The organism is Streptomyces sp. NPDC101219, from assembly GCF_044767675.1.
Lineage (GTDB): Bacteria > Actinomycetota > Actinomycetes > Streptomycetales > Streptomycetaceae > Streptomyces.
Map to the genome: position 1 here is coordinate 114,135 of NZ_JBIWOK010000009.1, position 54,161 is coordinate 168,295.

Consider the following 54,161-nt stretch of genomic DNA (forward strand, 5'->3'; position numbering starts at 1 on the left):
CTCCGCCCAGGTGCGGGCCCCGCCGTGGTCGCCGCGCGCGTTGGCCAGCGCGGCCATGCCGCGCAGCGCCGCCGCGTTGCCCTTGGGCCGCACCTTCAGCGAGGTCCGCAGCGCCTCCTCGGCCCGCGAGTACGACGCCGGGTCCGCCAGCCGCCGCCCCCGCTCCACCCGGGCCGCGCCGAGCAGCGCCCACGCCGACGCGTCCCGCGGGTCGTCCCGCACCCGGCGCTCCCGGTCCTCCACCAGGGCCTCGACATCCGGCAGCGCCGCCGGCACCCCGGCGGTGACGGCCGCCCGGGCCCGCGCCCACGGCTCCGGCTCCGACGGCCCGTCCGGGCCCCGCCCCCACGGCAGCAGCGTCAGTGCGCCGCCGAGCACCGCGCACCCGGCGACCGAGGCGATCAGCACCCGGCGCCGGCGCCCGCCGGGCCCGCGCGAGGCCGGCCCCGGCTCCGCCGGCGGTTCCCCCGCTGTCCCCTCTCTCCCCGCTGTCCCGGCGTCCCCCTGCTCCCGGGGCTGTGGTGGCGTGTCGTCCATGGCGCACACTGTGCGCCACCCCGCACGCCGTACGACGATCACACTCCGGCGTACGGCAGCCGCCGCACGCGGGGTTCACACCGATGGCCCCGGATGCCACGCTGTGATCATGAGCCGTACCGAAGCGCGACACGACGCAGACACGGCGGCGGCCGGGCCGCTCGTCGACCGGCTCCTGGGCGGGCTGCCGCCCGAGGCCGTCCTCACCGACCCCGACGTCACCGCCTCCTACGCCCACGACATGGCCGGGTTCTGCCCGGCCGGCGCCCCGGCCGTGGTCGTGCTGCCCCGGACGGTCGAACAGGTCCAGCACGTGATGCGCACCGCCACCGCGCTGCGCGTTCCCGTCGTCCCGCAGGGCGCCCGCACCGGACTGTCCGGCGGCGCCAACGCCACCGACGGCTGCATCGTGCTCTCGCTGACCCGGATGGACCGCATCCTGGAGATCAGCCCCGTCGACCGGATCGCCGTCGTCGAACCCGGCGTCGTCAACGCCGCCCTCTCCCGCGCCGTCGGCGAACACGGCCTCGCCTACCCGCCGGACCCCTCCAGCTGGGAGACCTGCACCATCGGCGGCAACATCGGCACCGCCTCCGGCGGGCTGTGCTGCGTGAAGTACGGGGTCACCGCCGAGTACGTGCTCGGCCTCGACGTCGTCCTCGCCGACGGCCGCCTGATGTCCACCGGCCGCCGCACCGCCAAGGGCGTCGCCGGCTACGACCTGACCCGCCTCTTCGTCGGCTCCGAGGGCACCCTCGGCGTCGTCGTCCGCGCCGTCCTCGCCCTGCGGCCCAAGCCGCCCGAGCAGCTGGTGCTGGCCGCCGAGTTCTCCTCCGGCGCCGCCGCCTGCGACGCCGTGTGCCGCATCATGGCCCAGGGGCACGTCCCCTCACTCCTCGAACTGATGGACCGCACCACCGTCCGGGCCGTCAACGACCTGACCCGCATGGGCCTGCCCGAGACCACCGAGGCCCTGCTGCTCGCCGCCTTCGACACCACCGACCCCGCCGCCGACCTCGCCGCCCTCGCGGCACTGTGCGAGGCCGCGGGCGCCACCCAGGTCGTCCCGGCCGAGGACGCGGCCGAGTCCGAACTGCTCCTCCAGGCCCGGCGGATGTCGCTGGTGGCCCTCGACGCGGTCCGCGGCACCACGATGATCGACGACGTGTGCGTGCCCCGCTCCCGGCTGGGCGAACTGATCGACGGCGTGGAGCGGATCGCCGGGAAGTACGCGCTCACGATCGGCGTCGTCGCCCACGCGGGCGACGGCAACACCCACCCCACCGTCTGCTTCGACGCCACCGATCCCGACGAGTCGCGGCGCGCCCGCGAGTCCTTCGACGAGATCATGGCGCTCGGTCTGGAACTCGGCGGCACCATCACCGGCGAGCACGGCGTCGGCGTCCTGAAGAAGGAGTGGCTGGCCCGCGAGATCGGCCCCGTCGGGCTGGAGATGCAGCGGGCCGTGAAACGGGCCTTCGACCCCCTCGACCTCCTCAACCCGGGCAAACTCTTCTGAGTCCCCGCCCGTGACCGCCGCCGTGACCGCCGCCGCGGCGGTCACGGGGCGAGCAGCCCGGCCAGCTTCTCGTCCAGGCCCAGCTGTCCGCTCTCGCTGCCCGGCGGCACCAGCCGCAGCGTGCGCTCCAGCCATGCCGACACCTGCGCCGCCGGCGCCTCCAGCAGCGCGTCGCCGTCGGGCGAACTCAGCGCCATCAGCACCAGCGAGCGCCCGTCCGCCTTCGACGGCCACACCCGCACGTCCCCGTACCCGCACGGCCGGAACACCCCCTCCACCAGCAGCTCCCGCGCGAACGTCCAGTGCACGGGCTGCTCGGAGGTGACGTGGAAGGCTACGTGCACGGCATAGGGGTCGTCGGCGCGGTAGACGAGCCGGGCGGGCACCGGCAGGGCCCGTTCCGGCGACAGGATCAGCCGCAGTTCCAGTTCCCGCTCCACCACGGTGTTCATGGCATGTGGTCCTCTCTCGTGACACGGCCCGTGGGAGGGCCCGTACGAGGAGAGAGCAGCCGGGGCCGCGAGCATTACGCGGGTCGCGGGAAGTTTCTCCGGCGCCTTCGGGCGTACCACATCGCCCCCCGAAAGGGGCCGGTCCGGCCGGACGGGCCGTGGGTCCCGCGGCGGTCTGATAGATGTGTATCCCCCCGACCCACCCCAACGAGCAGATACGGGACGACGGACATGAGCGCCCCAACCCCGGCCCCGGGCGACGACAGGCCCCGCGAAGGGTATTACCCGGACCCGTCCATTCCTGGATACGTCCGGTACTGGAACGGTGCCTCCTGGGTGCCCGGCACGAGCCGTCCGGCGCCCGCGGCCGGTGAGCGTCTCGCGCCGCCGCCCGGCACGGCACCGGCGCAGCCGGCCGTCGAGGAGACCGGCCCGCACTTCTTCGACGAGGACCCGGTCGAGGAACCGCCCGCCGCCGCCCCGGCACCCGCGTCTCCGGCCGCCTCCGTCCCGTCGCCGTCGCCCGCTCCCGCGCCGTCCCCGGCCGAGTCCCAGCACGGCAGCCGTCCCGAGCCGGCCTCCGCGTGGGGCGCCGACCGCTCCCGGCAGTCGGGCTTCGGCGGCGGGCAGGACCGCAGGATCTCCTGGGGCTCCGACCCCAGGGCCCCGCTCGCGTCCGCGCCCGACACGGACGGCGCGGCGGCGGCCGATCCGGCCTCGGGGGCACCCGCGGCGGCCGGTGGAGCCGGGCCCGCCGCACCGGCCGGGAGTACCCGTCAGGACGAGGGCACCATGACGTTCCGGGCCGTCGCCCCGGCCGCGGGCGGACGGGACGGTTCCGGCGCCGGCCGGGCGGCCGCCGCCCACGCCGCCGCGAGCCAGGCGCCCCCGGCCGCCGCGGTGCCCCCGTCGGGCCCGCAGGCCGCCCCGGCCGTCCCGCCCCAGACCTCCGCCCCCCGGACCACGCCCGCCGCACCGGCGGCGGCCACCCCGGCCCCGGCGCCCGCCCCCGCGGCACCGGCCCCGGCCGCCGCGCCCGCCGCTCCGCCCCTGTCGGCCTCCGGGCCGCTGGCGGGCGGCGCGGGCGGCGGACAGTCGTCGTGGGCGCAGCAGGTGCACCGGCTCGCGGGCGGGGACGAGCCGCCGGTCGTGCCGTGGAAGCCGCCGACGGACGATCCGTTCCAGGCCGCCGCCCGGCGCCAGGCCGAGGCCCGGCCCGCCCCGCTCGGCAAGCGGTTCGCCGCCCGGCTGCTGGACACCGTCGTCCTCGGCGCCGTCACCGCCGTGGCCGCCGTGCCGCTGGGCGGCCGGGCGATGGACCACATCGAGGAGAAGATCGAGACCGCCAAGCTGTCCGGACGGACCGTCACGGTCTGGCTGCTCGACGGCACGACCTCCGTTCACCTCGGCATCGTGCTGGCCGTCCTGCTGCTCGCCGGGGTGCTCCTGGAGGTGCTGCCCACCGCCAAGTGGGGCCGCACCCTGGGCAAGAAGGTGATGGGCCTGGACGTCCGGGACATCGAGGGCCACGAGGCGCCCGGGTTCGGGGCCGCGCTGCGCCGCTGGCTCGTCTACAGCGTTCCGGGACTGCTCGCCGTGGGGGTCGTTGGCGTCCTGTGGTGTCTGTTCGACAAGCCGTGGCGCCAGTGCTGGCACGACAAGGCGGCCCACACCTTCGTCGCGGGCTGACCCCGGGACCTGGCCCCCGCCCCTGACCTCCGGACCTGACGCCCGCCCCCCGGACCTGACCCCCGCCCCCGGACCTGACCTCCGGACCTGACCCCCGGACCCGGGCCGGCGGCCGGTACTCCGGACGGCGGCGCGCCGGATGCGGAGCCGTGGGGTTCGGGGTCGACTCGGGCCATGAGCAGCACACCGCCTCCCGGTTCGGGCCAGCAGCCGGACGACGACCCGTTGCGCAAGCACCCCCCGCCCGGCGGCCCCGGGGGCCCGGGCACCCCCGGCCCCGGACAGGGCTCCGGACCGGGTCAGGGTTCCCCCTACGACCGACCGCCCGGCGAGCAGCCCCCGCCGTATCCCGGCGGTGACCCGTACGGCAGCGGTGGCGGCGGCCAGGGCCCCTACGGGGGCGGCGGCGGACCCTACGGCGGGGGAGGGGGCGGCGGCCCGTACGGCGGGGGAGGGGGCGGTCCCTACGGACCCGGCGGGGCGGGCGGTCAGGGCGATCCGCTCGCCGGAATGCCGCCGCTCGCGGACAGCGGCCGGCGCACCCTGGCCCGCATCATCGACATGATCCTCGTCGGCGTCGTCGTCTGGCTGCTCACCTGGCCGTTCGGGGTGAGCGAGTACAACGTCGACACCGACCGCATCAACGTGGGCAACTCCTTCTGGCAGTCGCTGGTCGCGGCGGTGCTGTACATCGCCTACGACACCTTGATGACGGCGCGCATGGGCCAGACGCTGGGCAAGAAGTGGCTCAGGATGCGGGTGGCCAACCTGGACAACGGGGCGACGCCCTCGACGCAGACCTCGCTGGTGCGCGCGGCCGTGCTGTGGCTGCCGTTCGCCTTCTGCTGTGCCTGCGTGTGGACCGTGATCGCCGGTGGCTGGAGCTACTTCGACCGGCCGTACAAGCAGGGTCTGCACGACAAGGCGGCCAAGACCGTGGTGGTCAGCACGAATTGACGCGGCGGGCGGTCAGGAGGCCGCGCGCTGCCGCACTGGTTCGCGGGCCGGGGCGCCGACCGTGGCCCGCACGGGTGCCGGGCGCGCGGTGCGCCCGGCCGCGGTCCGTACCGGCACCGGGCGCGGCCGGTGCTGCGGACGGGCGAGCGGGACGGTCATGGCCACCAGCAGGCCGAGGGCGAGGGCCGCGACGGCGACGACCGCGACGCCGACGCCCGAACTCGTGCCGGACAGCAGCAACATGGCGAGTGTGGACAGGACCACGGTGCACGAACCGCAGGCGAGCTGAGCGACAGTCGGACGGGGCATGGCCATCGTGTCCTCGGAAGTCGGGGGGCTGTCGGCCTGGCAACCGCCGGCTCAAGGGCGATCCGCCAACCGACTCTAACGCCGAGGGTGCCCGAGGGGAACGGACAGTAAGCGTGACCTAACCGACAGGGCCGGTGCACAGGGGGCGCACGGAGTCATGGCGTCCACCCAGTGGACGGATCTGCGCGCCGGGTACGGTTTCGCGGCGGTGTGTCCGCAATGCGAACCCCCGTTCCGCATAACGCCTTTGATCTGTTCAAGTCAAGGTCTGTTTTTTCGGCGGAACCTCTAGTCAAATGTCGTCACTTGATTACACGCGTTGATCACGTGTGCGCGGACTGCATCCATTACCGGAACCCCCCTGCCGCGCACACGCACGCGGGAGGGGATCTCTCAAGTGACCACGAGACCATGGACGTTCAGAGCGGCCGCGATAGGCGTGGCCGTCGCGGCGGCCACCGCCACCGGCTCTGCGTTCACCCTGGCCCAGGCCGACACGGCCGATCGGGCCGACCGGCCGGCCACCGTGGACCGGAAGGACCCGGCGGAGCAGACCCACGTCGAGCACGACCTCGAGGGCCCGCTCTCCAAGACCCAGGCCGCGCAGCGCGAGGAGGCGCTGAAGCAGGTCATCTCCGGCAAGAACACCGTGAAGAACCGTCACGGCTCCAAGGTCGTCGGCCTCAAGAGCAAGAAGGGCGACACCAAGTACGTCGAGCTCGGCCGCGAGAAGACCGACAAGATCTTCACGATCCTCGTCGAGTTCGGCGACCAGATCGACAGCCGCTACGGCGGCACTCCCGGCCCGCTGCACAACCAGATCGCCGAGCCGGACCGCAAGAAGGACAACTCCACCGCCTGGCAGGCGGACTACAACCAGAAGCACTTCGAGGACCTGTACTTCGGCGAGGGCAAGAACACCGAGTCGGTCAAGACGTACTTCGAGAAGCAGTCCTCCGGCCGCTACTCGGTCGAGGGCCAGGTCTCCGACTGGGTCAAGGTCCCGTACAACGAGGCCCGTTACGGCAACAACGCCTGCGGCCAGAGCAACTGCACGAGCGTGTGGAACGTCGTCAGCGACGGTCTGGACGCCTGGGTCGCCCAGCAGAAGGCGGCCGGCAAGACCGACGCCGAGATCAAGGCGGACGTCGCCGAGTTCGACCAGTGGGACCGCTACGACTTCGACGGCGACGGCGACTTCAACGAGCCCGACGGCTACATCGACCACTTCCAGATCGTGCACGCCGGCGAGGACGAGTCCGCGGGCGGCGGCGCCCAGGGCACGGACGCCATCTGGGCGCACCGCTGGTACGCGTTCGGCACCGACGCCGGTGCCACCGGCCCGGAGCAGAACAAGCTGGGCGGCGCGGCCATCGGCGAGACCGGCATCTGGGTCGGCGACTACACCATCCAGCCGGAGAACGGCGGACTCGGCGTCTTCGCCCACGAGTACGGCCACGACCTCGGTCTGCCGGACCTCTACGACACGGCCGGCGGCGAGAACTCCACCGGTTTCTGGACCCTGATGTCCTCCGGTTCCTGGCTGGGCACCGGCAAGAAGGAGATCGGTGACCTGCCCGGCGACATGACCGCCTGGGACAAGCTCCAGCTGGGCTGGCTGAACTACGACCGGGCCAAGGCGGGTGTCAACTCCTGGCACAAGCTGGGCCTGGCCGAGTACAACACCAAGCACAAGCAGGCGCTGGTCGTCGAACTGCCGAAGAAGGCCGTCACCACCGAGGTCGTCACCCCCGCCGAGGGCAAGACGCAGTGGTGGAGCGGCAGCGGTGACAACCTCAAGAACACCCTGACGCGTTCGGTGGACCTCACCGGCAAGACGTCGGCGGAGCTGACCCTCGACGGCTGGTACGAGATCGAGGCCAACTACGACTACCTCTACACCGAGGTCTCCACCGACGGCGGCGCCAACTGGACCGCCCTGGACGGCACGGTGGACGGGCAGCCGCTCCCGCGTGACGGCAGTGACAAGCCGGCCCTGCACGGCACGGTCGACGGCTACAAGCCGATGGTGTTCCCGCTGGACGCCTACGCCGGCCAGAAGATCGACCTGCGCTTCCGCTACCAGACCGACGGCGGTGTGGCCCTCAAGGGCTTCGCGGCCGACCGGATCTCGGTGACCGCCGACGGCACCGCCCTCTTCACCGACAACGCCGAGACGGCGGACGACGCGTGGAAGGCCACCGGCTTCTCCCGCATCGGCGCGTCCTTCACCAAGGACTACGCGCAGTACTACATCGCCGAGAACCGCCAGTACGTCTCGTACGACAAGACCCTGAAGGTCGGCCCGTACAACTTCGGCTTCGCCAACAGCCGTCCGGACTGGGTGGAGCACTTCCCGTACCAGAACGGCCTGTTGATCTGGAAGTGGGACACCTCCCAGGCGGACAACAACACCAGCCAGCACCCGGGCACCGGTCTGATCCTCCCCGTCGACGCGCACCCGAAGGCCATGAAGTGGTCCGACGGCACGCTGATGCGCAACCGGATCCAGACCTACGACGCCACGTTCAGCACCTTCCGCACGGACGGCATCACGCTGCACAAGGACGGCGTCCGCACCAAGATCAAGTCGTCGAAGGGTGTGTCGGAGTTCAACGACCACAAGCACACCTACTACGACCCCGCGAACCCGGGCGGCAGTGTCGAGATCACTGACACCAACACCAAGATCAAGATCACCAAGGAGGCCCGCGACGGCTCCACGATCGAGCTCGAGGTGCGCCCCGCGGTGAAGTAATCCGCGTTCTCGCAGGTCAGAACATGATCGGCGGCGACCCCCTGGCGGGTCGCCGCCGATCCGTGTTTAGGTGCGTCCGTGGCTTTCTTATTGACACCGACGGACACGGGGGTCTGACCGCATGGCCGCAGGAGGTTTCTGCAAGCTGCCGAACGGCACCGTGGTGGTGGCACTGAACCTGCCCCGCCCGGCCGCCGACGGCCCCGGCGCGGTGCGCGTCCTCGTGCACGCCGGCAACCGGGCGCGCGCCCTGACCAGGCTGCGCAACCTGGGTCTGCGGGCGGTGTACCTGCGGGGCAACGCGGCCCCGCCGACCCCCGACGAGATCACCGCGGTCCTGCACCATCCCGACGGCCTGATATGGCGCACCGCGCCCTGCCCGGGCCCGCTGACCGGCCCCGAGCTGGCGGTGGAGCTCTGGCAGCCGATCCGGGCGCTGCTCCGACGCCCGGCGGCCCCCGCCTGAGGCGGGACGGCGCCTCCGGCGGCCGAGGCGGAGGGCGGCGGCTCCCGGCCCGGCGCCGGACCGGCGCGGCCAGGGCCTCGGCGTGGCCGGGGACCCTGGGCCGGATCCCCCGGGCTCACGGGCCCCCTGACCCGGTCCGACCCGGACGAGGGACCCCGGTCCGCTCCGGCATGACCCGCCGGACCGGCCTCAGTGCCCGACGACCGGCTTCCCGGTCAGCTCCACGCCCGCGGCGCGCATGTCCTCCAGGGCCCGCTCGGTGGTCTCCCGGGCCACCCCGGCGGTGAGGTCGAGCAGCACCTGGGCGCGGAAACCCTCGCTCATCGCGTCCAGCGCGGTGGCCCGCACGCAGTGGTCGGTGGCTATGCCCACGATGTCGACCTCGTCGATCTCGCGGGAGCGCAGCCAGTCGGCCAGCGTGGTGCCGTTCTCGTCGGTCCCCTCGAACCCGCTGTAGGCGGCGGAGTACGAGCCCTTGTCGAACACGGCGTCGACCGCGCCGGACAGCACCGCGGGGGCGAAGTTCGGGTGGAAGCCCGCGCCCTCGGTGCCGGCCACGCAGTGGGCGGGCCAGGTGTCGACGTAGTCCGGGTTGTCGGCGAAGTGGCCGCCGGGGGCGATGTGGTGGTCGCGGGTGGTCACGACGTGCCGGTATCCGGCCGGGGCCTGCCCGATCAGCTCGGTGATGGCGGCGGCCACGTCGGCCCCGCCGGTCACGGCGAGGCTGCCCCCCTCGCAGAAGTCGTTCTGCACGTCGACGACGATCAAGGCGCGGCGCATGGTGGGTGTCCTTCGGGTGGAGGTCGGGTGGAAGCGGCCCGGCCGGTGAACCACCGAGCCTAGGCAACGGCGGGCGATGCGGACAGGGGCACGGCACGGCCTCCCGTGCCCCGGTCGCGTCCCCCGGGGGTGCGGTGCGTTCTCAGTGGCCCGAGGGGCCGTGGAGGTACTCGGTCGGCAGGACGGCCTCCCCGCGGGAGAGCTGGGTGGCGGACAGCGGCAGGCCCGCGCGGGCGGTGATGTGCCGGTCGCGGATCACGTCCAGCGGCTCCCGGACGAGCACCTCGCCGCCCTTGACCAGCTGCACCAGCAGCTGCCGGTCGGCCAGCTCGTCGGGGACCGGCCCGGTGCCGACCACCTCGGCCTCGGCGACGCCGTCCTCGTCCAGGCGCCGCGCGGCCCACTTGCGGCCGCCGACGGAGGTCTTGCCGCCGGTGGACTTCTTCGCCACCGGCACCAGCGGCGCCGTCGGGTCGTCCGACTCGGCCCGGGCGACCAGCTTGTAGACCATCGAGGCCGTGGGGTGCCCGGAGCCGGTCACCAGCTGGGTGCCGACGCCGTAGGCGTCCACCGGCGCCGCGGCCAGCGAGGCGATGGCGTACTCGTCCAGGTCCGAGGTCACGGTGATCTTCGTGCCGGTGGCGCCGAGCGCGTCGAGCTGCTGCCGGACGCGGTGCGCCACCAGCAGCAGGTCGCCGGAGTCGATACGCACCGCGCCCAGCTCCGGGCCGGCCACCTCGACGGCGGTGCGGACCGCCTCGGCCACGTCGTAGGTGTCCACCAGCAGCGTGGTGCCCTCGCCGAGGGAGTCGACCTGGGCGCGGAAGGCGTCCCGCTCGCTGTCGTGCAGCAGGGTGAAGGCGTGCGCGGAGGTGCCGACGGTCGGGATGTCGTAGCGGAACCCGGCCGCCAGGTCGGAGGTGGAGGCGAAGCCGCCGATGTACGCGGCGCGGGAGGCGGCCACCGCGGCGAGTTCGTGGGTGCGCCGGGCGCCCATCTCGATCAGCGGGCGGTCCCCGGCGGCCGAGGACATCCGGGAGGCCGCGGCGGCGATGGCGGAGTCGTGGTTGAGGATGGAGAGGATCACGGTCTCCAGCAGCACGCACTCGGCGAAGCTGCCCTCCACCCGCAGCAGCGGGGAGCCCGGGAAGTACACCTCGCCCTCGGGGTAGCCCCAGATGTCGCCGGTGAAGCGGTAGTCCGCCAGCCAGTCGAGGGTGTCGGCGTCGACGATCCGCTTCTCGCGCAGGAAGGCCAGGATCTCCGGCTCGAAGCGGAAGTTCTCCACCGCGTCCAGCACGCGCCCGGTGCCGGCCACCACGCCGTAGCGCCGGCCGCCGGGCAGCCGCCGGGTGAAGACCTCGAACACGCTGCGCCGTCCGGCGGTGCCGCCGCTCAGGGCCGCCTGCAGCATGGTCAGCTCGTACTGGTCCGTGAAGAGCGCCGTCGAGGGGACGCCCAGTCGCCGTCCGCCGCCGCCCGAGCGCTCGGACGCGTCGCGTCCGGCAGCCGTCGACAGCCCTGGATCCGCTGTGTTCATACGACGATGCTACCCCCATTTCGTCAGTTTGACGATTTCCCCGTGGAGGCGTGTCGACTGCCGTTCTGGCGGGCCGGTTTGTGCGTCCACCCCCCTGCGGTGGCAGCATGGGCAGTGTGACGTCACCCGCACCCCTGGAGATCGAACGCACCGAGTCGGCGGAGGAGACCTTCGCCGTGCCCGAGCCCGACGTCCCCTGGGTCACCATCGTGCACAACGACCCGGTCAACCTCATGAGCTATGTGACGTACGTCTTCCAGACGTACTTCGGCTACTCCAAGGACAAGGCCACCAAGCTCATGCTCGACGTCCACCACAAGGGCCGGGCGGTCGTCTCCAGCGGCACCCGCGAGGAGATGGAACGCGACGTCCAGGCCATGCACGGCTACGGCCTGTGGGCCACCCTCCAGCACGACCGGAAGTGACCTTCCGGACCCCACCCGCCCCCTGCGCAGGACCGGAAGTAGCGATCGCCTCCATGCCCGGACACTTCGAACCGCTCCCCGGCGGCGGCGCGGCCGTCGCCCTCGACGACGTCGAGATCTCCATCATCCGGTCACTGGCCGTGCAGCTGATGGAGCTCATCGGCCCCGGGCCCGCCGAGGACGCCCCCGGCGACCCGCTCGCCGAACTCTTCGCCGACGGCCCGAGCGAACCGCCCTCCGACCCGGTGCTGCGCCGCCTCTTCCCCGACGCCTACAGCGACCCCGAGGGGCCCGCCTCGCCGAGTGAGGCCGAGGAGCAGCGGACGTACTCCGCGGAGTTCCGCCGCTTCACCGAGAACGACCTGCGCGCCGGCAAACGGGAGAACGCCCTCGCGGTCATCCGCACCCTGGACGCCCTCCGCTCCGGCGGGGAGGGCGGCGCGGTGCTGAAGCTGTCGCCGGCGGAGTCCCGGCAGTGGCTCGGTGCCCTGAACGATCTGCGCCTGGCGATCGGCTCCCGTCTGGAGATCGACGACGAGGACGACACCGATGTGCTCTTCGGGCTGCCCGACGAGGACGCCCGCAAGCCGATGGTGATGGCCTACCTGTGGCTGGGCGGTCTCCAGGAGACGCTCGTCGCGACGCTCATGCCATAAAGATGCCCCATGCATCCACATAAGTCCCCGGGTTTCGTTCGCTCAGGGGAAGCTCAAGTCCGCATAACGATCCCGTCACCGCCCCGTGGATTTATTCCACAGGGGCGGTGTTCTGTGACGTGCGTCACTCGGATGCGGGTGAACGGCGTGGTAAAAATCGGCAACTTGTTTGCGGCCCCCACCCCTTGCCGTGAGCAAACGAAGCCGGCCACCGCCGGTGTGCAGGACCAGCACGACCAACGGACGACGGCCGGGTCGAACCGCCCGCCGTCCGCCGCCGTCGCCGAACGGGACGTGGGCTCGGGCCCACACGACCCCCCGCTCAGCTGCGCACGCCAGCACGTCCCCGCGCCTGAGGAAGTTCGATGTCACTCGACTCCATCACTCAAAACATCGACGACGCAGTAAGTGATTTCTTCGACCCTGTCGCGACCACAGTCGGCGACATCGTCTTCTACACCGTTCCCGTCGGCGGCGCCGAGCTCCCGCTCATCGTCGCGTGGCTCGTCATCGCCGGTCTGGTCTTCACCGGCTGGTTCGGACTCGTCCAGGCCCGCAAGATCAAACTCGCCCTGGACGTCGTACGCGGGAAGTACGACGAGAAGGACGCCCCCGGTGAGGTCAACCACTTCCAGGCGCTGACCGCCGCGGTCTCCGGGACCGTCGGCCTGGGTAACATCGCCGGTGTGGCCGTCGCCGTGTCCATCGGCGGCCCCGGCGCCACCTTCTGGATGATCCTCTGCGGCCTCCTCGGGATGGCCACCAAGTTCGTCGAGGTCACCCTCGGTGTGAAGTACCGCGAGGAGCACGCCGACGGGACCGTCTCCGGCGGCCCGATGCACTACCTGCCCAAGGGGCTCGCCGAGCGCTTCGGCCGCGGCGGCGCCAAGCTGGGCAAGGTGCTGGCCGTCCTGGCCTCCGCCATGATCCTCTTCTTCGGTCTGTTCGGCGGCAACCTGTTCCAGACCAACCAGAGCTACGCCCAGATCTCCTCCACCTTCGGCGGCGAGGACGGCTTCCTGGCCTCCTCCGCCGGTGCCGTGTTCTTCGGTCTGGTCGTCGCCACCCTGGTCGGTCTGGTGCTGCTGGGCGGCATCCGCTCCATCGCCTCCGTCACCAGCCGGCTGGTCCCCTCCATGGCGATCATGTACGTCGTGGCCTGCCTGATCGTGATCCTGGCGAACATCACCGCTGTGCCCGACGCGATCGGCACCATCTTCCGGGGTGCCTTCGAGGCCGACGGCGTCGCCGGCGGCATCATCGGAGCCCTGATCGTCGGCTTCCAGCGCGCCGCTTTCTCCAACGAGGCCGGCATCGGCTCCGCGCCCATCGCTCACTCCGCGGTCAAGACCAAGCACCCCGCCAGCGAGGGCCTGGTCGCCCTGCTGGAGCCGTTCATCGACACGGTCATCGTCTGCACCATGACCGCGCTGACCATCGTCATCGCGGCTCCCCCGAGCTGGGAGGCTGCCCGCCAGAACCAGAACGTCGGCGGTGTCACCATCACCTCCGACGCCTTCGGGACCGTGATGCCCTGGTTCCCGCACCTGCTGACCGTGGCCGTGCTGCTGTTCGCCTTCTCCACGATCCTGACCTGGGGCTACTACGGCCTGAAGTCCTGGACGTACCTGTTCGGCCGGAGCAAGGTCAGCGAGATGACGTTCAAGGCGACCTGGAGCGTCTTCGTGATCGCCGGGTCCCTGCTCTCGCTCGACTCGCTGATCAGCCTCGCCGACTCGGCTCTCTTCCTGCTCGCCATCTTCAACATCATCGGTCTGTACCTGCTGGCCCCCGTGGTCAAGCGGGAGCTCAACTCCTTCCTGGAGTTCGTCCGCCGCCGCGACAGCGGCGAGTCGACGGACGCCCGTGCCGAGGAGCCCGAGACCGCGGCGACGAAGTCGCTCTGACGTCCCCGACGGGGACCGATCCTTCCCCTCCCAGGACGCCGGCCGCGGGGAGCACTCGTGGCGCTCCCCGCGGCCAGCCGCTCGGCGTCCGGCATCCGGGCCGTTCCGTACCACCCCTCGGTACGGGACGGCCCGTCTGCTTATCCTGAGCCTCATGCTGACCATCACCCAGGCGCTCTACGACCGGATCGTCGCCCACGCCCGCGAGGACCACCCCATCGAGGCGTGCGGAGTGGTGGCGGGGCCGGCGGGCTCCGACCGCCCGGAGCGTTTCATCCCCATGCTGAACGCCGCCGGCTCGCCCACGTTCTACGAGTACGACTCCAAGGACCTGCTGCGGCTGTACCGCGAGATGGACGACAACGACGAAGAACCCGTGGTCATCTACCACTCGCACACCGCCACCGAGGCGCACCCCTCCCGCACCGACATCGATCTCGCGAGCGAGCCCGGCGCCCACTACGTGCTGGTGTCCACCGCCGACACCGACGGCCTCGGCGACTTCCAGTTCCGTTCCTTCCGCATCGTGGACGGCGAGGTCACGGAGGAAGAGGTCAAGATCGTGGAGGCGTACTGACCGCCGCTCCGCGGGCCCCGCACCGCACCTCCCACCTGCACGGTCTCGATCCCCGGGCGTTCATCATCCACAGTGTGAGATCACACTCGGATCGGCGTATCGGGAATCGATACGATGACCGCATGGTTCTCCCTGACGTGAGCGACAAGACGCCGGGCAGCATGCTCGTGGCGCGGCTGCACGTCGACCTGTGCAGGCTCGCCAGCGCCATCTGTTGACGACCCCTGCCGCCGTACGGCCCGTGAGCCCCGGCGACCGCCCCGCACCACCCGCGTCACCACGCACTCCGCGCCGCCGCGCGCCCACCGACCAGACGACACCTTCCGACAGGAGCCCTTCGCCATGGCCATCGAGGTCCGCATCCCGACCATCCTCCGCCAGTACACCGACGGTCAGAAGGCGGTGGAGGGCAACGGGAACACCCTCGCCGAGCTCTTCGCCGACCTCGACACCCGGCACGCGGGCATCCAGGGCCGCATCGTGGACGGCGAGCAGCTGCGCCGCTTCGTCAACGTCTACCTCAACGACGAGGACGTCCGCTTCCTCGACGGCATCAACACCAAGCTGACCGACGGCGACAGCGTGACGATCCTTCCCGCCGTCGCCGGGGGCTCGGCCGCCGCGGCCGGGCGACCGGCACGAATGGCCTGATCGCCGATGCGTTACGACTCCCCGCTGGCCGCGGTGGGCAACACCCCCCTGGTGTGCCTGCCGCGGCTGTCGCCGTCCGACGACGTGCGGATCTGGGCCAAGCTGGAGGACCGCAATCCCACCGGCTCCATCAAGGACCGCCCGGCGCTGTTCATGATCGAGCAGGCGGAGAAGGACGGCCGCCTCACCCCGGGCTGCACCATCCTCGAACCCACCTCCGGCAACACCGGCATCTCCCTGGCCATGGCCGCGAGGCTCAAGGGCTACCGCATCGTGTGCGTGATGCCCGAGAACACCTCGCAGGAGCGCCGGGACCTGCTCGCCATGTGGGGCGCGGAGATCATCCCCTCGCCGGCCGCGGGCGGCTCCAACACCGCCGTCCGGGTCGCCAAGGAACTCGCCGCCGAGCACCCCGACTGGGTCATGCTCTACCAGTACGGCAACCCCGACAACGCCGGCGCGCACTACGCCACCACCGGCCCGGAGATCCTCACCGACCTGCCGTCCCTCACCCACTTCGTGGCCGGCCTCGGCACCACGGGCACCCTGATGGGCGTGGGCCGCTACCTGCGCGAGCACAAGCCCGACGTGAAGATCGTCGCCGCCGAGCCGCGCTACGACGACCTGGTCTACGGCCTGCGCAACCTCGACGAGGGCTTCGTCCCCGAGCTGTACGACGCCTCCGTGCTGACCACCCGCTTCTCCGTCGGCTCCGCCGACGCGGTCACCCGCACCCGCGAGCTCCTCCAGCAGGAGGGCATCTTCGCGGGCGTCTCGACCGGCGCCGCCCTGCACGCCGCGATCGGCGTGGCGAAGAAGGCGCTGAAGGCGGGGGAGAGCGCCGACGTGGTCTTCGTGGTCGCCGACGGCGGCTGGAAGTACCTCTCCACCGGCGTCTACACCGCCCCGACGACCGAACAGGCCATCGAGGCACTCCAGGGCCAGCTCTGGGCCTGAGGCCCACCGCTCGCCCGCACCCGGGCACCCCGAAGGGGCCGGAGCACACCGCTCTGGCCCCTTCGCCGTGTCCTGTCCGGGAGCCGCGATCTTCACCGTGCCGGGGAGCCTGCGCCGCCGCGCCGGCCGGGATCCCCACCTTCGTCGTGCTGGGGGTCCGCGCCGTCAATCGTGCCCGGAGCCGCGCCCTTCGTCGTGCCGGGAGCCCACGCCCTCCGCCGGACCCGGGAATGCATCCTCCACCGGACCCGGGAGTCTGCACCCCCCGCCGGGCCCGCGGCCTCTCACCCCGCCAGGTGACGGACCTGGTCCCACAGGGCCGGGTCGACCGGTCCGACGCGGCGGCGGAAGTCCCACAGCGGCACGTCCCGCAGCTCGTCCGTCTGCAGGAAACTGGCCCGTCCGCGGACATCGCCGACGGAACCCGGCGGCAGCGGGATCACACCGGCGCGCCCGCCGCCCGACTTCGTCGTGATCTTGGCGACCGTGACCCGTTCCCCGCGCACCGCCAGCACCAGGCACGGCCGGTCCTTGTTCCCCGGCCGGTCCTCGAAGGGCACCCCGGCCCACCAGATCTCCGCCGGCTGCGGCCCGCCCTCCCGCCCCCGGGTCCGGAGCGCGGTCCCGCGCCCGGCGGGACGGTGGCCCCGGCCCCACCCGTCGACGAGCGCGGCGACCAGGGCGAGCAGTACCACCGCGGCGAGTGCGAGCCACCAGGACGTGTCCATGACCCCGACCGTACCGGCGCGGGCCCCGGCCGCGCGCCCGTTCGCCAGCCCCCCACGCCCCGCTTCCAGCCGAACCGGTGACAGCGCAGGTGAGTTCGCCCACAACCACCCCTGGCGAAGGAGCGACCACACGTTTTGCGTCTTACGCTCGACGGACCGCACAACCCCCGTTCCCACATCCCCGCAGCGGAGGTTTCTGCTCCATGAAGCTCACCGTCGTCGGCTGCTCGGGGTCGTTCCCGTCCGTGGATTCGGCCTGTTCGAGCTACCTCCTCGAGGCCGACGGCTTCCGGCTGCTCCTCGACATGGGCAACGGCGCCCTGGGCGAGCTGCAGCGCCACTGCGGTCTCTACGACCTCGACGCGATCTTCCTCAGTCACCTGCACGCCGACCACTGCATCGACATGTGCGGCTACTTCGTCGCGCGCTACTACCGGCACGACGGCGGACGTTGCGACCCCCTGCCGGTCTACGGCCCCGAGGGCACCGAGCACCGGCTCACCACCGCGTACGCCGACACCCCCTCCGCTTCCTCCATGAGCGAGGTGTTCGACTTCCACACGGTCAAGCCGTCCACGTTCGACATCGGCCCGTTCACCGTGCACACCGAGCGGGTGGCGCACCCGGTGGAGGCGTACGGCATCCGCATCGAGCACGGCGGGCGCACGCTGACGTACTCCGGCGACACCGGGGTCACCCCGGTCCTGGACGAACTGGCGCGCGACGCGGACCTGTTCCTGTGCGAGGCGGCGTTCACCCACGGCAAGGAGAACATCCCCGACCTCCACCTCAACGGGCGCGAGGCCGGTGAGACGGCGGCCCGGGCGGGCGCCCGCCGCCTGGTCCTGACCCACATCGCCCCCTGGACCGACCCCCAGGTCAACCTGCGGGACGCCCGCGCGGTCTACGACGGCCCGGTGGAGCTGGCGGCCCCGGGAGCGGTGTACCGGATCTGAGGCCCGGCCGGGCCGGCAGGTCAGACGGACTCGTGCGGCACGTCCTCCAGAACGCCCGCCAGCATGCGGAAGTCCTGGATCATGCCCTGACCGCCGCCCCGTTCGGCGGCATCCCGGTAGGCCGGTACGACCCTGTCGTACCGGCCGCTGGCGAGAGCCAGCGTCGACTGCAGGGTGAGCAACCGGGCCATGAGGTGGCGATTGTCCGGCCGCTCGCCGTCCCGGGCCGCGTCGATCTCGTCGACGAGTGCGGACAGCTCGCGGAGGAGCCCGCTGGACCGCCCCAGGGCTCCGTAGTAGGTCGCCTCCACCGTCCGGCCCGCTTCCCGCAGGAGAGCCGTGTACTTCTTCAGCGCTGCCGCGTCACCGAGGCCGAGGGCCAGCTCGCACAGCAGGCTCCAGGCATCGGCGACGCGCTCGGACCGGTAGCACGGCGGCCCGGCCGGGACGACGTCCGGCGTGTGGGCGGCCAGCAGCGAGAAGGCGGAACGCAGGTCCCGTTCCGTCACCGACCGGGGGTCGATGCCGTCTCTGACCTGGTAGTACACCCACTTCGGATTGTCCGGTTCCTCGCTCCGCGACAATTCGTCCAGCCGGTGGTACAGGTCCCGCTTGCCCCGCTTCTCGATCACTTCGGGCAGGTACCCGAAGTGATCGAATCGGACATCCACCTGGACGCGGGCGGGCGGGCTCCCGTCCGGCCCGTAGGGGTGTTCGTGCACCCGTCCGCGGAAGCGGAACGGCCCTGAGGTCCGAAGCACCCGCTGCGTGTTCGTGTACACGGGTCCGTCGTCGGTGTCGGCGATGACGGGGGAGACCACGAAGTCGGTGTCCGGGAGCAGGTGGTCGAGCAACGACAGCACCCGGCGCAGCCTGCCCCTGTGGGTGGATGTGAGGACCTCGTCGGCGTCGACGTGGCACAACCAGCCGTCGGCCACCTCATCGAACGCGAGATTGCGTTGACGCGAGAAGTCGTCGGCCCAGGCGGCGTGCACCACCCGAGCGTCCCCCCGTACGCGCAGTGCTTGGTCCACGGTCCCGTCGGTGGATCCGGAATCGATCAGGAGACAGGCGTCCACGTCGGAGCCGAGTGCGTCGAGACAGCGGGCGATGTGCTCCTCCTCGTTCAGCGTGAGCACGACCGCGCTCACCGGGCGGGGGATGTGGGAGGCGTATCGCTCCGCGAGTTCGGCAGGGTCCGAACTGCGCAGCGGCGTGTCCGCGAGATCGGCTGACACCGACGTGATCAGCGCCAGGTCGGATGCCAGGCGGGAATCCGGGACGCCTCCGGATACGTGGGCGAGTTCGAGCAGTTCGGCGAACTTCATGACAGAGGGGTGCTTTCCTGGCAGAGGTCGGTCGACGGGGTGAGAGAGAGTTCCAGGTCGAAGGTGACGTCCGCGACGTGTCCGTGTGAGACCACGACCTTGGTCCCTTCGACGATGCGCAGCGCCTCCCAGATACGGGCGAACGTGTCCCGGTCGATGCCGCTGAACGTCTCGTCGAAGAGGTAGACGCGGGGGCCGTGCAGCACGGCACGCGCTATGGACAGGCGCTGGAGCTGGCCGCGGGAGAGTCCCGCGCCCGATTCCCGTATCGGTTCGTCCAGCCCTTCGGCAAGGCTCTCCACGACCTCCATGAAGCACGCGACACGGCAGGCCTCGAATATGTCTGCGGTGTCGTGGGGAACACCCAGGGTCAGGTTCTCGCGCAGTGAGGCGGTGAAGAGCGAAGGGTTTTCCGGTACGTACAGGATGTGGCGGGGGAGTTCGGCCGAAGGGATGCGGCTGATCTCGGCCCCGCCGAGGGTGATGCTGCCTCCGTAGTCGGGGTACCGGCCCCCGAGCAGGGCCAGGAGTGTGCTCTTGCCCGAGCCGTTGGTACCGCTGAGGAGCATGGTCGAGCCGTACGGGATGTCGAGGTCGATCCCGGTGAGTGCGTCGTGCCGGGCCGTGGGGTGCCGGAAGCGGAGTGAGGTGACCGTGATGTCGGGCCGAACCGAAGGGAGCTCGGACAGGTGTGCCGGAAGGCCCAGTCGGGGGTCGTCGCGTTGCAGGACCACGTCACGGTAACGGCCCAGGGCGGCAGACGTGCGCTGGACGGTGATCTGGAGCGATGCGACGGAATCCATCGCGCCGAGGAAGTAGCCGGCCATGGTCAGGAATCCGAAGACCTGGCCGACGGTGAGCTGGCCGGAGAGCATGCTGCTCAGCCCGAGCCACACCGCCACCACGGTGAAGACGGTCTGGCTGGTGGTCTTGATCACCGCGTTGATGTTCTCGAGTCGTCCGAGGCGGGTCTCCGAGTCCACCCGGCGCCGTAGCGCTGTACGCATGCGGCCGAAGGCGTACTCGTGCTTGCCGTAACCGGTCAGCTCCGTGTGGCCACGCAGGACCGCCAGTGCCTCGGACTTCAACGTGGCGTCCCGCTGGAGTGCCTCCGCCGCTGCGTTTCTGATGTGCGGGTAGAGCCAGACCGAGCTGGCGACGTTGACGACCGTGGGCGGAATCAGGACCAGGAACAACACCGGTTCGGTGACCAGGAGGTAACCGCCGACGGAGAGCACCACGCATACGTCGACGGCCGCTCTGACGGCTGCGGTCGTGACCAGCCCTTGGATCTCCTGCACGTCGTCCAGCCGGCTGACCAGGTCCCCTGCCCGGCGGCCGGTGAAGTACCTGTCGGGCAGACGCAGCAGTTTGCGCAGATAGCGCTCCGACAGCTGTTGCTGGAGCGACTGGCTCAGTCCGACGATGGCCCGGCCCCGCAGGTACTGCACTCCCGCTGCCGCCAGGGCGATCCCGATGAACGCGGCGGACATGGCCCCCAGTGCCCACCGGGAGCTGTCCCGAAGGACGCGGTCCACGGCGATCTGCAGGAACAGACTGTTCAGGAGTGCCATTGCTGCCACGGCGACGGTCGCCAGCAGAATGAGGAGCAGCCGCCCCCGGTGGGGCCGTACCGCCTCCCGCAGCAGGCATGCCGCAGGGGAGTGCCGGATCCTCGCCCCCAGCGGCAGCCGCGCGGCGGGCCGGTCGGTGACCAGGGCTTCTCCGTGGAACACCGCGGCAAGGACGTCGGGTGCGACCCGCATCGGACGCTCCGCCATGGGATCGCCGATGACGAACCGGCCGTCGTCGGAGGCGTGATGGACCACCACGAAGTGCCGGTGGCCGTCTTCGTCCAGCAGGATGATGGCCGGGCCCGCGAGGCTCACGGCCTGTCGCAGCTGATCGGTGTCGAGCCGGAGCAGGGCGCTGTCGACCCCGTGGCCGCGCAGCACCTCCTGCAGACGCAGAAGGCTGGAGCCGCGCTCACCCAGCCCCGTGGACTCGCGCAGGATCGCCGCGTCGACCACCGTCCCGTGCCGCATGAGTACGGCGCGCACGCATGCCGGGCCGCAGTCGGTGTCCCCCGACTGATACGTGTGGTATCTCTTCCACTTCACCGAAGAACTCCAGGTGAGGAAATGGAGTGCGCCCGCCTCGGGAAGAGGCGGGCGCAGATCCGAACTACAGCTTGTGGCAGCCGAGCGACTTCCAGAGCTTGTAGTAGTCCCCGTGGCTGCAGCTCATCGGATTGCCGATCTGAGAGAAGATCCACTCACACCGGGCGCGGCTCGGCTTTCCCTCGCCGGAGGCGGCAGCAGCCTCCTCGTCGGACAGCGCAGTGAAATTCAGATCGCGCAGAGCTTGAAGGCTCATGTTTCCCCACTTTTCTCGTTGGTCGTGGCCATTTGGCCTGGTGGTGAGCCTAGGGGGGTCATCTTCCAGTGATCAAGCCGTCCTCGTATGGGCATGCTCACTGGAACCTCCGGATCATTTTTCCCCTCTGGCAGAAGGGGGCCTGCTTGGTTCATTCAAGGGCCCAGAACGCCGAATACTCCGACCGCTGAGCGGCCGGAGTATTCGGTAGATGCTTTCTTTTCTTTCCGGCCTACTTGGCCTCCGCCTTCGCCATTTCGGCCAACTCCTCATCCGATTCACGGCCCGGGGTGGGGAGGTTGAATTTCGTGATCGCGAATCGGAAGACCGCGTAGTAGACCGCTGCGAAGCAGAGACCGACGAGCGCGAGACCCCACGGGTTGGTCGCGATCCCGAGGTTGAGGAAGAAGTCGACCGCGCCGGCGGAGAAGCCGAAGCCGTCCTTCATGCCCAGCGCCCAGGTCAGGGCCATCGAAACACCGGTGAGTACCGCGTGGATCGCGTACAGGACGGGCGCGATGAACATGAAGGTGAACTCGATGGGCTCCGTGACGCCGGTGACGAACGAGGTCAGCGCGAGGGAGAACATCATGCCGCCGATCACCTTGCGGCGCTCCGGGCGGGCGCAGTGCACGATCGCCAGGCAGGCAGCGGGCAGGGCGAACATCATGATCGGGAAGAAGCCGGTCATGAACTGGCCGGCGGTCGGGTCGCCGGCGAGGAAGCGGGCTATGTCGCCGCTCTTGCCCTCGTACTCGCCCGCCTGGAACCACGGGAAGGAGTTCAGCAGGTGATGCATGCCGACCGGAATCAGGGCGCGGTTCGCGACACCGAAGATGCCTGCGCCCACTGCGCCGGAACCGACCAGCCACTCACCGAAGTTGTGCAGTCCCGTGCCGAGGACCGGCCAGATGTAGCCGAAGGCGATACCGATGAGCAGACCGGCGAACGCCGACAGGATCGGGACCAGACGGCGGCCGCCGAAGAAGCCTGCCCAGTCGGGCAGCTTGGTGCGGTAGAAGCGCTGGTAGAGCAGAGCCACGACGAGGCCCATGACGACACCGCCGAGCACCTTGGCGTCCACTGCCTGCTCGACCATCACGATCTTGCCGTCGACGATGGCTTCCTGCTTGGGCAGGCTGCTGTCGGAGAAGGTTCCGAGGACGTTCTTGAAGACCAGGTAGCCGACCACGGCGGCGAGCGCGGTCGAGCCGTCCGACTTCTTCGCGTAGCCGATGGCGATGCCCACCGCGAAGAGCAGGGCCATGTTGTCGAGAATCGCGTTGCCGCCGGCGGTCATGAACGACGCGATCTTCGTCAGGAAGGCCGGGAATTCCGGGCGCCCGAGCATGTCGGTGTTGCCGAGGCGTACCAGCAGGGCGGCCGCGGGCAGGACGGCCACCGGCAGCATCAGGCTGCGGCCGATGCGCTGCAGCACAGCCATCACGCCGGAACCCTTCTTCTTCTCGGCCGCGGGAGCGGCGCTGGCCGTGGACACAACTTCCTCCAGGGGGCATGGCGCCGCCCGTGCACAGGAAGGGAGACGGCGGCGTCCGGTGGTCTACACCACTCAGTGGTGTAGACCTGTTCTAACACGATGAAGGCCATATAAGGAACCCGTCAGTTCCGCAACCGCGGGGCTACGCACCGTGGCCGCCGAGGAAGGCCCGCGGACGGCGAAGCGGAACCCCGGGCGGGCCCACTGGCCGGCCGCCCGCCGGACCACCTGCGCGCACACCGAAAGACCCCCGGACCGGAAGGGTCCGAGGGCCGGTTCAGCCGCCCCCAGCCTAGGGGGTGACCGGGCGGGCTACGCCTTGGTGGTGTCCTCCACCTCCTCCTCGCGCTCCCGTCCCGGCGTCTTGAGGTCGAACTTCGTGATCGCGAAGCGGAAGATCACGTAGTACACGGCGGCGAAGCACAGGCCGATCGGGATGATCGCCCACGGCCGGGTCGCCAGGTTCCAGTTGATGACGTAGTCGATGAGGCCCGCCGAGAAGCTGAACCCGTCGTGCACCCCGAGCCCCCACGTCACCGCCATCGACACACCCGTCAACAGCGCGTGGATCACGTACAGCGCCGGCGCGACGAACAGGAACGAGTATTCGATGGGCTCGGTGATGCCGGTCACGAACGACGTCAGCGCCACCGACAGCATCAGGCCGCCGACCTCCTTGCGGCGGTCCGGCCGCGCGCAGTGCGTGATCGCCAGCGCCGCCGCCGGCAGCGCGAACATCATGATCGGGAAGAAGCCCGACAGGAACTGACCGGCGGTCGGGTCGCCCGCCAGGAACATGTTGATGTCGCCGTGCACCACCGTGCCGTCCGGCTTGGTGTAGCTGCCGAACTGGAACCAGATGGGCACGTTCAGGAACTGGTGCAGCCCCACCACCAGCAGCGCCCGGTTCGCGATGCCGAACACGCCCGCGCCCCACGCGCCCAGGTCGCTCATCCAGTCGCTGAAGCTCTCCAGCGCGTCACCGATCGGCGGCCACACCCACAGGCACAGCGCGGCGAACACGATCGCCGCGAACGCCATGATGATCGGGACGAGACGGCGGCCGTTGAAGAAGCCCAGCCAGTCCACCAGCTTCGTCCGGTGGAACCGCTGCCAGAAGTACGCCGCCATCAGGCCCACCACGATGCCGCCGAACACCCCCGGGTTCTGGAAGGTGAACGCCGTCACCGTCGCCGGGTCCTCCGTCACCTGGCAGCCCACGCCCGGCACCGCCGTCGCCCCCTCGGGGCAGTCCTCCGGGAACTGGCGCAGCACGTTGTAGTAGACGAGGAACCCGGCCACCGCCGCCAGCGCCGTCGACCCGTCCGACTTCTTCGCCATGCCGATGGCCACGCCCACGCAGAACAGCAGCGGCAGGCCCAGCGCACCGTCCAGCAGGGCGCCGCCCGCGCCGACCATCACCTTCGAGACGTTCGTCCAGCCCAGGCCGTCGTCGCCGAACACGTCCGGCTGCCCCAGCCGGTTGAGGATGCCGGCCGCAGGCAGCACCGCGATCGGCAGCTGAAGGCTGCGGCCCATCTTCTGCAGGCCCTGGAAGAACCGGTTCCACCGCTCACGCAGAGGGCTCGGCGCCTGGCCGGCGCTCGCGGGACTGTCGGCGCTCATCCGGTCCCCTTCGCTGGACGCTCACTGGATGCGGCGGCCGGCCCGGGCGCGGGAGTCGCCGGCCGCGGGTTTGTCGCCGGTCCACCGGGTGGTGTAGACCAGTTGACGACGGTTCCGCTGTCGTGACGCCATCATTGGGCACCCACGACATGACCGCTCGCAAAGATGGGCCAACTGTGGGTTACTGCGACAAAGCGGTTCGGATCAGGGAGAACGAACATGGCCACCAAGGCTGAGAAGATCGTTGCCGGGCTCGGCGGCATCGACAACATCGAAGAGGTCGAGGGCTGCATCACCCGCCTGCGTACCGAGGTCGTCGACCCCGCCAAGGTCGACGAAGCCGCTCTCAAGGCCGCGGGCGCCCACGGCGTCGTCAAGATGGGCACCGCCATCCAGGTCGTCATCGGAACCGACGCCGACCCCATCGCGGCCGAGATCGAAGACCTCATGTGACACCCGCGCACACCGCGCCACCACGGTCCTGAGCACGGACCGGACCGGGACCGCGCACCCGGCCCGCTCCCCACGCCGGATCCAGGGGCCCCGCCCGACCTCGGGCAGGGGCCCCGACGCGCGTACGGCTAGGCTCTTGCGCCATGTCACGCATCGACGGCCGCACCCCCGAACAGCTCCGCCCCGTCACCATCGAACGCGGCTGGAGCAAGCACGCCGAGGGCTCCGTCCTCGTCTCCTTCGGCGACACCAAGGTCATGTGCACGGCCTCCGTCACCGAAGGCGTCCCCCGCTGGCGCAAGGGCAGCGGCGAGGGCTGGGTCACCGCCGAGTACGCCATGCTGCCCCGCGCCACCAACACCCGCGGCGACCGCGAATCCGTCCGGGGCCGCATCGGCGGCCGCACCCATGAGATCAGCCGCCTCATCGGCCGCTCCCTGCGTGCCGTCATCGACTACAAGGCCCTCGGCGAGAACACGATCGTCCTCGACTGCGACGTCCTCCAGGCCGACGGCGGCACCCGCACCGCCGCCATCACCGGCTCCTACGTCGCCCTCGCCGACGCCATCGGCTGGGCCCGGTCCCACAAGCTGATCCGCGCGAGCCGGCAGCCCCTCACCGGCACCGTCAGCGCCGTCTCCGTCGGCATCGTCGACGGCACCCCCCTCCTCGACCTCTGCTACGAGGAGGACGTCCGCGCCGACACCGACATGAACGTGGTGTGCACCGGCGACGGCCGCTTCGTCGAGGTCCAGGGCACCGCCGAGGCCGAGCCCTTCGCCCGGGACGAACTCGACGCGCTGCTCGACCTCGCCGTGGCCGGCTGCACCACCCTCGCCGACGCCCAGCGCGCCGCGCTCGCCACCGCCCTCGGCGCGTAGGACGCACCGGCGACACCCGGGCCGACGCGGGCAACCGCGCCGGTCGCGGCAGCGTCTGAACCGGTGAACGGGCGCGCCGGACCCTCCGCGCGCCCGCACCAGTCACCACGGGCCCCGTACCGGCCCGCACGAGGGAGGACCCACCCATGGCCGCGAGCCGCCGACGCCGCACCGCAGCCGTCGCCGCCACCCTGGCGGCCGTCGCGCTGACCGCCGGACTGACCACCGGCTGCGCCGCCGTCGACAAGGCACTGGACTGCGTCCAGACCGCCGACGCCATCGCCGACAGCGTCACGGAGATGCAGCAGGCCGTGGACAACGCCTCCAACGACGTCACCCAGCTCGAGGAATCCCTCACCTCCATCGACAAGAACCTCGACGAGCTCGCCGACAAGACCGACAACGCCGACGTCGGCAAGGCCGTCGACGACCTCGACAAGGCCGTCGACAACGTCCGCACCTCCATCGAGAACGGCGACAAGACCCCCGACATCAGCCCCGTCACCGACGCGGCCGGTGAACTCACCAAGGTCTGCACGCCGTGACGGACGGCCCGCGCCGGCCTGGATACTGGACGCCATGACCCGCCTGATCCTCGCCACCCGCAACGCCGGCAAGATCACCGAACTCCGGTCGATCCTCACCGACGCGGGCCTGCCCCACGAACTCGTCGGCGCCGACGCCCACCCCGAGGTCCCCGACGTCAAGGAGACCGGCGTCACCTTCGCGGAGAACGCCCTCCTGAAGGCCCACGCCCTCGCCCGCGCCACCGGTCTGCCCGCCGTCGCCGACGACTCCGGCCTCTGTGTCGACGTCCTCGGCGGCGCCCCCGGCATCTTCTCCGCCCGCTGGGCCGGCACCCACGGCGACGACCGGGCCAACCTCGACCTGCTCCTCGCCCAGCTCTCCGACATCGCCGACGAGCACCGCGGCGCCCACTTCGCCTGCGCGGCCGCCCTCGCCCTGCCCGACGGCACGGAGCGGGTCGTCGAGGGCCGCCTGACCGGCACCCTCCGCCACGCCCCGTCCGGCACCGGCGGCTTCGGCTACGACCCGATCCTCCAGCCGGACGGCGAGAGCCGGACCTGCGCGGAGCTGACACCGCAGGAGAAGAACGCGATCAGCCACCGCGGCAAGGCGTTCCGCGCGCTGGTGCCGGTGGTGCGGGAACTGCTGGGCTGAACACTGGTGCGGCCGGAGGGACTCGAACCCTCACGGGAGTTACCCCACTGGGACCTAAACCCAGCGTGACTGCCAGTTCCACCACGGCCGCTCGGTGCTGCCCGGCCATGCTAGCGGCCGGGCAGCTCCCTCAGATGCCGAGATCCTTGATGATCTTCGCGACGTGGCCGGTGGCGCGGACGTTGTAGAAGGCGTGCTCGACCTTGCCCTGCTCGTCGACGACGATCGTCGAGCGGATGACGCCCATGTAGGTCTTGCCGTAGTTCTTCTTCTCGCCGAACGCGCCGTACGCGTCGAGGACCTTCTTGTCGGGGTCGGCGAGGAGGGTGACCTTCAGCGACTCCTTCTCGCGGAACTTCGCCAGCTTCTCCGGCTGGTCGGGCGAGATGCCGATCACGTCGTAGCCCGCCCCGGCGAGCACGTCGAGGTTGTCGGTGAAGTCGCAGGCCTGTTTGGTGCAGCCGGGGGTGAGGGCGGCCGGGTAGAAGTAGACGATGACCTTGCGGCCCTTGTGGCCGGCCAGGGACACCTCGTTGCCGTCGGCGTCGGGCAGGGTGAAGGCGGGGGCCTCGTCCCCGGGCTGGAGGCGTTCACTCATCGGTCTGTCTCCTCGTACGTGCGCGCTGGGTGGATCGGGTGCCGGGATCGAGGGTAACCGGGGGTGCTGACGGTGCGGCTCGGCGTGGAGCTGACAGACTGTCCGGCACAGGTATCAGCGGTATCAGCGGATTTCGGAGGCGACACGGTGGCGGACACGGCGGACACCAGAACCCCGGCGGAGATCGAGGCGGACATCAGGCGCCGTCGCGCGGTGCTGGCCGAGACCCTGGACGAGATCGGCGTGCGGGTGCACCCGAAGACGATCGTGGACGACGCGAAGGCCCGGGTCGTCTCGAACGTGGATCACACGCTGGGGCGGGCCTACGTCGGGGTCAACGCCGCGCTGAGCGAGGTGAAGGCCCAGTTCGTGGACGAGGACGGGGCGCCCCGCCTGGAGCGTGTGGTGCCGGTGGCGGTCCTGCTGGCCGGGGTCGTGGGACTGCTCGCGATGGGCTCGCGCCGGCGGCGGAGCTGACCCTCCCGCGTGCGCGGGCGATGAGGGCAGGTAGGTTTCAGAGCGTGAGCGCCAAGAGAAACGACCCCGGCTCCCAGCACGACAAGCTGCCCATCCGCATGCTGCACGACCGTGTGCTCGTACGGCAGGACACCACGGAGGGCGAGCGGCGTTCGGGGGGCGGCATCCTGATTCCCGCGACCGCGGCGGTGGGCCGGCGACTGGCCTGGGCCGAGGTGGTCGCGGTGGGGCAGAACGTGCGGACGGTGGAGCCCGGCGACCGGGTGCTGTTCGATCCGGAGGACCGTGCCGAGGTGGAGGTGCGGGGCGTGCCCTACGTGCTGATGCGGGAGCGCGACCTGCACGCGGTGGCCGCGGACCGGTTCGAGGGCTCCGAGGATTCGACCGGCTTGTACCTGTAGTCCGGCCCGTACCTGTGGACCGTGCCGGAGGGGGCCGGTGACCGTGGTGGTCACCGGCCCCCTCCGGCGCGTCCGGGCCCGGGCGCGGCGGCCCGGGCCGGGTCACTGTCTGCGGCCGCCGGTGAGCGCGCCGGTGAGGCCGCCCTGGCCGGCGGTGCCGTCGGCCCCGCCGTCGCCGGTCCCGCCCGTGGGGTCCCCGGTGGTGCCGCCGGTGGCGGTGTTCCCCTCGGTGGTGCCGCCGTCGGTGGCGCCCCCGTCCGGGGGACCGGTGCCGCCGTCGGTCTGGCCCTCGGTCTGGCCCTCGCTCTGCCCCTGGTTCTGTCCCTGCTCGTCGCCGGGCGGCCGGCTGCCGGTCTCCTGCCCGCCGGGCGTGGCCGAGCGGTCCTCCTGCTCGTCGCCGGGCTCGTCGGGTGCGGTGGAGGCGCCGCCGTCACGGGGCGGCGGCTGCGTCCGGTCGGCGCCGGGCATCAGGTCCAGGTCGAAGTCCTTGACCGGCTCGCCCTCCAGCGCCTCACGTGTGTACTGGGCCCAGATCTCGGCGGGGACGCCACCGCCGTTGACGCGGGGCAGGCCCATCGCGCCGTACAGCTTCTTCTGCGCGCCGGTCTCCGGGTCCTGGCCCATGACGGCGACGACGGTGGCGAGGTCCGGGGTGTAGCCGGCGAACCAGGCGGCCTTGTCCTCCTCGGCGGTGCCGGTCTTGCCCGCGGCGGGCCGTCCGGCGTCGAGGGCGGCGGTGGCGGTGCCGTTCTGCACGACGCCGCGCAGCACGGCGGTGGTGGTGTCGGCGGCCTGGCGGCTGACGGCCTGGCGGGTCTGCCGCTTCGGCAGTTCCACCGTCTCCCGGCCGTCCTTCGTCACCTTCTCGATCATGGTGTACGTGCCGTGCTTGCCGTGGTTGGCGAGCGTCGCGTAGACCTCGGCCATGTCCAGGACGCTGGCGGTGGCCACCCCCAGCGCGATGGACGGGCTGGGGGTCAGCGACGGCGTCTTCGGGGGCAGGCCGAGGTCGACGGCGGTCTGCATGACCTTGTCGGAGCCGACGTCGACGGCCAGCTGCGCGTACACGGAGTTGACGGACTTGTCGGTGGCCTCGCGGACGGTGATGTCGCCGTAGGAGACGTGGTCCTCGTTCTCCGGGGCGTAGTGGCCCGACCAGCCCTGCACGGGGCGCTTGTTGGTGCCGTCGTACACGGTGTTGGGCGTGATGAGCCGGCCGTCCTGGGTGTTCGACCTGTTCTCGACGGCGGAGGTGAAGACGATCGGCTTGAAGATGGAGCCGACCTGGTAGTCCCGGCGGGTCGCGTTCGGGGTGTACTGCTTGACGTAGTCGATGCCGTTGTACATCGCGACGATCTTGCCGGTCTTCGGGTCGACGGAGGCGCCGCCGGCCCGCACGTAGGTGTCGACCTTGCGGTTCTTCTTGTCGAGGCGGTCCATCAGCTTGTCGTTGACGGCGTCGACGAAGGCGTCCTGCTTGTCCTTCTGCAGCGTGGTGGTGATGCGGTAGCCGCCCCGGTCGAGTTCGTCCTCGCCGACGATCCGGTTCTTGACGAGGTGGTCCTTGACGGTGCGGACGATGTAGCCGCGCTGGCCGGACATGCCGGTGGAGGCGGTGGTCTCCTTCGGCACCGGGAACTCCATGCCGGCCCGCTCGGACTCGCTGAGCCAGCCCTTCTCGACCATGCCGTCCAGGACGTAGTTCCAGCGGGACTCGGCGGCCTTGCGGTTCTCCGGGTGGGCGATCACGTCGTACTGGCTGGGCGCGTTGACGAGCGCGGCGAGGTAGGCGGCGCGGCCGGCGTCGAGGTCCTTGGCGTCCATGCCGTAGTAGGCCTGGGCGGCGGCCTGGATGCCGTAGGCGTTGCGGCCGAAGTAGCTGGTGTTGAGGTAGCCCTCGAGGATCTGGTCCTTGCTCTGTTCCCGGTCCAGCTTGATGGCGATGAAGAACTCCTTCACCTTGCGGGTGACGGTCTGCTCCTGCCGCAGGTAGTAGTTCTTCACGTACTGCTGGGTGATGGTGGAGCCGGACTGCTTGCCCTTGCCAGTGGCCGTGTTCCAGGCGGCGCGGACCATCGCTTTGGGGTCGATGGCGGACTGGGTGTAGAAGTCCCGGTCCTCGGCGGCGAGGACGGCGTGCCGGGCGGCCTTGGAGACCCGGTCGAGGGTGACGTTCTCCCGGTTGACCTCGCCGTCCCGGGCGATGACGGAGCCGTCGGCGTACAGGTAGACGTTGGCCTGCTTGGTGGCGAGGGCGTTGGCGGGCGGGATCTTCACCAGGTGGTAGCCGAGGAAGAAGGCCCCGATCAGCAGCAGGGTGCCGATGATGAAGGTGCTGAGCACCATCCGCCAGGTGGGGATCAGACGGCGCCAGCCGGTGCGCCGGCGCTTGCCCCCCGCCGTGCCCTGCGGGGCGTCGGCCGCCTGTGGCTCTCTCGGGGCCCAGCCCGGGCCGGGCTGTGGCTGCGGCTCGTCGCTCATGTCGTGCACGGACTCCTGTTTCGCCTCGTTCGTCGCTGTACGCCTGGTGCGCTCCTTCTATTGAAGACTGTCGCATCCGGCGATCAGTTCCCCGCCGACGGCGCGCGTCGGCATCGGATGCGCCTTCTCACACGCATGGCCCGCGGCGGGGCGGGGAGGCGGGGCCGGGAGGCGTCTGTCCCGTCGTAGCCGACGGCCGGAGACAACTCGTAGGCTGACGGGTATGACCGACGACGCCGCACCGGACCTCCGCGCCTCCGACACCGACCGTGAACGGGTCGCCGACATCCTGCGCGACGCCCTCGCGGAAGGGCGCCTGGACATGGAGGAGTTCGGGGAGCGGCTGGACGCCACCTACCGGGCGCGCACGTACGGGGAACTGGCGCCGATCACCCGCGATCTGCCGTCCGCCGGGGTGAGCGCACCGGCGGTCTCGCTGACGAAGGACCCGGCGCCGTCCGACGACTGGGCGGGGCGGATCGTCGGCGGTGACGACGACGGCCGGTCCTCCTGGGCGGTCGCGGTGATGTCGGGTTTCCAGCGCAAGGGCCACTGGACGGCGCCGCGGCGGTTCAACTGCTTCGCGTTCTGGGGCGGCGGCGACATCGACCTGCGGGAGGCGAACTTCGCGGACCGCGAGATCGTGATCAACGCGGTCGCGATCATGGGCGGGGTGGACATCACCGTCCCGCCGGGCGTCGAGGTCGTGGTCCGCGGCATCGGCATCATGGGCGGCTTCGACCACCGTGAGGAGGGCGTTCCGGCCGAGCCGGGCGCGCCGCGGGTGGTCGTCACGGGCTTCGCCTTCTGGGGCGGGGTCGGCGTGCAGCGCAAACTGCCCCGCGCGGAGAAGCAGCGGCTGCGCGAGGAGCGCCGCCGCCAGAAGCTGGAGCGCAAGGCGAACCGCCGTGAGCTGGGCTCCTCCTCCGGCGCCACGTCCTGGGACGGCGGCCTGGGCGGCCTGCACGGCACGCCCGCCGAGGAGCGGCCCGAGCACCGCGACGGACGGGGCGGCCACGGCAGTCACGGCGGTCACGGCGGCTACGGTCACTGACCTGCGGCGCCGGTGCACCGGCCCGACGCGGACCCGCCGGAGACGAGGGGGCACCGGACGAGCAGGCTGCTGGAGGCGGTCTGCGCGCTGACCGTGGGCGTCCTCGTCGCGCTGCTGGTGTGGGGCGCCGACCCCGGCGCCGTGCGGGTGGCCTGGCGCGAGGGCGGCATGAGCGGGGTGACGGTCGTGTTCGTGGCGGCGTGCGCGCTGTGGCTGGTGCTGTGGCGCAGGCGCACCGGGCGCGGCCGGCTGCCGCTGCCGCTCGTGGTGCTGCTGTGCGGTGCGGCCCTCGCGCTGGTCGTGGCGTCGCCGGCCGGCTGACCCGGCCGTCGGGCCGGTCGACCGGCGTTCCTCGCCGGCTGACCGGCGCGGGCAGCGGGGGCCGGGTGGGGCTTCCCGGCTGCCCGGCTGCCCGTGCGCGTGGGCGCGTGAGTGCGCGGGGCGCCCCGTCGGCGCGTCCGGGTCCGGGGCCCGCCCGCTACAGCGCGGCTGGTGCGCTGCCGCGCAGCACGCGGAGGTCCAGGGCCTGCGCCATGCGCGTGTAGCCGCGGTCGCTGGGGTGCAGGTGGTCGCCGGAGTCGTAGACGGGACGCAGGCGCTGCGGGTCGTAGGGGTCGCGCAGCGCCTTGTCGAAGTCGGCGACGGCGTCGAAGACCCGCCCGGAGCGGATCTCGGCGTTGATCTGCTGCCGTACTGCCTCGCGCGCGTCGGTGTGGCCGCGGTGGCCGCCGAAGGGCATGAGGGTGGCGCCGACGACCTTCAGGCCGCGGGCGTGGGCCCGGTCGACGAGGGCGCGCAGGCCGCCGAGGATCCGGTCGGGGTCGCCGGCGCCGGGGTGGCGCAGGATGTCGTTGACGCCGAGGTCGACGACGACGGCGCGGACGTTGGTGCGGTCGAGGACGTCGCGGCCGAAGCGGTTGAGGCCGCTGGGGTTCTCGGGCGGACGGCCGAGGCCGTCGGTGAGGACGCGGTTGCCGCTGATGCCCTCGTTGACGACGCTGAGCCGGGGCACCTTCCGCCCCTCGTCGAGGGCGGCGCGCAGCCGGTCGGACAGCACGTCGGGCCAGCGGTTGTTGGCGCCGACGGTGGAGGTCACCCCGTCGGTGAGGGAGTCGCCGAACGCGACGAGGGTGCCGTCCGAGTCGTTGCTGAGCACGTCCAGCGCCGTCACGTACCGCCAGTAGCGGCTCTGCGTGGTGTACGGGGCGCCGGTGGTGTCCCCGGTGTGCTGCCCCTCGGCGACGTAGGAGATCTGGCGGGCGCGCGGGTGGTGGGTGACGGGCCCGGAGGCGGTGGGGGAGTAGGTGGTGATCAGCACGTCGCCGTCGGGCGGGACGGTGATGCGGACGGCGTCGCTCATCACCTGGCCGCCGGCCGGGACGACGACGGTGCGGCTGCCGGTGAAGGTGAGCGGCCGCAGGGTGCCGGTGACCGCCGCGGGACCGCCGGGGCCCGCCGCGACGGCGATGGAGGCGTGCGTGATGGTCAGCGGGGACTGGCCGTAGAGATTGGACAGCGTGACGCGGGCACTCGTACCGCCGGCGCTGGTGTGGACGACGTTGCGCACCGAGCGGCCCGCCAGCCCGGTGGTCTCGGTGCCGGGTTCGCCGCCGACCGGGGCGGTGGCCCAGGAGGCCACCCAGGTGCCGGTGGAGGCGGGTGCGGCCGGGTTGCGCGGCGCGTGCCCTGTGGCGAGGGTGTCGCGGTCCTGCGTGCCGTCGTCCGCGGCGACGCCCGCGTAGAGCGCGGCGGAGAGAGCCACTATCGCGGCGAGGACGGCGGCGAGCAGGGCGCGCTGTTTCGCTGGAGGCGCCCCCGCGCCTCCGTCACGACCCCGGGTCATGCTGTTCTGTTCTCCTCGGGAGGTGGGAGCCCCGAGGCTCCGGTCCGACGAACCCATGATGCGTCACGGGCGGGAGGCGGCCCGCGCCACCCCGCGCGGTCGCCCCTCGGGACAGACGCCGGGAACTCCTGTTCCGTTCCGGGAGTCGGTCAGGAAGGGACAATGTGTGAGGGATCACCGAACGGGTGGAGTGGATGGAACGGACTGAAACGCCAGAATCCGGACAAGGTGACGCCGAGGGGCAGCATGCCCGTTCCGGCGCCGTCACGAACCGCGCGATGACCTCGTTCAGCCCCGCGGACGAGGAGAAGCGGCGCGGGGTGCGCCGGATGAAGCTCACCGCCACCGGTCTGCTGGTCTTCGTGGCCGTGGTCTACGTCCTCGCCGAATGGGCCTCCCACCGGGGTGCCGGCGCCTGGGCGGGGTACGTGTCCGCCGCGGCCGAGGCGGGCATGGTCGGCGCGCTCGCCGACTGGTTCGCCGTCACCGCCCTGTTCCGTCACCCGCTCGGCCTGCCCATCCCGCACACGGCGATCATTCCCCGGAAGAAGGATCAGCTCGGCGTCTCCCTGGGGGAGTTCGTCGGCGAGAACTTCCTCTCCGAGGACGTGGTGCGGGACCGGCTGCGGGCCGTCGGCATCGGCAGCCGGCTGGGCGCCTGGCTCGCCGTCCCCGAGCACGCCGACCGGGTCACCGCCGAGCTCGCGGCGGCCCTGCGCGGCGCGCTGGCCGTGCTGCGCGACTCCGACGTCCAGGCCGTGGTGGGCGAGGCCATCACCCGCCGCGCCGACGCCCAGGAGATCGCGCCCGGCATGGGCAAGATGCTGGACCGGATCGTCGCCGACGGCGGCCACCGGCGGGCCGTCGACCTGGTCGTGACCCGTGCCCACGACTGGCTGGAGCTGCACGGCGACACCGTGATGGAGGCGGTCCACGTCGGCGCGCCCGGCTGGACCCCGCGGTTCGTGGACCGCAAGGTCGGCGAGCGCGTCTACAAGGAACTGCTGCGTTTCGTCACCGAGATGCGCGACATGCCGGACCACCCCGCGCGCGGCGCGCTGGACCGCTTCCTCACCGACTTCGCCTCCGACCTCCAGTCCGACACCGAGACCCGCGCCCGCGTCGAGCGCCTCAAGGGCGAGATCCTCGGCCGCAGCGAGGTCCAGGACCTCATCGCCTCCGCGTGGACCGCGGTGCGCGCCATGATCGTCGCCGCGGCGGAGGACGAGCGCAGCGAGCTGCGGCTGCGGGTGCGGGCCTCCCTGCTGTCCCTGGGCGCCCGGATGTCCGCCGACCCCAAGCTGCAGGGCAAGGTCGACGGCTGGCTGGAGAGCGCCGCGGTGTACGTCGTCACCACCTACCGCAAGGAGATCACCTCCCTGATCACGGACACGGTGGCGGGCTGGGACGCCGAGCACACCACGAAGAAGATCGAGGCGAACATCGGCCGGGACCTGCAGTTCATCCGGATCAACGGCACGGTGGTCGGTTCCCTGGCGGGTCTCGTCATCCACACCGTCTCGCGGGCCCTGGGGGCGTAGGCGCGGCGCGGGGTGGCGGGGCCGTGGGAGCGCCCGTCCGCGCCGTGGTGGGCGTAAAAGGGCCGACTCCAGGGCACCCGACGGAGGTTCGCGCCCCCGAGGACCCGACGACGGCTCGTCCCGCACCGAGGACCGGCGGGGCGCGGGCGTGCCGACGAGTCGTCGAGGAGCCGAGGAGGGGGCCCATGACCACCGCGCGGTCCGGGACCGGACGCACCATCACCACGAGCATTCCCGCCCGCCTGGACCGCCTGCCCTGGTCCCGCTGGCACTGGTCGATCGTCATCGGCCTCGGCACGGTGTGGATCCTCGACGGCTTCGAGGTCACGATCGTCGGCAACATCGCCGCCCGCCTGTCCGAGCCCGGCAGCGGCCTGCCCATCACCTCCGGCGAGGTCACCGGCATCTCCGCCGCCCTGTACGTCGCCGGAGCCTGTACCGGCGCCCTGTTCTGGGGCCGCCTCACCGACCTGTGGGGCCGCAAGAAGCTCTTCATGATCACCCTCGCGGTCTACCTGGGCGCCACCGCCCTGACCGCGTTCTCCTTCGACACCTGGTGGTTCTTCCTCTTCCGCTTCCTGACCGGCTTCGGCATCGGAGGCGAGTACGCGGCCATCAACTCCGCCATCGACGAGCTGATCCCGGCCCACTACCGGGGTCGCGTGGGCCTGCTCATCAACGGCAGCTACTGGCTGGGCGCGGTCGGCGGGGCCCTGCTGTCGATCGTCGCGCTCGACACGTCGATCTTCCCGGCCGACGTGGGCTGGCGGCTCACCTTCGGGCTGGGCGCCGTCCTGGCCCTGGTGATCCTCCTGGTCCGCCGGCACGTCCCGGAGAGCCCGCGCTGGCTGCTGATCCACGGCCGTGACGACGAGGCCGAACGCATCGTCTCCGCCATCGAGCGACGTGTGGAGGACGAACGGGGAGAGGCGCTGCCGCGGCCCGAGGGCGAGCTGACCATCCATCAGCGCCGCAGCGTCTCCTTCGCCGAGATCGCCCGCACCGTCCTCGCCCGGTACCGCCGGCGCGCCGCCCTGGGCTTCTCCCTCTTCATCGGCCAGGCGTTCCTCTACAACGCCATCACCTTCGGCTTCGGCGCGATCCTCACCCGGTTCTTCGACGTGCCGAGCGGCCACACCGGCTACTACTTCGCCGTCATCGCGCTCGGCAACTTCCTCGGCCCGCTGCTGCTGGGCACGTTGTTCGACACGGTCGGCCGCCGGGTGATGATCTCCGGGACGTATCTGCTCTCCGGACTGCTGCTGTTCGGCACGGCCTGGCTGTTCGACCGGGGTGCGCTGGACGCGACCACCATGACGGCCTGCTGGTGCGCGGTGCTGTTCTTCGCCTCGGCGGGCGCCTCCAGCGCCTACCTCACCGTCTCCGAGATCTTCCCGATGGAGACCCGCGCCATGTCCATCGCCTTCTTCTACGCCATCGGCACGGCCGCGGGCGGCATCAGCGGCCCGCTGCTCTTCGCGGAACTCACCAACACCGGCAAGGTCGCCGACACCGTCCTCGCGTTCCAGATCGGCGCCGGACTGATGTGCCTGGCGGGCCTGGTGGCCGTGTTCCTCGCGGTGAACGCGGAACGCCGCGCGCTGGAGGACATCGCCCGGCCGCTGACGGCCGCAGCGAAGGAGCCGGGGCCGGACGTGCAGCCGGCGGCCACCTGACGGCGGGTCGGCCGGGCCGGGGGCGGGGCGTCCTCGCCCGACGGCGCGGCCGGGCTGGCTCAGCCGCGCCGGTCGGCCACGGCCCAGGACGCCAGCGCCACGGCCCCGGCGACCCCGAACACGGCCGGCCAGGCACCGACCTTCTTGGCCAGCGGGTGCGACCCGGCGAAGGCGGCGACGTAGGCGGCGGTCAGCGCGCTCGCGGCCGTACCCCCGGCGCGCTGCTGCCACTGCCGGGCCGCGGCCGTCCCCGCGGCGGCGAGGACGACCCCGCCCAGCGGGCGCTGCCGCGTCCAGCGGGCCACCCCGTACCCGCCGACGATCCCGCTCGCGGCCACCACTGAACTGGGAACCCTCGCCATGCTGCCCGCCTCCTGGTGCTCCCCCGAAGGGGTCGGTCTCTCTGACCTCCGAGGTTACCGGTGCCCCTAGTTGAGTCGGCACTTGTCAAGTTTCCTCCTCCGGGCTATATAAGAAGTACGGGCATCGCAGAGATCGGACCCGAGGAAAGGAGTGACCGTGATGCTCATGCGCACCGACCCCTTCCGCGACCTCGACCGCCTTGCGCAGCAGTTCTTCGGGAACGGAGTGGCCGGCCGTGCGGCCGCCATGCCGATGGACGCGTACCGGTCGGGTGACGAGTTCCTCGTCCACTTCGACCTTCCGGGCGTCGACCCCGAGACGATCGAGCTGGACGTCGAGCGCAATGTCCTGACCGTGCGGGCCGAGCGCCGTTCCCCGGTCCCCGAGGACGCCCAGACCCTCGTGGCCGAGCGTCCCAGCGGCACGTTCACCCGCCAGCTCTTCCTCGGCGACACCCTGGACACCGAGCGCATCGACGCGTCGTACGACGCCGGCGTCCTGACCCTGCACATCCCGGTGGCCGACCAGGCCAAGCCGCGCCGCATCCGGATCACCGGCGGCGACCGCAAGCAGATCGGCCGCTGACCGCGGCCCGAACGCGTCCCGCGGTACGGCCTGCCGCGGGACGCGGCCCCGTGCCCGCCGGTCTCCGGCAGTGGCGCCGCAGGCCATCAGCAGGAGAGGAGTCCGAAGCAGCATGACGACGATGACCCCGAACAAGCCCGCGCCTTCGCACCGGGACCGGGTGATCCCGGCCCCGCACCCCGACCGTGCCGCGCGTACGCCGCGCCGCGGGGACGACGAACGCTGGCTGGAACTCGTCGAGGCCGTACGCGAGTCGGGCCAGTACGCGACGAGGGCGGAGGCGGAGCGCGTCACGCGGATCGTCCTGTCGGCCCTCGGCGGCCACGTCGTCGGCGACGAGCGGGTCGAACTGGCCCGCGCCCTGCCCGAGGAGGCCGCGCGTGTGGTCGCCTCCCAGATCCCGGCGACCCGCCCGCTGTCGGCGCCGGAGTTCGTCGACTCGGTGGCCACCCGCATCGAGGGCGCGACGGCGGCGACGGCCCGCTGGGACGTCAGCTCGGTCCTCAGCGTCCTCCCGGCGCTGGCCGGTGAGGACCTGATCACCCGCATCCTGGACCAGCTGCCCCCCGGCTACGCCCTCCTCTTCGGCCGGGCGGAACTCGCCCCGGCGGAGTGACCCTCGGGCGTCCGCCCGCCGCCCCCTCCGTGCGCCGGACCCCACCTGCCCGCCGCCGTCCCGTTCGTAGCCCCCGTGTACCCCCTCCGTGTACCCCTCCGCGACGGGACGGCGGCGACGGCGGGACGGGATCCGGCGCGCTGCCGTGCGGGGCCGGGGCCAGGGCCGGGGCGAGGCACTGCGGGGCCGGGCGGACGGGGCACGCGCGCGAAAACCGTTCGACGCCCCTCCCCGTGAAGGGACATGCTGCGGTGCGAGGAGCCCGGGACCGGAACGCCGGGACCCCCGAGGGCTCCGATCCCGGAGCCCGGACCGCGCCGTCCGACCACCGGAGGACCGTTGCACCCCACCATCCGCCACATCACCCTCGACTGCACGGGTGACCCCTACGACCTGGCCCGATTCTGGAGTGCCCTGCTGGGCAAGCCGGTGTCCGACGACGACAGGCCCGGTGACCCGGAGGCGCTGATCGAGGACCCCGCCGGCGGACCCGGCCTGCTGTTCGTCCGGGTCGAGGAGGGCAAGGCGGTCAAGAACCGCGTCCACTTCGACCTGAAGCCGACCGGCCGCACCCGTGCCGAGGAAGTGGCCCGGGCACTGTCCCTCGGTGCCCGCCAACTGGCCGACCACACCCGCCCGGACGGCAGGGGCTGGGTCACGATGGCCGACCCGGAGGGCAACGAGTTCTGCGTGGAACGCGGCGACCTGGGCTGACAGTGAGGACGTGGGTGGCTTCTCCGCCCGCTCTCCGGCCTCCCCGGCCCCCGGAACCACGCGCGCGGGCCCGCGCGTCCTGTTGATCGAGATCGGACAAGGGGCCGCGCATCGTGCAGGGAACGGACGGAACACCCGGGCGGGGCCGGTCCCTGCGGGCGATGTGGGACCGCGGACCGGCCCGGGCCGGTGGACTCCTCCGGGCGCGCGGCCGGATCCTCGCGGCCCTCGCGGTCCTGACGGCCGGTCTCCTGACTTTCCACCGGGCGGTGCCCAACTCGGTGGGCAGCATGGGGAGTCTGCTGGAGAGCTTCCTTCCCTGGCTCGGCCTGGCCGTGCCGGTGCTGCTCGTCCTGGCCCTGATCCGCCGCTCGGCCCTCGCCCTGGTCGCCCTCCTGCTGCCGGTGGCCGCCTGGACCCACCTCTTCGGCGGCCGGCTCCTGCCCGCCGGAAGCCCGGGTCTCCGTGACCTGACCGTCGTCCAGCACAACGTGAGCGACGAGAACCCCGACCCGGCGTCCACGGCCCGCGCCCTGGCCGCCGCCGAGCCGGACCTCATCGCCCTGCAGGAACTGCTCCCGGAAGCCGTCCCGGCCTACGAGAAGGAGCTGCGGGCGGACTACCCGCACCACGACATCCGGGGCACCGTCGGCCTCTGGTCGAAGCACCCCCTCACCGGCGCCCGCGCCCTCGACATCAAGCCCCGCGGCATCACCGAGCCGTGGAAGCGCGGCCTGCGCGCCGAGGTCCACACCCCGCACGGCCGCCTCGCCGCCTACGTCGTCCACCTGCCGTCGGTCCGCATCCGCCCGACCGGCCTCGCCTCGTCCTGGCGCGACGAGAGCGCCCGCCGCCTGGGCAGCGCCGTCGCCGCCGAGCCGGTACGGCACGTGATCCTCATGGGCGACCTCAACGCCACGGTCCACGACCGCGCCCTGAACCCGCTGACTTCCCGGCTGGAGGCCCCGCCCCGCGGCTTCGCCCTCTCCTTCCCGGCCGCCTTCCCCGTCGCCCGCATCGACCAGGTGCTGGCCCGCTCGGCCACCGTCCACGGCATCCGCACCCTGCCCAGGACGGAGAGCGACCACTTGCCGGTGACGGCGCGGATCACACTGCGGTAGCGGACAGGCGGCCTGTCGCATGGGCCGTGCCCTTCGTGCAGGGCGGTACGCAGTGCCGGCGTCACCCGCTCGCGGTGTCCGAGGACCACTCCGAGGAACGCCGTTGTCCAGCCCGGCCAGATTCCACAAGAACTGCTATCGCAGTGTCGGGAGCGCCGGGACAGCACCAGAAGACACGACCCGCCGAAACCGCGACGGTCATCGGGTGGGAATGCCCTGGGCAGGGCGGAAAGGGTGTGCTGCCCATGATCTCCTGGCCGCTGTCCACCACCGCATGAGCGAGTTCTCCGGCGAGCCCCACAGGCCCTTGCTGGGCATTGACGAGAACGCGCACCTCTTCACCACGGAGGGAGAGGTCGACGGCGGCCTCCGGGTAGTCACGCTCCAAGGGCATGCCCAACAGAGACGATCCCTGCGCGCGCAGGTCACCGTCGTCATGCGGCCGCACAGCGGTGACCCGAACACTGACACCGCTCAGGCGGCTGAGCGATGCCGCCACGTGAGCCGCAGTGGCGCCCACCTGTGCCAAGAGATCATCGAACGACGACAAAGATTCCGCCTCGTTGAGTTCAGTTCAGTTCAGTTCAGCATGTTCCACACGACCGCCGAACGGGCCTCGGAGACGAGCTCGTCGAAGCCCGACCCACCGGCACCCCCTGACGCGGGCCCGGCCGACCGCTGCGCGGGCTTCTCCGGTTCGATGACCCACAACGGGCTGCCGCCGGGCACGGCCGCGACTCCCTGGAACCGCAGATCACCGGCGATCCACAGCACCCCCCGCCCGTCGGTCATCCCGAGCCACACGCTGTGCGGGACCACGGCCACGAACGAGGCGGCGACACTCTTGTCCGGGGCCAGCAGCACCACGCGCCGATGCACCGCCTTCCCCTCGATCTCCTCCAGACGGCACGGCCAGACCTGCCAGCGACTGGCCTCCAGGAGGGTCAGCAACCGCCGCGGCGCCTTCACACAGGCCGAGCGGTAGCCCGCCAGCAGACCCAGCAGGATCGCGCTCAGCGGCGCGAGTACGAGCACAGGCTCTTCGCGGAAGATCGCGTAGAAGACACCGAGGAAGACGAGCGAGCCCAAGGCCAACCACAGCACCCGGCGCTGCGCGCTCTTCCGGAACTCCTCCACCTGGGCCCGGACCCCCACTGTGTCCGCCGCGGGCCGCGGTGACACCTGGTACCCGTACTCCTCGGCCAGCATCCGTCCCGCCCCCCGACGTCAGCCCCGCGAGCCTCGCGGGCGGGGGCATCGTAGGACAGCAACCGGCATGCTGCCAGGCGGAGTTGCATCTATGGCCGCTACTCGGCAGTCATAGCGGCCGCTCGTCGGCGACGTGTTGGCGCACGTCGGCTATGAAGTGGGCCCACGCTGTGGAAGAGACCTCAAGGCGGGCGGACGCGGTTCTCTTGGAATCGCGTATGAGCATCCCGGTGGGAACGCACGCGGCTTCCACACACTCCGTCCCGCTGCCCCCACTGTACGTCGAGGTGAACCAGCTGAGGTCTGAGTGTTCCTTCATCAGGTCTCCCTACAGAGCCGTTCGATGAGTTCGGTGGAGGACTCGAAGTCGAGCGCCTGGGCGCTGAGGTACTCGAACGCCAACTTATAGCGCTCCAGTTCCTTGGGCTTCTCCATGAAGAGTCCACCGCCGAGGAGGTCCACATACACCACGTCAAGCTCGCGTGCCTGTCCACGAAGGACGGCGAAACTTCCAACGGCCGCAGCGTGCGCGCCGCAAGCAAACGGCAGCACCTGCACGGTGATACGCGGTCGGTCGGCCAGCACGAGCAGATGTTCAAGTTGCTGTCGCATGACGTGGTGGCCACCCACCTGGCGACGGAGAGCAGCTTCATCGATCACTGCCCAGATGTGGGGTGGGTCGTCCCGGTCCAGCAACTCCTGGCGTTTCATACGGATGTCGACCATGTGTTGCACTTCGCGTTCCTCACACCGAACTTCTGAGGCTCGATGCACAGCCTCCGCGTAGGCCCGGGTTTGGAGGAGGCCAGGGATGTACATGCAGGCGTAGTGGTCCTCCCTCACTACCTCGTCTTCGAGGGTGAGCATGAGGTTCATGGACTCGGGGATGGGGTCATCGAGGGACCGCCACCACCCCTGGATCCGGGCGCCCTTCGCCAGCTCGACCAGTGCCAAACGTTCCTCGTCGGTCGCACCGTACTCACGGCAGAGGGCATCTACCGCCGGCCATTTGACGGCCCCTTCCTTGGTCTCGTACCGACTGAGCGTCGCCTTGGAAATGCCGACGCGGGCTCCGGCCTCCTCCAGCGTGAGCTGCTTCTGTTCACGGAGCCGACGCAGGTCGGCGCCAAGCTGGCGCCTGCGGGTAGTGGGTCCAACTGCCATGACTCAGGCCCTTCGTGTCCGTCCACGTGATCCTGGCCGCCTCCCAAACTTGACGGCAAGGCGGTGTGCGCCCGGGGCGCATACAAGGTGCCTGCACTCCGAGCGGGTGGTGATGAGAGTTTCATTTTGAGAGTTTCAATGCAACTCTGGGTGTGGGACGCACTGCACCGCGTAGTCATCGTGTCCCAGGTAGGAGCAAACCGTGGACGATTCCACCTACGTCCCCCTGGCAACTTGGGGACTCCCCTTCATCGCACAACCCGAAGAGGTCTCAGCACTGCGCTCGCTCATGCGCACCCGACTGAGCGCATGGGGGCTGTCGGAGCTCAGTGATACGGCCCAACTGTGCGTCAGCGAGTTGGTGGCCAACGTGATCACCCATGTCGGCGGCGGTACCCCCGCGAGCCTCACCATGCTCCGACGTGGTGGTCGACTACGGATCGAGGTGAGGGACCCGGATCCCTGCGCGCTACCCAGGCTCGTGGAGACCAGCGACGACAGCGAGGAGGGCCGTGGGATGGCACTCGTTGAGGCCCTCACAGACCGCTGGGGGATCGAGCTCTGCACGCATAGCAAGGTGACCTGGTGTGAGCTCGTGACCGAACTGACCGTGTCGGAACAGCATCGGAACGCGGAGCGAGTGAAGCGAGCCACAAGAGTGCTCACCTCCTACGGCAATCACGAACCTCCTGTTGTCTCACGGCGGAGTCGTGTCGGCGCTCTGACGAGAGAAGCTGCCGCCATTGACGTCATCTCTGACCTGCTGCACCTGCTCCGGGAGCACGGCCATGATGTGGATGAGGTCTTGAACCGTGCCCAGTCGCACTTCGAAGCGGAGGTGGAAACGGTCTGCGCCCCCAGGTGACGGTCAGCCCGCGGCCACCGCCTTGGCATACGTCAAGACATCAGCCGGGAGTGGGTACTTCAGCTTCCAAGTGATGGCCATGGGCTTGCTGCCCTCGTGGCCCACGTACTCGGCGGGACCGAGCAACATCCACGGCTGTGCGCCGCCGATGTCGGTGGTCTTGAAGCGGCGGACGAACAACAACACCTGGCTGCCCCGAGCGACGTGGTGCTGGTAGCGCAACCCGGTGGGAGACGTTTCGGACGTCGTGTTCTGTGATTCCCAGTGGAAGTGCGTCTCGCTCAGCGCGAAGTCGTGGTAGCGAGTCTGGGGGGAGAAGTCCTTCTCATCCTTTTCTAGGGTGATGAGGAGGGCATCGGTAGCCACAGACTCACACCACTTCACACCCTCCCGGAAGTCGCCCGGCATGAAACCCCCCACCTCGGCCTGGCCGAGGGCGGGCAGGATCTCCTCGCGACTGTAGGAGGCGTGCACACTCAGCGGGATACCTCGGTTACCGAGCAGCGGGATCGGTACGTGCTCGGTGTGGGCAAGGTTGTACGCCAGCAACTGGCGTAGTTCCTCACGGACGGCTCGGTGCCTGTGGAGAGCGGCGAAGCCTTCCTCATAGCTGGCATAGCCCTTCCTGGTGGCACCTCCCAAAGGCCAGAGCTGGAAGAACAGCATGTGGGCGTATGCCTTCCCCTGCTCATCAAGGTCGCTGTAGGGGGTGCTGTCGTCTTCGAGCATCCGCGTGTAGGCCTTGACCCGCAGAGGATCATCGACATGGAGGAAGGCGGGCATGCGCTTGAGCAGTGCAGCCTCACCATCAGGGGCTTCACGGTCCATGAGACCTGCGCGGCGGAGGAGGCCCGTCCAGGAGTTCCCATTTCCTCGGTAAATGTCCTTGATGTCACGGCCGCTTTCCTCCAGGTAGCGGCCGAGTAGGCGTTCTCCATAGTCAGCTACTTCACGGGCCAACGTGGTCACGTTGACGTTGAGCTGGTCCCTGATATTGGCAATGATCGTTTGCTTAGCCTTCTCCTCCAGCACGATTTCGCATCCGGCGGGGAGCTTCGGAAAGCCGTGCTCGATGTGGTCCAGCAGCCGCTTGCGTGTCAGGTTGGTGAGGGCGCGGAACTGGTTCTCGAAGCGAAACTCCTTGCGGTGTTGGCCAATGAAGTCCAGCACGGTCAGTACCGGCTTGGTGTCGGAGCGGCGAAGTCCCCGGCCGAGTTGTTGGAGGAACACTGTGGCGCTAGACGTCGGCCGAAGCAGCAGGAGTGTGTCCACATCAGGGATGTCCACGCCCTCATTGAAGAGGTCGACGGAGAAGATCACTTGGAGTTCACCCGACGTGAGGTCCGCGAGCGCCTGGCGCCGCTGATCAGCCGGCGTCTCCCCGGATACAGCGGTTGCGGCGAAGCCGGCTGAGCGGAAAGACTCCGCCATGAAGTGGGCGTGAGCGACGGAAACGCAGAATCCCAGCGCCCTCATACGGCTTGGGTCGGAGACCTTCTCTTCTACAGCCTTCACGACGAGCGCGGCACGCACCTTGTTCCCTGTGACGACGTTGCTGAGTGCAACCGCGTCATATGCGCCGCGCTTCCACTCCACGGAGCTGAGATCCGTCGTGTCACTGATGCCGAAATAGTGGAAGGGGGAGAGGAGTTTGTTGTCTAGCGCTTCCCAGAGGCGCATCTCGGCGGCGATGCGGCCATCGAAGAACTCGTCTTGGATGTTCTTGCCGTCCATGCGCTCAGGCGTTGCCGTCAGTCCGAGTAGCTCCACTGGTCGGAAATGGTCCACGATCTTTCGATATGTGGGTGCGGTTCCGTGGTGGAACTCGTCAAATACGATGACGTCGAAGTGGTCGGGAGCGAGACGATCCAGTGCTCGTGTGTTGAGGGATTGGACACTGGCAAAGACGTGTGTCCAACGCTCGGGGATCTCGCCGCTGTGCAGGTACTCGCCGAAGTTGGCATCGAGAAGGACCTCTTGGTATGTCCGCATAGACTGCTGCAAGATCTCTTTACGATGGGCAACGAACAAGAGTCGTAGATCGCGGCCGTGGTCGTGCCGGAGCTGCTTGTAGTCCAGCGCCGCCATAATGGTCTTTCCTGTGCCGGTTGCAGCTACCAGGAGGTTGCGGTGACGATCATGTAGCTTCCGTTCGACCTTCAAGCGCTCCAGCATGTCTCGCTGGTAGGGGTAGGGACGCACTTCGAGGCCGGACAGCGTGATCGCGCGGCTTGCGCCGGATGTGCCGCTCGCCACGGCCAGCGCTTCCTGGAGGCGACTTCCGTCGGATTGCGGGTCGTACGTTTCGAAGGACGCGTCGTTCCAATACGACTCGAATGTCGCCTCAAACTTGCGCATTACATCGGGCGTAGCCACGGAGGACAGGCGAACGTTCCACTCCAATCCGTCCAGGAGGGCTGCCTTCGACAAGTTCGAGCTTCCGACGTACGCCGTGTCATAGCCACTATCGCGCCGGAACAGCCATGCCTTCGCGTGCAGCCGCGTAGAGCGGAGCTCGTAGTTGACCTTGACTTCGGCATCAAAGTCCTGGACCAGGCGGTCCAACGCTCTGCGCTCAGTCGCTCCGATGTAGGTGGTGGTCAAGACCCTGATGGGCACGCCTCGTTCACGCGCCGCATGGAGCGACCGCTCGATGACGCGAAGTCCGTGCCATTTCACGAAAGCGCACAGGAGATCAACGCGGTCCGCTGTGGCGAGCTCTGCGCGCAACTCGAAGCCGAGGCTCGGGTCCTCAGGGGAGTTGGTGAGGAGCGCGGTATCCGAGAGCGGGATGGCCGGCCGCACGGCGAAGACCCCTGGTGCTTCTTGCTGTGCAATGGCTAGGAGCTGCTGGGGGCCCGCTGCGATGAGGTCAACCCACTCTTGAGCGCCGTGGAGCGTGCCGATGGACTCCAGGATGTGGTTGGCCGCGTGGACCCGCTCCTCAACGGGCACGTTCTGCAGGACGCGACGCACTGTGCCCGAGATGTGTCGCGCGAGTACGTGGGGGACTGACTCAGGCCCGACCACCTCACTGATCGGATGCCAGCCAAGTTCGGGGAGCTGCTTCAGCTGCTGTTCGAAACGGAGCGTGATCAGCTGCTCGTACAGGCCCGCGGCGGGTTGGGGCAGATCCTCCAGCTCAGACACACGGGCTCCTCTTGCCACACCGGACGACTTGGCTCATGTGTAACAGAGCGCTCTGACAGCCGGGGGTGAGGTTGGCCGATACAGACCCATGGACTGTCGCAACTTGACTGCGATGCACAGGAGTTAGCGAAAAACGATCACCATCGCTCCAGTATGGAGCGATGGGAATCGAACGCGTCATCGGACACATTGAGGGCGTGCCCGTCGGCACGATCTTCCACAGGCGTGTGGACGTGCAACGTGCGCACCTGCACCAGACGAACCAGCGAGGCATCTCGTGGCTGGTAGACGTGGATGGCAGCAAGGTCGGCGACGCGATCGTCCTACACGGCGGCTACGTGGATGATGAAGACGACTGGGGGCTCATCAAGTACACGGGAGCTTCGGAAGGCAAGGATAAGGACTCCACGGGTGGGCTCGTGCGCAGCCAGTCGTGGTCCTACCAAGACAATGCTGCTCTCTTGCTCAGCTATGAGCGCAAGTATCCCATCCGCGTAATCCGAGGGTATAAGGGCGACGAGCGTTATTCGCCGTCCAACGCGTACAGATACGACGGCTTATACGAGATCACGGCCGTGCGGACAACACGTTCCAAGCGACCCGCTCCCGATGGGTCCGAGATCGACATCTGCCAGTTTGAGCTCCGGCGCCTGCCTGATCAGATCCAAGTGCAGACGCCAGTCGAGCGACACGTCATGGATGTATTGGAGGAGCTCCATGAAGGGGACTCGCGGGAGGAGAAGTTCCCGCGATCGCGCAGCATGCGGGTGCGTCGCCTGATACGAGACACGGCTGCCGCTCAACGGATCAAGCAGCTCTATGGCGGGCAGTGCCAGATGTGTGGTCTTCGTCTGCTTGGACCCGATGGCACGCCGTACTGCGAGGGCGCGCACATACGGCCCTTGGGGAGACCACACCACGGGCCCGACGTTGAGCCCAATATCTTGTGCCTCTGTCCTACCTGCCACGTGCGCCTCGATATAGGTGCAGTCGTAGTGGATCAGGATCGGACCGTCATTCCCCGAGCTGACCTGTCCGGTGTGCGTCTTCTTCCTGAGTTGGCGGTGAAGGATGGCCACGGTATTCACCCGGACTACCTCAGATACCACCGCGGGTACTGGGAGGCTCAGGGAACTGTCACACCGGGGTAGATCTAGCCCTCAGGGAGGATCACTAGCCGTCCGGAATACACTCCCCCCATGGTGCAAAGCACAGCCAAGAACGTGGACGCCTATCTCGCCGAGGTGCCGGAGGAGCGGCGGGAGGCTCTGGCCGGGCTGCGGGAGCTGTGCCGGGCCGAGCTCACGGGGTTCGACGAGGTCATGGCGTACGGGATGCCTGCCTATGTGCGGGGCGGCGGGGCCGCGGAGATCGCCTTCGCGAGTCAGAAGCAGTACATCTCCTTCTATCTCATGCGCGGTGGTGTCCGGGAGGCGTTCGAGGAGCGTCTGGCGGGCCACGACATGGGCAAGGGGTGTCTGCGGTTCCGTAAGGCCGGGGACGTCGATTTCGAGCTGGTGCGGGATCTGCTGAGGGCGACCGCCGCGGAGCCGGGGGCGCCCAGCTGACCGGGGCGCGTGCGTGCCCGGGGCGGTGCGGCGGGAATGGTTGCGGGGCGCCCCGGCTGCCGTGGTGGACCGGCGGACGGGGCGCGGGCCGCTCCGGCCGTCAGGCGGCGGTCCCGTGGCACTCCCCGTACGTCCGGCCCGAACCGCACCAGCACCCCGCCCCCCGCTCCGGCGGCCACGCCACGGCCCGGCCGCGGGCCGCGAGGGTGGTCGCGTACTGGGGGAGGAGGGTGGCGTCGTCGGGGGACGTGCCCTCCGAGGCGGCGAAGGCCTCGTAGGAGGGGACGGTGCCGGTGACGATGCCCAGGTTGGCGGTGCCGGAGGCGGCCAGTTCGCGCAGGGCCGCCTCTATGGTCGCCAGGTGGCGCTCGGGCGAGGGGTACTCGGAGGACAGCGCCGGGTAGGCGGCGAGCAGTTCGGCCAGTTCGCCGGCCGGCCAGTGCAGGACGGCCACCGGGAAGGGGCGGGACAGAGCCTCGCGGTACGCGCCCAGTTCCGCGCGCAGGCGCGTGAGCTCGGCCTCCAGCTCGGCAGGGTTCTCCGAGCCGAGGGACCACACGCGCTTGGGGTCGTGCAGCTCGTCCAGGGTGATGGGCAGGGAGTGCACCGAGTCGGCGACGGCGTCCCACTCGTCGTGCGGCACGCCCAGCATCCGACGGACGCGGTGGCGCCCGAAGAGGAGGGGGCGCATGGCCCGGGACGGCTCCGTCCCGGCGGGCAGGAACAGGCGCACGGCCTCGGTGAACGTCTCCTGCGCCGCCTCCAGCTCGTCGTGCGCCTCCAGGGACTCCGCGATGATCACCCAGGCCGCCGGGTCGTGCGGGGAGGCCGTGCGGATGCCGTCGATGATTGCGCGGGCCTCGGCCTCGTGGCCGTACTCCCAGAGGTTGGACGCCTTGAGGGCGCGGACCAGGTGGGGGCTCTCCAGCGGGGTGCCGGAGGAGAGCAGGCGGTCGTAGAGGGCGGAGGCGGCGGGGCGGTCGCCGGACAGTTCCCGGTGGGCCGCGGCCCGCAGCAGCAGGGCTTCGGCGTCCTCGGGGTACAGATCGGCGGTCCGCTCCCAGCGGGCTGCTTCCGCGGTGTGGTCGACGTTTTCGGCGGGCGTGTCGGGGCGCATGGGGGACACCGTACTGCCGTCGGGTGACAGACGTGAGGGAGCGGTCGGCCCCTGGACGTCCCACCGCGTTCACCGGGCCTTGTGCCCGTCCGCGCCCCGTCCTGTATAACGAAGCCAGCCCGTATGACGAATCCGGGCAGCGGGCCGGACCGGTCCGTGACCGGTGACGAACCAGGGGGGAGTGTGACGGCGGTGATCTCGCGTCGGAGTGTGCGGCCGCGCCCCGCCGAGGGCCGTCTCCTCGCCGTTCTCCTCGTCCTCGTCCCCTTCGCGCTGCTCCTCGTCGCGCCCGACGCGGCCGGCGGGCTGTCCGTCGGCGTCGCGCTCGCCGCGACCACCGCGGCCGGGGCCGCGCTCACCGTCTGCGCGCTGGTGTCCGCGCGCTGCGTGCCCGTCGTGCCGCCCACCCGGGTGCGTACGGCGATGCGTGACCGGGACCTGCGGACCGCCTTCCTGCCGCAGCGCGACCCCGACGCCAGGGGCCGCACCCGGCCAAGGGCTCCCGGAGCCGCCCTCCCGGCGACCGCCGCCGCGTAGGGCCTTCCGGCGACCTTCACGTTCTTCCGCGTTCCGCGTCCGTGTTCCGCGCTCCCTGTTCCGCATTGGGCATTGCGCGTTCCGTGTTCCGTGTTGTCTCTCCGGTCGGCTCTGTGCGGGGTCGTGTCGTCATGCCGTCCTTCTCCACCGGTGTCCCGCCCCTGCGGCCGGGACGCCGTCCGGCACGACGAGACCCCCGGAGGGCTCACCCATGTCCGTCTTCGCCAGCCTGGTCGAGCACCTGGCCGACCTGCTCCAGCCGCTGTTCGGCGCCGCCTCGGCCGCCGCCGCGATCGTCCTGTTCACCGCGCTCGTACGTCTCCTCGTCCACCCCCTGTCCCGGGCCGCCGCGCGTGGCCAGAAGGCGCGGGCCGCGCTCCAGCCGCGCATCGCCGAACTACGCGCCCGGCACCACCGTGATCCGGAACGGCTCCAGCGGGCCGTGCTGCGGCTGCACACGGAGGAGAAGGTGTCCCCGCTGTCGGGGTGCCTGCCCAGCCTGTTCCAGCTCCCGGCGTTCTTCCTGCTCTACCACCTGTTCTCCAGCGAGACCGTCGGCGGACGGGCCAACGCGCTGCTCGGGCACGAGCTGTTCGCTGCACCGCTCGGCGGGCGCTGGACCGATGCGCTGGGCGACGGCGGGGTGTTCGGGGCGGCCGGGCTCGTGTACGTCGGGCTGTTCGCCGTCGTGGCGGTCGTCGCCGCGTTCGGCTACCGGCTGACCCGGCGGTCGATGGCCGCCCACCCGGCGCCGGTCGCGGGCGGCGGTGCGGCGGAGCCGGTGCCGGGGGTGGCGGCGGTGACCCGGTTCCTGCCGTTCACGTCCTTCTTCACGCTGGTCACCGTGGCGGTCGTGCCGCTGGCCGCCGCGCTCTACGTGGTGACGAGCACGACGTGGAGCGTGGCGGAGCGGGCCGTCCTGTACCGGTGACGCCGGGCGGTACGCGGTCCAGTGGGTGAACGGGGCCTTGTCGCGTGGACGCGCACTGTGGAGGATCGGCCGAGTCCGCCGAGGGGGCGCGTCCCGCCGCACCGGTCGCTCCCGTCGGGCGGGCTCACGATCGAGTCCGTCCGCCGGGCTCACGATCGAGGGAGACGTGACCATGAAGCTGCTGCGAGTCGGTACGGCGGGACGGGAGCGGCCCGCGCTGCTCGACGACGGCGGTACTCTGCGCGACCTGTCAAGCCTCGTGACCGACATCGACGGGACGCTGCTCTCCGACCCGGAGGCGCTCGCCCGGATCCGGACGGCCGCCGCCACCGGAGACCTGCCGGTGCTGGACGGGGCGGGGCTGCGGACCGGTCCGCCGCTGGCCCGGATCGGCAAGATCGTCTGCATCGGGCTCAACTACCACGACCACGCGCGGGAGACGGGGGCCGAGCCGCCCGCGGAACCCGTCGTCTTCCTGAAGGCGCCGGACACGGTCGTCGGGCCGGACGACCCGGTCCTGGTGCCGCGCGGGTCGCGCAAGACGGACTGGGAGGTCGAACTCGCGGTCGTCATCGGCCGTGAGGCGCGCTACCTGGAGACGGCGGAGGACGGGCTCGCCCACGTCGCCGGGTACGCGGTGTCGCACGACGTGTCCGAGCGGGAGTTCCAGATCGAGCGCGGCGGCACCTGGGACAAGGGGAAGAACTGCGAGACGTTCAATCCGCTCGGCCCCTGGCTGGTGACCGCCGACGAGGTGGCCGACCCGCAGGACCTGCGGCTGCGGCTGTGGGTCAACGGCACGCTGCGGCAGGACGGCACGACCGCCGAGCAGATCTTCCCGGTGGGCGAAGTCGTCCGCTACGTCAGCCACTTCATGGTGCTCCGCCCCGGCGACGTGATCAGCACCGGCACACCGGCCGGCGTCGCCCTGGGCCGTCCCGAGCCGAAACCGTACCTGCGCGCCGGGGACGTGGTGGAGCTGGAGATCGACGGCCTGGGACGGCAACGGCAGGAGCTGCGCTCCGCCTGACCGGGCACGGCGGCGACCCCGGCGGGGTGAGCCCGGCGGGCGGGCGGCGAGGGCGCAGCGGCCCGGTGCCCTCACTGCCTGTCCCGTGCCGCCCGTCCCCTTGCCGCCCGCCCGCCCGCGCGGTTGCGGCGGGCTCAGCCGGTCCGGAGCCGCAGCCGGAAGGCCGGGCAGACGTCCGGGTCGTCGTCCGCGTAGACGTACAGGCGTCCGTCGCCCTCGGCGATCGACAGGGAGTCGAGGGTGTCTCCGTCCAGGAAGCGCCGCGGCGCGGTGAACGAGAGGGACAGGCGCGCGAACTCGGTGGCCGTGGTGCCGCCCTGCACCACGGCCCACGTGCCGGACCCGTCGAACGTCCCGCCCAGCTCGCCGTCGTACCAGTCGCCCGACGGCCAGCCCCGCACGGTGACCGTGCCGCCGGCCGGCCGGCTCCCGGACGCCTTCAGGGTCAGCACCGCACCTTCCGCGTCGCCCTCACCGCCGTAGGTCCCGGCGAGTTGCCCGGAGGTGGCGCCGACCGCCTGCCGCCCCAGACAGCCCTCGACGCCGTCGGCGGCGGACGAGCAGCCCGGCAGACAGGTCAGCAGAGCCAGCACGGCGGCAGCCGCCGGAATGCGTCGTCGGGACACCGGCTCACTTCTCCTTCGCCGCAATACGCTCGGTCCATACGATCTCCTGATCTACGGAGGAGAAGACTCCCTTCTCCCGGTTGAATTTTTCCAACCAGTCGTAATAGCCGATGTAGTGGAGGAAAGATTCATTGCTGGTGTTGTTCTTCAGGGTGTACTCGACCACCACGGAGCCGTCCGGATCTTGACCCTTGACTGTGTAGTTCAGGTTATATGAGCCGGTGAATGCCTCGCCCAAATGGTCTCTGTCGCCTGTGAGAATTGCTGGTATATCTGCAGTGACGAGCTTCTTGAAGGCTCCCAGCTTGCCGCTCTCCGAGATCGAGTACGCCACGCTGCCCTGGGGCTGACCGCTGGATCGCCACTGCTCCAGTGTGTCCAGCCGCAACTGCTCCATACTCTTGCTTGACCTGATCAGCTCGGTCATCTCGTCGCCGTAGGAGTAGTCGCGGTGCCTGGGGCCGTCGCCAGTCACCCAATCCCAGCCCAGCGAGTACGGATCGTCTGAACTGATCCCTGGGTAGGGGTCTTTGCCCCGGAGGGCAAGGCTGAGCGCGTTGTAGGTTTCCTCTCCGATCTTCTTGGTGGAGTCGATGTCGGTGAGCAGCGGATCTTTGTTGAACCACTGGCCCAGCCCGATGTCGGCCATGAGACTGTAAGCAAGATTGCGGTCGGCCGTGGCACCCCGTTTGAGGATCTCCGCGATCTCTTGATCTGCCGCGTCGATGGTTTTCTTTTCCTCGTCGGTCAGTGTGGCCTTGCAGACGTTGTCGATGATGTCCGGGGACAGTGTCCCGTCACTAGTGATGTGCAGACCCTTCTCTTTGGCGCGCCGGGTGGCGTCCTTGAGATCCCTCTGGGCAGACTTCAAATCGCCCACGCCGTCCTCGACCACGCGCCGGGCTGCATCAGCCACCTTCGCAGCGCTCTTCAACTGGCGTTCAATGTCGTCGATCATCCTCCAGGCGTACGGGGCCGCGACGCCTTCCCAGTAGCCCTTGTCGCGCAACGGCTTCAACACTTCGTCGTGCATGCGCTTGCTGAGGCCCTTGATGTCCCGGTGGATGCTTTCCCAGCGGTCCGCCAGGTCGTCCAGCGCTGACAGATTCACAGTCAGCAGCGTGAGGTAAAAGGTCTCCGCCATCAGTAGTCCTCGAGTGCCGAGCGAACATTCACCTGTCCGACGGTCTGGCTTACGCCCATGTCCGTTTTGGTGTAGGTGCCGTCACTCAGTCGTAGGCTCTCCGAGATGTGGGCGAGCCATGCCGCAACCGTGCCGGCCTGCC

The 54,161-nt window shown here is 70.5% G+C and carries 56 protein-coding genes and 1 tRNA gene (2 of these 57 cut by a window edge); 33 read left to right on the forward strand and 24 right to left on the reverse strand.

Translation table 11 applies throughout. The annotated features are described in order from the left end of the window. On the reverse strand, positions 1-537 hold the 5' end (the start) of the coding sequence (locus ACIRPP_RS19605) for a tetratricopeptide repeat protein (protein ID WP_403644207.1). The gene continues 951 nt to the left of window position 1, outside the view; only the first 537 of its 1,488 coding nucleotides appear in the window; its start codon is at positions 535-537; the stop codon falls past the left edge of the window. Between the two features lie 109 nt (positions 538-646). On the opposite strand from ACIRPP_RS19605, the gene ACIRPP_RS19610 reads away from it, so the two are divergent. Next, entirely contained in the window at positions 647-2,056 is a 1,410-nt protein-coding gene (locus ACIRPP_RS19610) for an FAD-binding oxidoreductase (protein ID WP_403644209.1), read from the forward strand. Positions 2,057-2,097: 41 nt separating this feature from the next. On the opposite strand, the gene ACIRPP_RS19615 is transcribed toward ACIRPP_RS19610, so the two are convergent. Further along, positions 2,098-2,508 (reverse strand): SsgA family sporulation/cell division regulator, encoded by a 411-nt coding sequence (locus ACIRPP_RS19615; RefSeq protein ID WP_403644212.1) that lies wholly within the window; start codon positions 2,506-2,508, stop codon positions 2,098-2,100. A gap of 231 nt (positions 2,509-2,739) precedes the next feature. Between ACIRPP_RS19615 and ACIRPP_RS19620 the strand changes: the two genes are divergently transcribed. Together ACIRPP_RS19620 and ACIRPP_RS19625 are read left to right on the forward strand one after the other, a co-directional pair. Then, entirely contained in the window at positions 2,740-4,197 is a 1,458-nt protein-coding gene (locus tag ACIRPP_RS19620; protein ID WP_403644216.1) for an RDD family protein, read from the forward strand. 174 nt (positions 4,198-4,371) lie between these two features. Further along, positions 4,372-5,154 (forward strand): RDD family protein, encoded by a 783-nt coding sequence (locus ACIRPP_RS19625; RefSeq protein ID WP_403644219.1) that lies wholly within the window; start codon positions 4,372-4,374, stop codon positions 5,152-5,154. A gap of 12 nt (positions 5,155-5,166) precedes the next feature. On the opposite strand, the gene ACIRPP_RS19630 is transcribed toward ACIRPP_RS19625, so the two are convergent. Then, on the reverse strand, positions 5,167-5,469 hold the full coding sequence (locus tag ACIRPP_RS19630; RefSeq protein ID WP_403644222.1) for a hypothetical protein: 303 nt from the start codon (positions 5,467-5,469) through the stop codon (positions 5,167-5,169). A 391-nt stretch (positions 5,470-5,860) separates the two neighbouring features. On the opposite strand from ACIRPP_RS19630, the gene ACIRPP_RS19635 reads away from it, so the two are divergent. Both ACIRPP_RS19635 and ACIRPP_RS19640 read left to right on the forward strand, forming a co-directional pair. After that, positions 5,861-8,221 carry an immune inhibitor A domain-containing protein gene (locus tag ACIRPP_RS19635; RefSeq protein WP_403644225.1) on the forward strand — a complete coding sequence of 787 codons (2,361 nt, stop codon included), beginning with the start codon at positions 5,861-5,863 and terminating at the stop codon, positions 8,219-8,221. A 121-nt stretch (positions 8,222-8,342) separates the two neighbouring features. Continuing rightward, positions 8,343-8,687: a hypothetical protein gene (locus ACIRPP_RS19640; protein WP_403644228.1), complete on the forward strand. Its 345-nt coding sequence runs from the start codon at positions 8,343-8,345 to the stop codon at positions 8,685-8,687. Positions 8,688-8,876: 189 nt separating this feature from the next. Here ACIRPP_RS19640 and ACIRPP_RS19645 read toward each other — a convergent pair whose 3' ends face one another. Both ACIRPP_RS19645 and ACIRPP_RS19650 read right to left on the reverse strand, forming a co-directional pair. Next, entirely contained in the window at positions 8,877-9,467 is a 591-nt protein-coding gene (locus tag ACIRPP_RS19645; RefSeq protein ID WP_192231432.1) for a nicotinamidase, read from the reverse strand. A 142-nt stretch (positions 9,468-9,609) separates the two neighbouring features. Next, positions 9,610-11,007, reverse strand: a complete 1,398-nt coding sequence (locus ACIRPP_RS19650) for a nicotinate phosphoribosyltransferase (protein WP_403644232.1) — start codon at positions 11,005-11,007, stop codon at positions 9,610-9,612. A 107-nt stretch (positions 11,008-11,114) separates the two neighbouring features. Between ACIRPP_RS19650 and clpS the strand changes: the two genes are divergently transcribed. The 7 genes from clpS (at position 11,115) to ACIRPP_RS19685 (ending at position 16,180) form a co-directional block, all read left to right on the forward strand. Next, entirely contained in the window at positions 11,115-11,432 is a 318-nt protein-coding gene (clpS, locus tag ACIRPP_RS19655; protein ID WP_164337819.1) for an ATP-dependent Clp protease adapter ClpS, read from the forward strand. Between the two features lie 53 nt (positions 11,433-11,485). Next, on the forward strand, positions 11,486-12,088 hold the full coding sequence (locus ACIRPP_RS19660; protein ID WP_403644235.1) for a DUF2017 domain-containing protein: 603 nt from the start codon (positions 11,486-11,488) through the stop codon (positions 12,086-12,088). Between the two features lie 365 nt (positions 12,089-12,453). Then, positions 12,454-13,995 (forward strand): alanine/glycine:cation symporter family protein, encoded by a 1,542-nt coding sequence (locus ACIRPP_RS19665; protein WP_403644238.1) that lies wholly within the window; start codon positions 12,454-12,456, stop codon positions 13,993-13,995. Between the two features lie 154 nt (positions 13,996-14,149). Then, the gene (locus ACIRPP_RS19670) at positions 14,150-14,572 is read left to right on the forward strand and encodes a Mov34/MPN/PAD-1 family protein (protein ID WP_164337816.1); all 423 of its coding nucleotides are present in this window, start codon (positions 14,150-14,152) and stop codon (positions 14,570-14,572) included. A 122-nt stretch (positions 14,573-14,694) separates the two neighbouring features. Beyond that, the gene (locus ACIRPP_RS19675; RefSeq protein ID WP_318653187.1) at positions 14,695-14,790 is read left to right on the forward strand and encodes a putative leader peptide; all 96 of its coding nucleotides are present in this window, start codon (positions 14,695-14,697) and stop codon (positions 14,788-14,790) included. Positions 14,791-14,914: 124 nt separating this feature from the next. Beyond that, a complete protein-coding gene (locus tag ACIRPP_RS19680; RefSeq protein ID WP_192231436.1) occupies positions 14,915-15,223 on the forward strand; it encodes a MoaD/ThiS family protein in 309 nt (102 codons plus the stop codon). A 6-nt stretch (positions 15,224-15,229) separates the two neighbouring features. Beyond that, a complete protein-coding gene (locus ACIRPP_RS19685; RefSeq protein ID WP_403644242.1) occupies positions 15,230-16,180 on the forward strand; it encodes a PLP-dependent cysteine synthase family protein in 951 nt (316 codons plus the stop codon). A gap of 284 nt (positions 16,181-16,464) precedes the next feature. Here the strand turns inward: ACIRPP_RS19685 and ACIRPP_RS19690 are convergent, their stop codons facing one another. Beyond that, positions 16,465-16,908 carry a type II toxin-antitoxin system PemK/MazF family toxin gene (locus tag ACIRPP_RS19690; protein WP_403644244.1) on the reverse strand — a complete coding sequence of 148 codons (444 nt, stop codon included), beginning with the start codon at positions 16,906-16,908 and terminating at the stop codon, positions 16,465-16,467. 203 nt (positions 16,909-17,111) lie between these two features. Between ACIRPP_RS19690 and ACIRPP_RS19695 the strand changes: the two genes are divergently transcribed. Continuing rightward, the gene (locus ACIRPP_RS19695) at positions 17,112-17,864 is read left to right on the forward strand and encodes an MBL fold metallo-hydrolase (protein WP_403644247.1); all 753 of its coding nucleotides are present in this window, start codon (positions 17,112-17,114) and stop codon (positions 17,862-17,864) included. A gap of 20 nt (positions 17,865-17,884) precedes the next feature. On the opposite strand, the gene ACIRPP_RS19700 is transcribed toward ACIRPP_RS19695, so the two are convergent. From ACIRPP_RS19700 to ACIRPP_RS19720, 5 genes are all read right to left on the reverse strand, one after another. After that, complete coding sequence (locus tag ACIRPP_RS19700) at positions 17,885-19,192, reverse strand: glycosyltransferase (protein WP_403644250.1); 1,308 nt, start codon at positions 19,190-19,192, stop codon at positions 17,885-17,887. Further along, positions 19,189-21,312, reverse strand: a complete 2,124-nt coding sequence (locus tag ACIRPP_RS19705) for a peptidase domain-containing ABC transporter (RefSeq protein ID WP_403644253.1) — start codon at positions 21,310-21,312, stop codon at positions 19,189-19,191. Before ACIRPP_RS19705 ends, ACIRPP_RS19700 begins: the two co-directional genes overlap by 4 nt. Positions 21,313-21,376: 64 nt before the next feature. Next, positions 21,377-21,568: a hypothetical protein gene (locus ACIRPP_RS19710; RefSeq protein ID WP_164345273.1), complete on the reverse strand. Its 192-nt coding sequence runs from the start codon at positions 21,566-21,568 to the stop codon at positions 21,377-21,379. A 232-nt stretch (positions 21,569-21,800) separates the two neighbouring features. Further along, complete coding sequence (locus tag ACIRPP_RS19715; RefSeq protein WP_403644256.1) at positions 21,801-23,066, reverse strand: PTS transporter subunit EIIC; 1,266 nt, start codon at positions 23,064-23,066, stop codon at positions 21,801-21,803. A gap of 312 nt (positions 23,067-23,378) precedes the next feature. Next, complete coding sequence (locus ACIRPP_RS19720; protein WP_403644259.1) at positions 23,379-24,692, reverse strand: PTS transporter subunit EIIC; 1,314 nt, start codon at positions 24,690-24,692, stop codon at positions 23,379-23,381. A gap of 219 nt (positions 24,693-24,911) precedes the next feature. Between ACIRPP_RS19720 and ACIRPP_RS19725 the strand changes: the two genes are divergently transcribed. The 4 genes from ACIRPP_RS19725 to rdgB all read left to right on the forward strand — a co-directional run bounded on the left by ACIRPP_RS19725 (position 24,912) and on the right by rdgB (position 27,208). Then, positions 24,912-25,145, forward strand: coding sequence for a glucose PTS transporter subunit EIIB (locus ACIRPP_RS19725; protein ID WP_020270294.1), 234 nt, complete (start codon positions 24,912-24,914; stop codon positions 25,143-25,145). A gap of 143 nt (positions 25,146-25,288) precedes the next feature. Further along, on the forward strand, positions 25,289-26,026 hold the full coding sequence (gene rph / locus ACIRPP_RS19730; RefSeq protein ID WP_403644263.1) for a ribonuclease PH: 738 nt from the start codon (positions 25,289-25,291) through the stop codon (positions 26,024-26,026). Positions 26,027-26,172: 146 nt separating this feature from the next. Then, positions 26,173-26,571, forward strand: a complete 399-nt coding sequence (locus tag ACIRPP_RS19735) for a hypothetical protein (RefSeq protein WP_403644266.1) — start codon at positions 26,173-26,175, stop codon at positions 26,569-26,571. A 34-nt stretch (positions 26,572-26,605) separates the two neighbouring features. Then, complete coding sequence (gene rdgB, locus ACIRPP_RS19740) at positions 26,606-27,208, forward strand: RdgB/HAM1 family non-canonical purine NTP pyrophosphatase (RefSeq protein ID WP_403644269.1); 603 nt, start codon at positions 26,606-26,608, stop codon at positions 27,206-27,208. A 4-nt stretch (positions 27,209-27,212) separates the two neighbouring features. Here the strand turns inward: rdgB and ACIRPP_RS19745 are convergent. Further along, positions 27,213-27,299: transfer RNA gene (locus ACIRPP_RS19745), tRNA-Leu, on the reverse strand. 39 nt (positions 27,300-27,338) lie between these two features. After that, entirely contained in the window at positions 27,339-27,806 is a 468-nt protein-coding gene (bcp, locus tag ACIRPP_RS19750) for a thioredoxin-dependent thiol peroxidase (RefSeq protein ID WP_403644271.1), read from the reverse strand. A 147-nt stretch (positions 27,807-27,953) separates the two neighbouring features. On the opposite strand from bcp, the gene ACIRPP_RS19755 reads away from it, so the two are divergent. Together ACIRPP_RS19755 and ACIRPP_RS19760 are read left to right on the forward strand one after the other, a co-directional pair. After that, positions 27,954-28,283, forward strand: a complete 330-nt coding sequence (locus ACIRPP_RS19755) for a DUF3618 domain-containing protein (protein ID WP_403644274.1) — start codon at positions 27,954-27,956, stop codon at positions 28,281-28,283. A 20-nt stretch (positions 28,284-28,303) separates the two neighbouring features. Next, the gene (locus ACIRPP_RS19760; RefSeq protein ID WP_225610767.1) at positions 28,304-28,684 is read left to right on the forward strand and encodes a co-chaperone GroES; all 381 of its coding nucleotides are present in this window, start codon (positions 28,304-28,306) and stop codon (positions 28,682-28,684) included. A 102-nt stretch (positions 28,685-28,786) separates the two neighbouring features. Here ACIRPP_RS19760 and ACIRPP_RS19765 read toward each other — a convergent pair whose 3' ends face one another. Next, positions 28,787-31,165, reverse strand: a complete 2,379-nt coding sequence (locus ACIRPP_RS19765; protein ID WP_403644276.1) for a transglycosylase domain-containing protein — start codon at positions 31,163-31,165, stop codon at positions 28,787-28,789. A gap of 223 nt (positions 31,166-31,388) precedes the next feature. On the opposite strand from ACIRPP_RS19765, the gene ACIRPP_RS19770 reads away from it, so the two are divergent. Together ACIRPP_RS19770 and ACIRPP_RS19775 are read left to right on the forward strand one after the other, a co-directional pair. Continuing rightward, the gene (locus ACIRPP_RS19770; protein ID WP_403644279.1) at positions 31,389-32,219 is read left to right on the forward strand and encodes a DUF1707 domain-containing protein; all 831 of its coding nucleotides are present in this window, start codon (positions 31,389-31,391) and stop codon (positions 32,217-32,219) included. A 12-nt stretch (positions 32,220-32,231) separates the two neighbouring features. Continuing rightward, a complete protein-coding gene (locus tag ACIRPP_RS19775) occupies positions 32,232-32,540 on the forward strand; it encodes a hypothetical protein (RefSeq protein WP_403644281.1) in 309 nt (102 codons plus the stop codon). 157 nt (positions 32,541-32,697) lie between these two features. Here the strand turns inward: ACIRPP_RS19775 and ACIRPP_RS19780 are convergent, their stop codons facing one another. Next, positions 32,698-34,062 (reverse strand): SGNH/GDSL hydrolase family protein, encoded by a 1,365-nt coding sequence (locus tag ACIRPP_RS19780; protein ID WP_403644284.1) that lies wholly within the window; start codon positions 34,060-34,062, stop codon positions 32,698-32,700. Between the two features lie 194 nt (positions 34,063-34,256). Here ACIRPP_RS19780 and ACIRPP_RS19785 point away from each other — a divergent pair, with 194 nt between their 5' ends. Both ACIRPP_RS19785 and ACIRPP_RS19790 read left to right on the forward strand, forming a co-directional pair. After that, entirely contained in the window at positions 34,257-35,603 is a 1,347-nt protein-coding gene (locus ACIRPP_RS19785) for a DUF445 domain-containing protein (RefSeq protein WP_403644287.1), read from the forward strand. Positions 35,604-35,788: 185 nt separating this feature from the next. Further along, positions 35,789-37,279, forward strand: coding sequence for an MFS transporter (locus ACIRPP_RS19790; RefSeq protein WP_403644290.1), 1,491 nt, complete (start codon positions 35,789-35,791; stop codon positions 37,277-37,279). 59 nt (positions 37,280-37,338) lie between these two features. Here ACIRPP_RS19790 and ACIRPP_RS19795 read toward each other — a convergent pair whose 3' ends face one another. After that, entirely contained in the window at positions 37,339-37,641 is a 303-nt protein-coding gene (locus ACIRPP_RS19795) for a hypothetical protein (protein WP_403644293.1), read from the reverse strand. A gap of 160 nt (positions 37,642-37,801) precedes the next feature. Here ACIRPP_RS19795 and ACIRPP_RS19800 point away from each other — a divergent pair, with 160 nt between their 5' ends. The 4 genes from ACIRPP_RS19800 to ACIRPP_RS19815 all read left to right on the forward strand — a co-directional run bounded on the left by ACIRPP_RS19800 (position 37,802) and on the right by ACIRPP_RS19815 (position 40,678). Beyond that, positions 37,802-38,227, forward strand: coding sequence for an Hsp20/alpha crystallin family protein (locus tag ACIRPP_RS19800; protein WP_403644296.1), 426 nt, complete (start codon positions 37,802-37,804; stop codon positions 38,225-38,227). 112 nt (positions 38,228-38,339) lie between these two features. Continuing rightward, positions 38,340-38,843, forward strand: coding sequence for a DUF2267 domain-containing protein (locus tag ACIRPP_RS19805; RefSeq protein ID WP_403644299.1), 504 nt, complete (start codon positions 38,340-38,342; stop codon positions 38,841-38,843). A 339-nt stretch (positions 38,844-39,182) separates the two neighbouring features. Then, the gene (locus ACIRPP_RS19810) at positions 39,183-39,557 is read left to right on the forward strand and encodes a VOC family protein (protein WP_403644301.1); all 375 of its coding nucleotides are present in this window, start codon (positions 39,183-39,185) and stop codon (positions 39,555-39,557) included. Positions 39,558-39,718: 161 nt separating this feature from the next. After that, positions 39,719-40,678 carry an endonuclease/exonuclease/phosphatase family protein gene (locus ACIRPP_RS19815; RefSeq protein WP_403644631.1) on the forward strand — a complete coding sequence of 320 codons (960 nt, stop codon included), beginning with the start codon at positions 39,719-39,721 and terminating at the stop codon, positions 40,676-40,678. Between the two features lie 579 nt (positions 40,679-41,257). Here ACIRPP_RS19815 and ACIRPP_RS19820 read toward each other — a convergent pair. The 3 genes from ACIRPP_RS19820 to ACIRPP_RS19830 form a co-directional block, all read right to left on the reverse strand. Then, positions 41,258-41,887, reverse strand: a complete 630-nt coding sequence (locus tag ACIRPP_RS19820) for a hypothetical protein (RefSeq protein ID WP_403644304.1) — start codon at positions 41,885-41,887, stop codon at positions 41,258-41,260. A gap of 109 nt (positions 41,888-41,996) precedes the next feature. Continuing rightward, the gene (locus ACIRPP_RS19825) at positions 41,997-42,206 is read right to left on the reverse strand and encodes a DUF397 domain-containing protein (protein ID WP_403644307.1); all 210 of its coding nucleotides are present in this window, start codon (positions 42,204-42,206) and stop codon (positions 41,997-41,999) included. Then, positions 42,206-43,051 carry a helix-turn-helix domain-containing protein gene (locus ACIRPP_RS19830; RefSeq protein WP_403644310.1) on the reverse strand — a complete coding sequence of 282 codons (846 nt, stop codon included), beginning with the start codon at positions 43,049-43,051 and terminating at the stop codon, positions 42,206-42,208. Before ACIRPP_RS19830 ends, ACIRPP_RS19825 begins: the two co-directional genes overlap by 1 nt. A 202-nt stretch (positions 43,052-43,253) precedes the next feature. On the opposite strand from ACIRPP_RS19830, the gene ACIRPP_RS19835 reads away from it, so the two are divergent. Further along, the gene (locus ACIRPP_RS19835; RefSeq protein ID WP_403644313.1) at positions 43,254-43,916 is read left to right on the forward strand and encodes an ATP-binding protein; all 663 of its coding nucleotides are present in this window, start codon (positions 43,254-43,256) and stop codon (positions 43,914-43,916) included. Between the two features lie 3 nt (positions 43,917-43,919). On the opposite strand, the gene ACIRPP_RS19840 is transcribed toward ACIRPP_RS19835, so the two are convergent. Next, positions 43,920-47,066, reverse strand: a complete 3,147-nt coding sequence (locus tag ACIRPP_RS19840; RefSeq protein ID WP_403644316.1) for a DUF3427 domain-containing protein — start codon at positions 47,064-47,066, stop codon at positions 43,920-43,922. Positions 47,067-47,227: 161 nt separating this feature from the next. Between ACIRPP_RS19840 and ACIRPP_RS19845 the strand changes: the two genes are divergently transcribed. Next, a complete protein-coding gene (locus ACIRPP_RS19845) occupies positions 47,228-48,217 on the forward strand; it encodes a YDG/SRA domain-containing protein (protein WP_403644319.1) in 990 nt (329 codons plus the stop codon). 48 nt (positions 48,218-48,265) lie between these two features. Beyond that, positions 48,266-48,634 carry an iron chaperone gene (locus tag ACIRPP_RS19850; RefSeq protein WP_403644322.1) on the forward strand — a complete coding sequence of 123 codons (369 nt, stop codon included), beginning with the start codon at positions 48,266-48,268 and terminating at the stop codon, positions 48,632-48,634. Positions 48,635-48,734: 100 nt separating this feature from the next. Here the strand turns inward: ACIRPP_RS19850 and ACIRPP_RS19855 are convergent, their stop codons facing one another. Next, on the reverse strand, positions 48,735-49,751 hold the full coding sequence (locus tag ACIRPP_RS19855) for an SEC-C metal-binding domain-containing protein (protein WP_403644325.1): 1,017 nt from the start codon (positions 49,749-49,751) through the stop codon (positions 48,735-48,737). A gap of 192 nt (positions 49,752-49,943) precedes the next feature. Here ACIRPP_RS19855 and ACIRPP_RS19860 point away from each other — a divergent pair, with 192 nt between their 5' ends. The 3 genes from ACIRPP_RS19860 (at position 49,944) to ACIRPP_RS19870 (ending at position 52,249) form a co-directional block, all read left to right on the forward strand. Next, positions 49,944-50,288, forward strand: coding sequence for a DUF6412 domain-containing protein (locus ACIRPP_RS19860; protein WP_403644327.1), 345 nt, complete (start codon positions 49,944-49,946; stop codon positions 50,286-50,288). Positions 50,289-50,499: 211 nt separating this feature from the next. After that, positions 50,500-51,219, forward strand: a complete 720-nt coding sequence (locus tag ACIRPP_RS19865) for a YidC/Oxa1 family membrane protein insertase (RefSeq protein ID WP_403644330.1) — start codon at positions 50,500-50,502, stop codon at positions 51,217-51,219. Between the two features lie 172 nt (positions 51,220-51,391). Then, positions 51,392-52,249: a fumarylacetoacetate hydrolase family protein gene (locus tag ACIRPP_RS19870; RefSeq protein WP_403644333.1), complete on the forward strand. Its 858-nt coding sequence runs from the start codon at positions 51,392-51,394 to the stop codon at positions 52,247-52,249. 134 nt (positions 52,250-52,383) lie between these two features. Here ACIRPP_RS19870 and ACIRPP_RS19875 read toward each other — a convergent pair whose 3' ends face one another. The 3 genes in view from ACIRPP_RS19875 to ACIRPP_RS19885 are tightly spaced (at most 4 nt apart) and all read right to left on the reverse strand, a layout consistent with a single transcriptional unit that may run on beyond the window. Continuing rightward, the gene (locus tag ACIRPP_RS19875) at positions 52,384-52,875 is read right to left on the reverse strand and encodes a hypothetical protein (RefSeq protein WP_403644336.1); all 492 of its coding nucleotides are present in this window, start codon (positions 52,873-52,875) and stop codon (positions 52,384-52,386) included. Positions 52,876-52,879: 4 nt separating this feature from the next. Next, on the reverse strand, positions 52,880-54,019 hold the full coding sequence (locus ACIRPP_RS19880; RefSeq protein ID WP_403644338.1) for a hypothetical protein: 1,140 nt from the start codon (positions 54,017-54,019) through the stop codon (positions 52,880-52,882). After that, a protein-coding gene (locus ACIRPP_RS19885) for a hypothetical protein (RefSeq protein ID WP_403644341.1) crosses the window boundary here: on the reverse strand, positions 54,019-54,161 show its 3' end. The gene runs 418 nt beyond the window's last position; only the last 143 of its 561 coding nucleotides appear in the window; its start codon lies beyond the right edge, outside the window — the gene reads right to left on this strand; its stop codon occupies positions 54,019-54,021. Before ACIRPP_RS19885 ends, ACIRPP_RS19880 begins: the two co-directional genes overlap by 1 nt.

Coding starts and splice junctions, on each gene's coding strand:
- ACIRPP_RS19665 (WP_403644238.1), top strand. CDS start 12,454: ATGTCACTCGACTCCATCACTCAAAACATCGACGACGCAGTAAGTGAT.
- ACIRPP_RS19610 (WP_403644209.1), top strand. CDS start 647: ATGAGCCGTACCGAAGCGCGACACGACGCAGACACGGCGGCGGCCGGG.
- ACIRPP_RS19845 (WP_403644319.1), top strand. CDS start 47,228: ATGGGAATCGAACGCGTCATCGGACACATTGAGGGCGTGCCCGTCGGC.
- ACIRPP_RS19660 (WP_403644235.1), top strand. CDS start 11,486: ATGCCCGGACACTTCGAACCGCTCCCCGGCGGCGGCGCGGCCGTCGCC.
- ACIRPP_RS19850 (WP_403644322.1), top strand. CDS start 48,266: ATGGTGCAAAGCACAGCCAAGAACGTGGACGCCTATCTCGCCGAGGTG.
- ACIRPP_RS19870 (WP_403644333.1), top strand. CDS start 51,392: ATGAAGCTGCTGCGAGTCGGTACGGCGGGACGGGAGCGGCCCGCGCTG.
- ACIRPP_RS19640 (WP_403644228.1), top strand. CDS start 8,343: ATGGCCGCAGGAGGTTTCTGCAAGCTGCCGAACGGCACCGTGGTGGTG.
- rph (WP_403644263.1), top strand. CDS start 25,289: ATGTCACGCATCGACGGCCGCACCCCCGAACAGCTCCGCCCCGTCACC.
- ACIRPP_RS19670 (WP_164337816.1), top strand. CDS start 14,150: ATGCTGACCATCACCCAGGCGCTCTACGACCGGATCGTCGCCCACGCC.
- ACIRPP_RS19770 (WP_403644279.1), top strand. CDS start 31,389: ATGACCGACGACGCCGCACCGGACCTCCGCGCCTCCGACACCGACCGT.
- ACIRPP_RS19645 (WP_192231432.1), bottom strand. CDS start 9,467: ATGCGCCGCGCCTTGATCGTCGTCGACGTGCAGAACGACTTCTGCGAG.
- ACIRPP_RS19725 (WP_020270294.1), top strand. CDS start 24,912: ATGGCCACCAAGGCTGAGAAGATCGTTGCCGGGCTCGGCGGCATCGAC.
- ACIRPP_RS19630 (WP_403644222.1), bottom strand. CDS start 5,469: ATGGCCATGCCCCGTCCGACTGTCGCTCAGCTCGCCTGCGGTTCGTGC.
- ACIRPP_RS19710 (WP_164345273.1), bottom strand. CDS start 21,568: ATGAGCCTTCAAGCTCTGCGCGATCTGAATTTCACTGCGCTGTCCGAC.
- ACIRPP_RS19760 (WP_225610767.1), top strand. CDS start 28,304: ATGAGGGCAGGTAGGTTTCAGAGCGTGAGCGCCAAGAGAAACGACCCC.
- rdgB (WP_403644269.1), top strand. CDS start 26,606: ATGACCCGCCTGATCCTCGCCACCCGCAACGCCGGCAAGATCACCGAA.
- ACIRPP_RS19690 (WP_403644244.1), bottom strand. CDS start 16,908: ATGGACACGTCCTGGTGGCTCGCACTCGCCGCGGTGGTACTGCTCGCC.
- ACIRPP_RS19765 (WP_403644276.1), bottom strand. CDS start 31,165: ATGAGCGACGAGCCGCAGCCACAGCCCGGCCCGGGCTGGGCCCCGAGA.
- ACIRPP_RS19820 (WP_403644304.1), bottom strand. CDS start 41,887: ATGCTGGCCGAGGAGTACGGGTACCAGGTGTCACCGCGGCCCGCGGCG.
- ACIRPP_RS19815 (WP_403644631.1), top strand. CDS start 39,719: ATGTGGGACCGCGGACCGGCCCGGGCCGGTGGACTCCTCCGGGCGCGC.
- bcp (WP_403644271.1), bottom strand. CDS start 27,806: ATGAGTGAACGCCTCCAGCCCGGGGACGAGGCCCCCGCCTTCACCCTG.
- ACIRPP_RS19795 (WP_403644293.1), bottom strand. CDS start 37,641: ATGGCGAGGGTTCCCAGTTCAGTGGTGGCCGCGAGCGGGATCGTCGGC.
- ACIRPP_RS19780 (WP_403644284.1), bottom strand. CDS start 34,062: ATGACCCGGGGTCGTGACGGAGGCGCGGGGGCGCCTCCAGCGAAACAG.
- ACIRPP_RS19625 (WP_403644219.1), top strand. CDS start 4,372: ATGAGCAGCACACCGCCTCCCGGTTCGGGCCAGCAGCCGGACGACGAC.
- ACIRPP_RS19800 (WP_403644296.1), top strand. CDS start 37,802: ATGCTCATGCGCACCGACCCCTTCCGCGACCTCGACCGCCTTGCGCAG.
- ACIRPP_RS19700 (WP_403644250.1), bottom strand. CDS start 19,192: ATGAAGTTCGCCGAACTGCTCGAACTCGCCCACGTATCCGGAGGCGTC.
- ACIRPP_RS19695 (WP_403644247.1), top strand. CDS start 17,112: ATGAAGCTCACCGTCGTCGGCTGCTCGGGGTCGTTCCCGTCCGTGGAT.
- ACIRPP_RS19735 (WP_403644266.1), top strand. CDS start 26,173: ATGGCCGCGAGCCGCCGACGCCGCACCGCAGCCGTCGCCGCCACCCTG.
- ACIRPP_RS19880 (WP_403644338.1), bottom strand. CDS start 54,019: ATGGCGGAGACCTTTTACCTCACGCTGCTGACTGTGAATCTGTCAGCG.
- ACIRPP_RS19615 (WP_403644212.1), bottom strand. CDS start 2,508: ATGAACACCGTGGTGGAGCGGGAACTGGAACTGCGGCTGATCCTGTCG.
- clpS (WP_164337819.1), top strand. CDS start 11,115: ATGGGCAGTGTGACGTCACCCGCACCCCTGGAGATCGAACGCACCGAG.
- ACIRPP_RS19865 (WP_403644330.1), top strand. CDS start 50,500: ATGTCCGTCTTCGCCAGCCTGGTCGAGCACCTGGCCGACCTGCTCCAG.
- ACIRPP_RS19825 (WP_403644307.1), bottom strand. CDS start 42,206: ATGAAGGAACACTCAGACCTCAGCTGGTTCACCTCGACGTACAGTGGG.
- ACIRPP_RS19620 (WP_403644216.1), top strand. CDS start 2,740: ATGAGCGCCCCAACCCCGGCCCCGGGCGACGACAGGCCCCGCGAAGGG.
- ACIRPP_RS19785 (WP_403644287.1), top strand. CDS start 34,257: ATGGAACGGACTGAAACGCCAGAATCCGGACAAGGTGACGCCGAGGGG.
- ACIRPP_RS19650 (WP_403644232.1), bottom strand. CDS start 11,007: ATGAACACAGCGGATCCAGGGCTGTCGACGGCTGCCGGACGCGACGCG.
- ACIRPP_RS19720 (WP_403644259.1), bottom strand. CDS start 24,692: ATGAGCGCCGACAGTCCCGCGAGCGCCGGCCAGGCGCCGAGCCCTCTG.
- ACIRPP_RS19790 (WP_403644290.1), top strand. CDS start 35,789: ATGACCACCGCGCGGTCCGGGACCGGACGCACCATCACCACGAGCATT.
- ACIRPP_RS19675 (WP_318653187.1), top strand. CDS start 14,695: ATGGTTCTCCCTGACGTGAGCGACAAGACGCCGGGCAGCATGCTCGTG.
- ACIRPP_RS19685 (WP_403644242.1), top strand. CDS start 15,230: ATGCGTTACGACTCCCCGCTGGCCGCGGTGGGCAACACCCCCCTGGTG.
- ACIRPP_RS19830 (WP_403644310.1), bottom strand. CDS start 43,051: ATGGCAGTTGGACCCACTACCCGCAGGCGCCAGCTTGGCGCCGACCTG.
- ACIRPP_RS19680 (WP_192231436.1), top strand. CDS start 14,915: ATGGCCATCGAGGTCCGCATCCCGACCATCCTCCGCCAGTACACCGAC.
- ACIRPP_RS19855 (WP_403644325.1), bottom strand. CDS start 49,751: ATGCGCCCCGACACGCCCGCCGAAAACGTCGACCACACCGCGGAAGCA.
- ACIRPP_RS19805 (WP_403644299.1), top strand. CDS start 38,340: ATGACGACGATGACCCCGAACAAGCCCGCGCCTTCGCACCGGGACCGG.